The organism is Micromonospora sp. H61, assembly GCF_018070325.1.
GTDB classification, from domain to species: Bacteria; Actinomycetota; Actinomycetes; order Mycobacteriales; family Micromonosporaceae; genus Micromonospora; species Micromonospora salmantinae.
Genome location: NZ_JAGPXY010000062.1, coordinates 1 through 40,935 on the forward strand (window position 1 = coordinate 1; position 40,935 = coordinate 40,935).

The window sequence follows — 40,935 nt, forward strand, 5'->3', positions numbered from 1 at the left end:
TTGGCCGGGCCCCCCTTGGCCGTCCAGCCCCCACCCCGCCGGCTAGCGGGTGAAGGGGGTGAAGGGGGTGCTGAGGTGGGGGGTGGCTAGGGCGGTGGGGGAGTGGGTTCGGAGGGCGGTCAGCCGGGAGGTGCGGGCCTGGTCCGGGTCTTCCTCGTGGGCGTACGCCAGGTGGGGGTCGACGAGTTGCACCATGTGCACCAGCAGGTCCCCGGTGAGCAGCATCCGTTCGTCGGCCGAGGTAAGGAGCACCGACTGGTGGCCGGGCGTGTGGCCCGGGGTGGGCAGCAGGCGTACCGCTGGGGTGAGAGCGGTCTCGCCGTCGACCACCCGGAGCTGGCCGGCGGCGCGCAGGGGCGCGACGAGGCCGGCCGGCAGCCCGGGGTTGAGCGTCTCCGCCGCGTCGAGTTCGGCGCGCTGCAGCAGGTAGCTCGCGTTCGGGAAGTACGGCCGCCCCGGTGTGCCGGTGACCGCCCAGCCGATGTGATCGCTGTGCAGGTGGGTAAGGACGACCGTGTCGACGTCGGCGGGGTCGATGCCGGCGGCGGCCAACTCGGCGGGCAGCCGCCCCGGGACGGGCGCCCAGCTCGCGGCGGGTGCGTCGGCCGGGCCGATCCCGGCGTCGACCAGCGTGACCGGCCCGTCGCCGGCGCGGATCGCGAAGCTGCGGAACGGCAGCCACCACTGCCCGTCGGCGGTCACGGAGCCGGGGTCGCGCCGGTCGGCCTCCGCCCACTGCGCCGCTGTGGCCTGCGGAAACGCCTCCGCGCGGGGCTGGAAGAAGGCACCCTCACCGTCGGTGAGTGCGGTGACCGTGATAGACCCGAGGGTGCGGTTCAGTGGCATCGGACGATGATTCCAGGGCATTCCTGTTCCGCGCAGCCCGGTTCCGCCGGCCGGTCGAGGCCGGCTGGGGGCTGCCGGCCCAATTGCAGTACGCTCGTACTGCTTGAGCACGTGTCCCCCGAGAGGAGCGCCGGCCGATGGCGAAGATCAAGGTAAACAACCCGGTCGTAGAACTCGACGGCGACGAGATGACCCGGATCATCTGGAAGCAGATCCGGGAGCAGCTGATCCTGCCCTACCTCGACGTCGACCTGCACTACTACGACCTGTCGATCCAGCACCGCGACGAGACCGACGACCAGGTCACGATCGACGCCGCCAACGCCATCAAGGAGCACGGCGTCGGCGTCAAGTGCGCGACCATCACCCCGGACGAGGCCCGGGTCGAGGAGTTCGGCCTGAAGAAGATGTGGCGGTCGCCCAACGGCACCATCCGCAACATCCTCGGCGGCGTCGTCTTCCGCGAGCCGATCATCATGTCCAACGTGCCGCGGCTGGTCCCAGGCTGGACCAAGCCGATCATCATCGGCCGGCACGCCCACGGTGACCAGTACAAGGCCACCGACTTCGTCGTCCCCGGCCCGGGCACGGTGACCATCACCTACACCCCGGCTGACGGCGGCGCGCCGATGGAGATGGAGGTCGCCAACTTCCCCGGCGGCGGCATCGCCATGGGCATGTACAACTACGACGAGTCGATCCGGGACTTCGCCCGGGCGTCGTTCCGGTACGGGCTGGACCGCAACTACCCGGTCTACCTGTCCACCAAGAACACCATCCTCAAGGCGTACGACGGCCGGTTCAAGGACATCTTCGCCGAGGTGTTCGAGACCGAGTTCAAGGCCGAGTTCGCCGCCGCCGGCATCACCTACGAGCACCGGCTCATCGACGACATGGTCGCCGCCGCGCTCAAGTGGGAGGGCGGCTATGTCTGGGCCTGCAAGAACTACGACGGTGACGTGCAGTCCGACACCGTCGCGCAGGGGTTCGGCTCGCTGGGTCTGATGACCTCCGTCCTGCTCTCCCCGGACGGCCGGACCGTCGAGGCCGAGGCCGCGCACGGCACTGTCACCCGGCACTACCGGCAGTACCAGAAGGGCGAGAAGACCTCGACCAACCCGATCGCGTCGATCTACGCCTGGACCCGGGGCCTGGCCCACCGGGGCAAGCTGGACGGCACCCCGGCGGTCACCGAGTTCGCCAACACCCTGGAGCAGGTCATCGTCGACACCGTCGAGGGTGGCCAGATGACCAAGGACCTCGCGCTGCTCATCTCGCGCGACGCCCCGTGGCTGACCACCGACGAGTTCATGAACGCGCTCGACGAGAACCTGGCCCGCAAGATCGCCGCCTGATCCAGGCGTACCGCGTCATCGGAGCCCGCCGGCATCCCTGCCGGCGGGCTTCGGCGTGTCCGGCGCCGCCGCGCCGATCGGCGTCACTGCGACCGGCGCGCCTCGTTGACCAGGATGGACGAGATGCCAGTCGCGTCCAGGAAGGTTGACCACGGTCGACCCGCGGCACCCGTGCGCCGATCAGCCAGCCTTCCCGGCTGTGCCGTGCACAGCCAGCCGTCCCTTCCCTGCGGGGGGCCCTGTCCCGGGCCCCCCGCGCCCTGTTTCCCACCAAGCGCAGGCCGCGCCAAGCTCTGGCCACACGCAAGCCGTGCCCCGCCAAGCTAAGGCCCCGCGCACAGCAGGGCTCTTCAGGCGGCGCGCAGCAGGTCGGCGGCGCGTTCCGGAGCGATGTCGTTGATGAAGACGCCCATCCCGGACTCGGAGCCCGCCAGGTACTTCAGCTTGTCAGTGGCCCGCCTGATGCTGAACAGCTGTAGGTGCAGGTGGCCCAGCTCGCGGTCGACCCGCACGGGAGCCTGGTGCCAGGCCGAGATGTATGGCATCGGCATGTCGAACAGGCCGTCGAAGCGGCGCAGGAGATCCAGGTAGAGCGGCCCGAAGGCGTCCCGCTCGCTGTCGCTGAGCGCCGGGATGTCCGGCACCACGCGGTGCGGCGCGACGTGCACCTCGAAGGGCCAGCGGGCGGCCGCCGGGACGAACGCCGTCCAGTGTTCGTTCTCGGTGACCACCCGGTCACCGGTGGCGCGCTCGGCGGCCAGCACGTCCGCGTACAGGTTGCCCCCGCCGGTCCGCTCGGCGTGCCGGCGGGCAGCGGCCAGCAGCGCGCGGGTGCGCGGCGTCACGAAGGGGTACGCGTAGATCTGGCCGTGCGGGTGGTGCAGCGTGACACCGATTTCCACGCCCCGGTTCTCGAAGCAGAAGATCTGCTCGACGCCGGGCAGCGCGCCGAGCACCTCGGTGCGGTCGGCGAGGGCGTCCAGCACGGTGCGGACCCGGCGCGGGGGCAGGCTGGCGAAGGAGGCGTTGTGGTCCGACGTGAAGCAGACTACCTCGCACCGGCCGAGGCCGGGCCGAACCGGCGTGAACGGAGTGATCTCCCCGGGCTCCTCGGCCACCCGACCGCTCAGCGACGGGAACCGGTTCTCGAAGACCACCACGTCGTAGTCGGGTGCGGGGATCTCGGTCAGCCGGTCGCCCACCGACGGGTCGAGAGGGCACTCGTTCGCCGGCGGGAGGAAGGTGCGGGTCTGCCGGTGCACGGCGACCGCCACCCACTCGTCGGTCAACGGGTCGTAGCGCAGCTGCGACGCGGGGGGAGGCGGCGGCAGGTCCCGGCGGTCCGGCTGGTCGCGGACCGCGTCGTCGCGCTCGTCGAAGTAGATCAGCTCCCGGCCGTCGGCCAGGTCGATCGCGGTGCGCTTCACGGCGCCGTCCCCTCGGTTGTCGGCGTGCGCGTCGCGCGGCCCGCCCCTGTCGCCTTGACCATGATCAGTTCGCCCACCTGTTCGCCGAGTACCCGTCGTGCGGGTGGAGGCAACCGGTCGTCGCTGACCAGTACGTGGGCCGCCGCCAACCCGACGATCGAGGAGATGCCGACCGTGCCCCACTTGGTGTGGTCGGCGAGAACCACCAGCTGGTCCGCCGCCGCCACGAGCGCCCGATCGGTCTCCGCCTCCATCAGGTTCGGGGTGGTGAAGCCGGCCCGCTCGGTGATGCCGTGGACGCCCAGGAAGAGCAGATCCAGGTGCAGTGACCGGACGGCCCCGACCGCGAGCGGACCTACCAGCGCGTCCGACGGTGTGCGGACGCCGCCGGTGAGCACCACCGTCTGGTCCGGGCGGCCACCGGCGTGCATGATCTCGGCCACCGGCAGCGAGTTGGTGACGACGGTCAGCTCGGGCACGTCCACCAGCCGGCGGGCCAGCTCGGCCGTGGTGGTGCCGGCGGAGAGCGCGACCGCCGCTCCCGGCCGGACCAGCTGAGCCGCCCGGTCGGCGATGGCGGCCTTCTCCGGCAGTTGGCGGACCGACTTGGCGCGGAAGCCCGGCTCGTCGGTCGAGCTTGGCCCGGTCGTGGTCGCGCCGCCGTGCACCTTGGCCAGCAGACCGCGCTCGTGCAGCGCATCGAGGTCCCGCCGGATGGTCATGTCGGACACGCCGAACTCGCCTGCCAACTCGCTGACCCGGACACCGCCGGTCGAGCGGACCCGCTCCAGGATGGCCGCCTGCCGCTGCTGAGCGAGCATCCGCCGTGCCTCCCCGGACGTCCACGTACCCTCACGCGGTCAAACGTGTTCCAACAAAGATGAACACTAGCGCGTGCCGCTCAGCGGTGGAAGGAACGGGTACGGCGGCGCCTCAGGCGGTGGCGATCTTCAGCTCCACCCAGCCGGTCTCGGTCAGATGGTGCAGCACGGCCTGCACCGCGTCCGCCACGCTCAGGTCGGTGGTGTCGAGCACCAGATCGGCGTCGGTCGGCTCCTCGTACGGGTCGTCGATGCCGGTCATCCCGGTGAGCAGGCCGGCTCGCGCTCGCGCGTACAGGCCCTTGCGGTCCCGTCGCTCGCACACCTCCAGCGGGGTGGCCACGTGCACCAGCACAAAACCCGATCCGGCGGCGAGGGCCATCTCCCGGGCAGTGGCCCGAGCCGCCGCGTACGGGGCGATCGGGCAGCAGATGCCCACCCCACGGTGCCGGGCGATCTCGGCGGCCACCCAGCCGATCCGCCGGACGTTGAGATCCCGGTCGGTCTTGCTGAAGCCCAGTCCGGCGGAGAGTTCCCGGCGCACCACGTCCCCGTCGAGCAGGGTCACCGTGCGGTCGCCGCTCTCCCGTAACGCGTCCGCCAGCCCTCGGGCGATCGTCGACTTGCCGGAGCCGGAGAGACCGGTCAGGAAGACCACCAGTCCTCGCTGCCGACGCGGCGGCCGGGCCCGGGCCAACTCCCGTGCCACAGCGGGCGGGGTGTGCCACTCCGGCAGCGGGAAGCCCCGGTCGAGCAGATCGTCGATCTCCGGCTGGGTCAGCGCCAGCCGGCGGTTGCGCGGTGGGATGTCCTCCCGCCAACGCCACTGCCCGTCGCGGTTGTCGTAGGCGAGTTCACGCGGCACCAGCACCCGCAGCCCGGCGCCGGAGAGCATCTCCCCGGTGGAGAGCAGGTGGGTGACCCCGTACGCGGCCGAGACCCGGGCGCGCAGCAGCGCGTCGCTGATCTCCTCGCGTCGGTGGGACAGCGGCACCGCGACCAGGGTGGCGGGTGGCATCCGGTCCCGCGCGGCGAAGATCGTCCGGACCAGCGCCTCCGGCGGGAGCCCGTCGGCGCCGCCCTCGCCGACCGGGATCATCACGAGCAGATGAGCGGCCAGGGTGCGGGCGGCGTGGGCGATCTGGGCGAGCTGTGGACGATGCAGCGGCCGGTCGGCGATCACCCCGAGCACCCGGCCCGGGGGCAGCAGCGCACGGACCTCCTCCGGGTTACGCCGCAGTCGTTGGAACGGACCGTGTCCACCGTCGCCCAGCCGCCGAACCTGGCCGCCCACTCCCGCCACGCCCTCGCGGACCGGCCAGACGTCGGCCACGTCCAGGGCGGCCGCCGGGGCGCCCTCCCCGTCGGTCAGCACGAGCGCCCGGCGGGCCGGGTCGCGCGGATCGAAGCTCTGCGCCAGGGCGGCCGGCACCTGGAGAACGACAGCGACCTGCCACGGTGTGCCGTCGGCCAGCCGGCCGCGTCGGCTGACCGAGACCAGGTCGGCGCGGGTCATGAAACCGGTCAGAGGGGCGTACGCGCCGGTCAGCAGCAGCTCCAGATCCGCGAGCTCACCGGGACGTGGCGTGTACGCCGGTGCGTCCCGTAGCACCTCGTCGGGCAGCACCCAGCCGTTGCTCATCCACACCCCCCACTCGCTGACCGGCACACAGTTTCGCAGCCGACCGCCCATCGGTCGAGGGCGCCACTCCAAGACCCCCGCGGGCGGGTCAGCGCTTGATCCGTCGGCCTACCGCCGACCGCACCCGGTTCCACACCTTCCGCTCGTCGCGGATCCGGGGTCGCGAGCCGTCGGTCCGGCAGATGAACAACAGCGGCAGTCGCGCGTCCTCGGTCCAGCCCACGTTGGTGATCCGGGCCTTGAGCTGCCAGCTGCCCCTGGTCCGGCCGCCGTTGAGGGCGGCGAAGTCGATCGTGGCGGTGGCCCGGTGCACCAGGTGGACGGTGTCCGCTCCGGTCGTGCCGGTGATCCGCTCGGTCTGGAAGGTGTTCGGAATAAAGATCTCGGCGCCGGTCTCCCGGTGGCGGGCCACCAGGTCCAGGCGGGCCTTGCGCACCTGCGCGGTGGCGTCGAGCACCTCGGGGGCGACCTCTTCCATCGGAAGCATCAGCACGTCGCGGCCATCATCGGCGCGGAACCCGACCGGCTGGTCCGCGGCGCGCAGCTCGGCGGCGACGGTCACCGTGACGGCGTGGTCGACACGTTGGAATTCATCGACAGTGCCGTGTGCGGCGATGCCCGCCTCCCAGCGGGCAAGCCTGCGCAGGTCCGCGACGCGCCCCTGCTCCGCCAGGTACGCCACGGCTCGGAGCAGGGGTGGCAGACCACCCGCGACGCCCGGGGCGAAGCGATCCTGAATGATCTTCTGGATCTCCAGCGCGACCTGCTCCAGCCACGCCTCGCGGGCGTTCAGCAGCCGCTTGCCGCGCAGCCGGCTGAGCATCTCGTTGCGCAGCCAGCGCCGGTGCAGCCGATCCCGCAGCTGACCCGGCTCGGTGTTGGCGTCCACGACGTCCAACGCCTCCCGCACACTGGCGAAGTAGCTCGCCGGGTCCAGCTCGCTCGCGGTGACGTTGCGCGCGTCGCCCCGATGGACGTGGTGGTAGCAGACGTAGTCGGACAGCACTGAGGTGCGCCGGGACAGGAAGTAGGCCCGGATGACCAGTGAGTGGTCCTCCAGCCGACGCTTGCCGCCCTCCGGGAACCGCAGGCCATGCTCGTTGAGGAACGACCGCCGGAACAACTTGTGACAGGTCAGGCTGTCGACCAGCGGGGAGTTGCCGAGGGTGGCGTCGAAGCGGTTCTTGCGGAACAGCTCCCGCGGCACGGGACGTCCGTACCCGGCCATCTTCCCCACCACGATGTCGGCGTCGTTCGCCTTCGCGCAGGCGTAGAGCCGCTCCAGTGCCTCGTCGGCGAACCAGTCGTCGTCGTCGGCGAAGAAGACGTACTCGCCGCGGGCGTGCTCGACGCCGAGGTTGCGCGGACGCGACGGCCAGCCGGAGTTCTCGATGTGCACCACAGTGATGTGCGGGTGCTCGGCGGCCAGCCGGTCCAGCCGCTCCGCCGTGTCGTCGGTCGAGCCGTCGTCGACGAAGATGGCTTCGAACTCGTCGGCGGGCAGTGACTGACGCAGCAGCGAGGCGGCGAGCTTCTCGATGTGTGGGCCGCAGTTGTACGCCGGCACCACGACGCTCACCTTGGGGACGCCCACCTCGGCCATCAGGATCCCTCCCGCGTCGTCGGTCGATCACCGGGCGGGTCGATGCCTGGTGAACGGGAGGTGAATGGTGTCACCTTGGACGGGTCTTTCCCAAGGCGGGGTCGGGTCGGACGCGGGACCGGCGGAAACGTCGCGGGAGCCCTCAGCGGGGACCTTAGGGGTGCGGCGGGGAAAGGATCAGGGGAGTGCCGGGGGCGTGCCGGTGTCTCTGCTGGGCATCGACTCCCTACGCTGGGCCCGTGACACTGATCGCGACCCAGTCGCTCACCAAGACGTACGGAGGTCGGGTCACCGCGCTGGCCGACCTCACCGTCGCCGTCGAGCCCGGGATCATCGGCCTGGTGGGCGCGAACGGCGCCGGCAAATCCACCTTGATCAAGATTCTGCTCGGCCTGATCGCACCAACCAGCGGTCAGGTCTCGGTGCTCGGCATCGACCCGACCGCAGACCCGGCGGCTGTCCGCAACCGGGTCGGCTACATGCCGGAACACGACTGCCTCCCACCGGACCTGTCCGCCGCCGAACTGGTCACCCACCTCGGTCGAATGAGCGGCCTTCCCCGCACCGCGGCCCGCGAGCGGGCCTCGGAGGCGCTGCGGCACGTGGGGCTCTACGAGGAGCGCTATCGCCCGGTCGGTGGCTACTCGACCGGCATGAAGCAGCGCGTCAAGCTGGCCCAGGCGCTGGTGCACGACCCCGACCTGCTGTTGCTGGACGAACCGACAAACGGCCTGGACCCGGCCGGCCGCGACGCCATGCTGGCCCTGGTACACCGGATCGGCACCGAGTTCGGCATCTCCGTGCTGGTCTGTTCGCACCTGCTCGGCGAGGTGGAGCGGATCTGCGACACGCTGATCGCCATCGACGGCGGCAAACTGCTGCGCGCCGACAACATCTCCGCGATGACCTCGGCCACCGACGTGCTCGCCGTCGAGGTCAGCGAGGGCACCGAGGAACTCGCCGCCCGACTCGCCGAGCTGAAACTGCCTGTCGCCCGGGACGGGCGACTGCTCCTCGTGCCGCTCGCCGACGACGGCACCTACGACCTGATCCTCGGTGCGGTCGCCGAACTGGACCTGCCACTGCACCGACTGGACCAGCGCCGGCACCGGGTGGCCGAACTCTTCGCCACGAGGGAGCTCACTAATGCCTGAGCCGTCCACCGCCGCCCTGCGCCCCACGCCGACCGGCGTCATCCACGACATCGGCTACCAACGCTACGAGGGTGCGAGGCTCGGCCGCCGACAGGTCTTCGGCGCGCTCTACCTGCACGGTCTGCGCACCGCGTTCGGGTTCGGGCGCAGCGCCAAGGCCAAGATCTTCCCGTGGCTGGTGGTCGGCATCGTCTCCCTGGTCGCGGTGGCCCTGGCCGCGGTACGCAGCCAGATCGGCGAGCCGGTCGCCACGTACGCCCAGTTCGCCGACGCGATGAGCTGGCTGGTCATCTTCTTCGTCGCGGTCGTCGCCCCGGAGCTGGTCTCTCGGGACCTGCGCAGCGGTGTGCTGCCGCTGTACTTCTCCCGGCCGCTGCCGCGCGCCGACTACGCGCTGGCCAAGCTGCTGGCGCTGGTCACCGCCCTCTGGTTGCTGCTCGGCGGACCCCAGTTGCTGATGTTCCTGGGTGCCGCGTTCACCACCAAGCAGGGCATGCGCGGGGTGTGGAACGAGCTGCTCGACCTGCTGCCCGGCCTGCTCTACGCCGGGCTGTGGGCTGTGGTCTTCGCCTCGGTCGGGCTGCTGGTCGCCTCGCTGACCGGCAAGCGCGCCTTCGCCGCGGGTGGGGTGGTGGCGGTCTTCCTGATGACCACCCCGATCGTCGGGGTGCTGAGCATCCTGCCGTCGCGCGCCGCCAACGAGCTGGCCGGGCTCGCCTCACCCTCCACGCTGGTGCAGGGGGTGGGCATCTGGTCGCTGGGTGACCTGCTGGTCGAGGGCGATCCGGGCGAGATGATGATCGGCGGGTTCGGCCCGGTCTACGCCCTGGCCGCGGTGCTGCTGGTCGCCGGCGCGACCGCCCTCCTGCTGGCCCGCTACCGGAAGGTCGCCTCCTGATGAGCACGCTGAGCCTGACCGGGGTGTCCCGGTGGTACGGCAACGTGGTCGCTGTCAACGACATCAGCATGGTCCTCGGCCCGGGCGTGACCGGCCTGCTCGGCCCGAACGGCGCCGGCAAGACCACCCTGCTGCACATGATGGCCGGGTTCCTCGCCCCGTCACGCGGCACTGTCACTCTCGACGACGAGCCGACCTGGCGAAACCCCGACGTCTACCGGCGGCTGGGGCTGGTCAGCGAGCGGGAGGCGGTGCAGGGTTTCCTCACCGCGTACGAGTTCGTGCTGGCCAGCGCGAAGCTGCACCGGCTGCCCGATCCGGCGGCCGCGGCCCGACGGGCGATCGACCTGGTGGAGCTGGAGTCGGCGCAGGACCGCCGGATCGGCACGTACTCCAAGGGCATGCGCCAGCGTGCCCGGGTGGCCGCCGCGCTGGTGCACGACCCGCAGGTGCTGCTGCTCGACGAGCCGTTCAACGGCATGGACCCGCGTCAGCGGCTGCACATGATGCAGCTGCTGCACACCCTCGGTGACGCCGGCCGGACGATCCTGTTCAGCTCGCACATCCTGGAGGAGGTCGAACAGGTCTCCGGAACGGTGCAGGTGATGGTGGCCGGCCGGTTGGCCGCCTCCGGCGACTTCCGGACCATCCGCCGGTTGATGACCAACCGCCCGCACGTCTTCGCGGTGCGCTCCACCGACGACCGGGCCCTGGCCGTCGCGCTGATCGCCGAGCCGTCGGTCAGTGGGGTCGAGTTGGACCCAACGGGCCTGACCGTGCGGGCCGGTGACTACGGCGCGTTCACCCGGGCGCTGCCCCGGATCGCGCTGAACAAAGGCATCCGGGTACGCCAGCTGGTGCCGTCCGACGAGTCCCTGGAGAGTGTCTTCTCCTACCTGGTGGAGGCCTGACATGTCGACAGTTACCTGGATCACCGCGCGCGGGTTGTTCGGCCGACGTCGGTTCCTGCTGCTGCTACCGCTGCCGTTGGTGCTGCTCGGGTTGGCCGTGCTCTGCCGGTCGCTGGGGGTGGACCCGGGCGAGTGGGGGCCGCCGGTGCTGGTCGGCCTCGGGCTGGCCGTGGTGCTGCCGGTGGTCGCGCTGATCATCGGCACGGGCGTGCTGGGCGCCGAGATCGACGACGGCACCGTGGTGCACATCCTGACCAAGCCGCTGCCGCGCTGGCAGATCGTGCTGCCGAAGCTCGCTGTCGCCGCGGGGGTAACCGCGGTCACCGTGGCGGTGCCGCTCTACGTCGCGGGCGTGCTCGCCGATTCGGTACGCCTCGGACTGGCGCTGGCGGTCGCGGCGGCGCTCGGCGCGCTGGCGTACTCGGCGCTGTTCCTCGCGCTCAGCCTGGTCACCAGGCGGCCGGTGCTGCTCGGGCTGGTTTACGTGCTGATCTGGGAGGGGCTGCTGGGCAACTTCGTCAGCGGCACCAAGGTGCTCTCCATCCAGCAGTACGTGATCGCCCTCGCCGACCGGATCGCCCCCACCGGGCTGCTGGAGACCAGCGTGTCGGTGCCGGTGGCGTCGGTGATGACCGCGCTGGTCAGCGTCGGCTTCACGGTGCTCGCCATCGACCGCCTGCGTTCGTTCAGCGTGGCTGGCGAGACGAGCTGACAGCCGTGCGGGACGCTGTTCCGGCCAGCCCCCGCGCGGCGGTAGGGCTGGCCGGATGGACCGGTCGGGCCACGTCGGGCCAGGCTGGTGGGCGTGAGCGTCGAAGCGGAGCGGACGTCGTTGGCTGAGCCATACTCCCGGAGCAGCCGGCCGTGGCTGACCAGCCTGGCCGTCGCCGGGCTGGCCTGTGCCACTGTCGCCACGGCGGCTCAGGGCAGCGGCCAGTTCCACTGGTGGGCGGTGTTCATCCTGATCCCGGCCGCGTTGATCGCGGCCAGCGGTGGGCCGTTGCTGGCTCGCGGCGGCGGACGGGCCTTCGCCGGGTACATGCTCGCCTGCGTCGGCACCATGGTCTTCGCGGTCGGCGCGCTGCTGATGTTCGGCGTGATGGGGCGAGGTTGGCCGCTCATGGTGGTGCTGCCCTGCCTGGCGGTGGCCGGCACCTACGGCTGGCGCGCGGCCCACCCGTTGGCCCGGGGCCTGCACCGGGCGGTGGCCCTGCTCGCGCTGACCGGAGCGCTGCTCGGCGTGACCCTGCAACTGATCCGGGTGGATCTGATCCACCTGGAGACCGGTTGGTGGGGCGCGTTCCTGATGCTGGCCGGGGCCATCGTGCTGGGCAACGCGGGCGAGCTGACCCGGCACCGGATGCCGTACCGCCTCCAGGCGATCACCCTGCTGGTGGGGCCCGCCGTGATCGCGTTCCTGCTCGGGCTGCGCTTCCTGCGCGGCTGGTGACCCGCCGGTCCGCCGCCGCCCGAGCGGGCGGCGGCGGCCCCGGGTCAGAACGCGCAGGCGATGACCAGCTCCGGGGTACGGTCCGGGAGCAGGTCGAGTTTGCCGATCCGGCCCGCCGCCCGTAGGTCGTCGGCGACCAGCGTGAGCTGCTCCAGCAGCGCCGCCGGGCCGAGCGCCTCCGCCAACGGCACCTCCGCCTTCATCGACAGCTTCCGCTCCGACTTGGCCCGTCGCACCTGGCTCAACGCGTCACCGGCGAGCCGCAGAAGCGCCGGGTCACCCGAGCCCTCGATCGTCCGGGCCACCTCGTAGGTGGTGGGCCACGGCGCCTGGTGCACAGAGCCGTACCGCCACCACGACCAGACCTCCTCGGTCACGTACGGCAGCACCGGGGCGAACAACCGCAGCTGCACCGACAGCGCCGAGGCCAGCGCCGCCCGTGCCGAGTCCGCCGCCGCGCCGGTGCCGTAGGCCCGCTCCTTGACCAGCTCGATGTAGTCGTCGCAGAACCGCCAGAAGAACGCCTCGGTGACCTGCAGGGCCGCCGTGTGGTCGTACGAGTCGAAGGCGGTGCCCGTGGCGGTGACCACGGTGGCCAGCTCGGCGAGCATGGCCCGGTCCAGTGGAGTGGTCGACGGGGCGCGCAACGCGTCCGCAGCGCCCAGCCCGAGCGCGAACTTGGACGCGTTGAGCAGTTTGGTGGCCAGTCGCCGGCCGACCTTGATCTGCGCTGGGTCGAAGGCCAGGTCCATGCCGGGCTTGCCGCTTGCCGCCCAGTAGCGCACCGCGTCCGAGCCGTGCTGCTCCAACAGGGCCAGCGGGGTGACCACGTTCCCCTTGGACTTGGCCATCTTCTTGTGGTCGGGGTCGAGGATCCAGCCCGAGAGGACTGTGTCCCGCCAGGGCAGCACGCCGTGCTCGAAGTGCGAACGGACCACGCTGTCGAAGAGCCAGGTCCGGATGATCTCCTGCCCCTGCGGGCGTAGGTCCATCGGGAAGACCCGGGCGAACAGGTCCGGATCGGTTTCCCAGCCACCGACGATCTGCGGGGTCACCGAGGACGTGGCCCAGGTGTCCAGCACGTCCGGGTCGCCGATGAAGCCGCCCGGCCGGCCGCGTTGCGACTCGTCGTAACCGGGTGCCGGATCGCTGGATGGATCGACCGGCAGCGCGGACTCGTCCGGCGTGAGAGGGTGGGACCAGTCCGGCTCGCCAGTGTCGTCGAGCCGGTACCACACCGGCACCGGCACGCCGAAGTAGCGTTGACGGCTGACCAGCCAGTCCCCGTTGAGGCCGCCCACCCAGTTGTCGTAGCGGTGTTTCATGTGCGCCGGCACCCAGTGCAGCTGCTCGCCCCTGCCCAGCAGCATGGCCCGCAGCGCCTCGTCCCGGCCGCCGTTGCGCAGATACCACTGTCGAGTGGAGACGATCTCCAGTGGCCGGTCACCGCGTTCGTAGAACTTGACCGGGTGGGTGATCGGGCGCGGCTCGCCGATCAGGTCACCGGCGTCGGCCAGCATCCCGACGATCTCCCGGCGGGCGCCGTTGACGGTCTGCCCGGCCAACGCCGCGTACGGTTGGGCCGGCACCCCGTGCGGCGGCTCGGGAAGCAACCGACCGTCCCGGCCGATCACCACCCGGGTGTCCAACCCCAGCTCACGCCACCAGGTCACGTCGGTCAGGTCACCGAAGGTGCAGACCATCGCGACGCCGGTGCCCTTGCCGGGCTCGGCGAGGGGATGGGCGTACACCGGCACCTCGACGTCGAACAGCGGGCTGCGCACGGTGCCGCCCACCAGGTCGGCGTACCGCTCGTCGTCGGGGTGGCAGACCAGCGCCACACACGCCGGCAACAGCTCGGGTCGGGTGGTGTCGATGAGCACCTCCCGCCCGTCGGCCGCGGTGAACCGCAGCCGGTGGTAGGCGCCGGGGCGCTCCCGGTCCTCCAACTCCGCTTGGGCGACGGCGGTGGCGAAGCCGACGTCCCAGAGGGTCGGCGCCTCCGACTGGTACGCCTCGCCGCGGCGCAGGTTGCGGACGAACGCCCGTTGGCTGGTGGTCCGGGCGATCCGGCCGATGGTCGTGTACGTCAGGGACCAGTCAACCGAGAGCCCGAGCCGCCGCCACAGCGCCTCGAAGGCCTGCTCGTCGGTGACCGTCAGCCGTTCGCACAGCTCGATGAAGTTACGCCGGGAGATCGGGGTGGGGTCGCGGCGGGCCGCGTCGTCGACCGGAGCCGCCGGTGGCCGCCACACCGGGTCGTACGGCAGCGCCGGATCGCAGCGCACCCCGTACACGTTCTGCGCCCGGCGCTCGGTGGGCAGGCCGTTGTCGTCCCAGCCCATCGGGTAGAAGACGGCCTTGCCGCGCATCCGCTGGTACCGCGCCGTCGTGTCGGTGTGCGTGTACGAGAAGACGTGCCCCATGTGCAACTCGCCCGATACGGTCGGCGGCGGGGTGTCGATCGAGAACACGTCGCTCCGCTGCTTCGAGCGGTCGAACGCGTACGTGCCTTCCTCCTGCCAGCGGCGTGCCCAGCTCTCCTCGAGCCCGTCCAGGGTCGGACGCTCGGGAACGCCGGCGCGGGCCGTCCTCGCCGTATCGGTCATTCTGCGATCGTAGGCACCTACCGGGTGCGGGGCGACGTAGTTGCGGCCGAACACACCGGCCGGCGGTTGTGGCCGCGACGGGGCGGCCCGACTAGATCAGCGAGTCACGCCACTGGCGGTGCAGGGCGGCGTACCGGCCGTCGGCCTCGGCCAGCACGGCGGGTGGGCCGTCCTCGACGACCCTTCCGCCGTCGAGGACGAGCACCCGGTCGGCGGTCTCCACCGTGGAGAGACGATGGGCGATCACCAGTGCGGTGCGGTCGCGCAGGATGGTGCCGAGTGCCCGCTGCACCAGACGTTCCGTCGGCACGTCCAGCGACGACGTCGCCTCGTCCAGGATGAGCACTGTCGGGTCGGCCAGGAACGCGCGGGCGAACGCGACCAGCTGCCGCTGCCCGGCAGAGAGCCGGCCGCCGCGCCGGTGCACCTGAGTGGCGTACCCCTCGGGTAGTGCGGCGATGAAGTCGTGCGCGCCGATCGCCCGCGCGGCGGCCTGGACGGCGGCGTCGTCGGCCCCTGGGCAACCGAACCGGATGTTCTCCGCGACGGTCCCGCTGAACAGGTGGTTCTCCTGCGTCACCAGCACCACCGCGCGGCGCAGGTCGGCGTCGCGTACGTCGCGTAGGTCGACCCCGTCCAGCCGGACCGTGCCGGTGTCGGGGTCGTGGAAACGGGCGACCAGCTTCGCGATCGTCGACTTGCCCGCCCCGGTGGGGCCGATCAGCGCCACGGTCTGCCCGGCCGGCACCGTCAACTCCAGCCGGCAGAGAATCGGGGTGTCGGCCCGGTAGCCGAAGCCGACCGCCCGGAAGATCAACTCACCACGGCGGGGGCCGGTCGGCAGCGGTGTGGGCCGGGCCGGTTCGGCGACGGCCGGTCGTTCGTCGAGCACCCCGGCCAGCTTCTCCAGTGCGGCGGTGGCCGACTGCAACGAGTTGTAGAACTGGCTCAGCTCCTGCATCGGCTCGAAGAAGCGGCGCAGGTAGAGCAGGAACGCGGCGAGCACACCGATCTCGGTCTGCCCGCCGAGCACCCGCCAACCGCCGTAGCAGAGCACCACCGCCACTGTGACGTTGCCGATCAGCTTGATCGCGGGCGAGTACGTGGCGATCAGCCGGAACGCGTGCAGGCTGCTCCGCCGGTAGTCGTCGCCGAGCGCCACGAAGATCCGTTGGTTGCGAGGCTCGCGGCGGAACGCCTGCACCGCCCGGATGCCCCGCATCGACTCGACGAAGTGCACGATGACCAGCGCGACAGCGTCCCGGGTCCGTCGGTACGCGCTGGCCGACGACCGGGCGAACCAGCGGGAGAGCCAGAACAGGAACGGGAACGCGAACAGCGTCACGGCCGCCAGCGGCAGGTCCAGCCAGAGCAGGATGGCGGCCACCGACAGGATGGAGAGCCCGGCCAGCACCAGGCTGTCGATCCCACCGTCGACCAGCTCGGCGATCGAGTCCAGGTCACTGGTGAGCCGGGAGACCATCCGGCCGGACGTGTACCGCTCGTGGAAGCCCACCGACAGCCGCAGGAAGTGCCCGAACACCCGCTGCCGCAGGTCGAGCAGGACGGCCTGGCCGATCCGGGCGGAGAGGGTGAGGAAGCCGCGGCGGGCCGCGTACTCGGTCACCGCGGCCACCGCGAACGCCCCGGCGACGGTGACCAGCGGGCCGGCGTCGCCGGCGCGCAACGGCGGGATTGCCCGGTCGATACCGATCATGACCAGGTACGGGCCGGCCATCGCGGCGGCGTTCTGGGCCAGCAGCAGGGCGACGGCCGCGGCGAGACGCCTCCGATGCGGGCGGAGCAGGTCGCCCAGCAGGGTGCGGCTGAGCCGGCGCAGCCGGGCCACCGCCTCGGGGCTGGTGTCCTCGGCTCGACTGCGGTCAGCCTCCGGGTCGGTGGCGGTTCCGCGCCAGCGGGTCAGCTCGGGCTCCTCCTCCGGAGGTGGGGCGGCCTGCTCCGGCACGCTCACGAGCGCACCAGCCCCCAGCCGTCCGAAGGGGACGAACTCGGGCCGCTGGCCCCGGCCGGCGGATGCCCGGCGGGTGGCTCGGCGGCGAGCAGCGCCCGGTACGCCGGAACGGTGGCCAGCAGGTCGGAGTGCCGGCCGGTCGCGGTGATCCGTCCGTCCTCCAGCAGGGCGACCCGGTCGGCCAGCGCGATCGTCGACGGCCGGTGCACCACCAGCAGCGAGGTGCTGTCGCGCAGGACCCGCCGTAGCGCCGCTTCGACAAGGGCCTCGGTGTGCACGTCGAGAGCGGAGAGCGGGTCGTCCATCACCAGCACCGCCGGTCGGCCGAGCACGGCCCGCGCCAACGCGAGTCGTTGCCGTTGCCCGCCGGAGAGGGACAACCCCTGCTCGCCCACCCGGGTCGCCAACCCCCAGGGCAGGTCGTACGCGAAGTCGGCCTGGGCCAGTGCGAGGGCGGCGCGGATCTCGTCGTCACCGGCGTCCGGGCGACCCAGGGTGAGGTTCTCCCGCACCGACATGGAGAAGAGGGTTGGCTCCTCGAACGCCACGCCGACCAGCCGACGCAGCGAGGCCAGCCGCAGCTCTCGCAGGTCGTGCCCGTCGAGGGTGATCCGGCCGGTGCTCACGTCGTGCAGCCGGGGCACCAGGGAGAGCAGCGTGCTCTTGCCGGAGCCGGTGGCGCCGACCAGGGCCAGCGTCTCGCCCGGCTCGATGGTCAGGTCGATCTCGCGCAGCACCCCCGTGGTGGCACCCGGGTAGCTGAACGAGACCCGCTCGAAGCGCAGCCGACCGTGCACCGCGTCGCGTGGCAACGCGACAGCGCCGGCAGAATCCACGATCTCCGGTGGAGTGTCCAGCACCTCCTGGATCCGGTCGGCGGCGGTGGCCGCCTCCTGACCGTTGGCGATGATCCAACCCAGGGACTGCACCGGCCAGATGAGCATCAGTTGGAGGCTGACGAACGCGACCAGCTCGCCGATGGTGAGCGCGCCCTGCGCGGCGGCGGCCGCCCCGGCCGCCAGCACCACGCCCAGTGTCACGTTGGGCACCAGGTCGAGCAGCGCCGAGGTGTTCGCCAGCAGCCGCCCCTTGCCGACGCCCGTGTCGTGCAGCCGCCGGGCTGCACCGGCGAAGCGAGCGGCCAGTTCGGGCCCCCGCCCGTACGCCTTCATGGTGCGCAGGCCCTGCGCGGTCTCCTCGACCAGCGTCGCCACGTCGCCCTGCTGATCCTGCATCCGGCGGGACGCGGCGTGGTAGTGCCGGCCGAACCGGCGACTGATCAGCAGCAGCGGCACCGCGCTGGCCGCGACCAGCACCCCGAGCGCCGGGTGCAGGTTGATCAGCAGCACCACCACTACCACGTACGTGGTCAGGTTGAGCACCAGGAAGAAGACGCCGAAGGAGAGGAACCGGCGGATCACCGACAGGTCGCTGGTGATCCGGGAGAGCAACTGGCCGGACTGCCAGCGGTCGTGGAAGCTGGTCGGCAGCCGTTGCAGGTGGGCGTAGACGTCGGCGCGCAGCGCCGCCTCCATGCCCACCGCCGAGGACGACTGCACCCACCGGCGGATGAAGATGAGCACCGCCTCGACGACGCCGAGCAGCAGCGCCAGGCCGCCGAGCTGGAGCAGCCCGGCCGGTTCGTGTCGGGCCACCGGCCCGTCCACTACCCGCTGCACGACCAGTGGTACGGCGATCCCGGCCGCGGTGCCGGCGAGGCCAGCGACGAGCAGCCAGGCGAACTCTGCGGCGTACGGGCGCAGGTAGGGGCGCAGCCGCCAGAGGTTGTGCACGGGGTGGGTGCCCGCGGCGGCCCGGGCGGCCGGGTCGCCGTCGCTCTCCACAGGCACTACCAGACGGTAGCGTCAATGAGTGTCGATGCCTCTGTCAGCTTGTTGTCAAGCGTCGCTCATGACCGAGAAGCCACTTCTTCACGTCCAGCCCCCAGCGGTAGCCGCCGAGCGTGCCGTCGGTGCGAAGAACCCGGTGGCAGGGCACGAAGAGGGCTGCCGCGTTCCGGGCGCAGGCGGCCGCTGCGGCTCGGACCGCCGGTGGTCGACCGGCCAGCGCGGCGTACCCGGTGTAGGTGACCGGGGTGCCCGGCGGCACTTCACGCAGCACCTGCCAGGCGTGCGCCATGAACTCGCCACCGGTGCGTTGGCGCACCGGCACGGTGTCGATGGCGGCGAGGTCACCGTCCAGGTAGGAGTGGACCGCCGCGCTGACCGGGCCGAGGTCGGCCCGATCCCGTAGCGGTGCCCGCAGGGCCGGGTGGACCAGGGACAGCAGCACCGCCGGGTCCGGGGTGAAGCCGGCCGCCCGTACGTCACCGTCGGGACCGGCGAGGATGCTCAGTGGGCCGGCCGGTGTGTTCAGTACGGTGCTGTCGATGTTCATGCCGCTCTCCAGAGTCTGATCGTGGCGTAGGACCGCCAGGGGCGCCAGCGCTCGGCGTACCTGTCGAGGGTTGGTGGGGTGTCGGGCAGGCCGAGCGCGGCGGCGCCGCGCCGGACCGCGAGGTCGGAGCTGAGGAGGACGTCCGGGTCGCCGAAGGCGCGCATGGCCAGGTAGTTGGCGGTCCACGGGCCGATGCCGGGCAGCGCGAGCAGCCGCCGAACGGCCTCCTCCCGATTTACCCCGGCGGCGAGGTCGACAGACCCGTCCACAACGGCCCGAGCCAACCCCCGCAGAGCCTCCCGCCGCCCCACCGGCATCCCGAACCCCGAGTCCGGCAGCGACAAAAGCTCCTCCGCGCTCAAAAACCCGCGCAGCTCACCCCCCTGCGGCCCCCCACCCCGTTGATCATGAAGTTGTTGTCCGGACACGCCGTCGTCGGTGGCAACAACTTCATGATCAACACGAGGGTGGGCGGTCAGGAGGCGGGTGAGGGTTGTTCTTGCGGACGTTACCGAGACCTGCTGGCCGATGATGGCGCGGACGGCCTGCTCGAAGCCGTCGACGACGCGGGGGACACGGATGCCGGGTTCGGCGGTGACCGCCGGGGCCAGCGCCGGGTCGGCGGCCAACGTGGCGTCGATTGCCGCCGGGTCCGCGTCCAGGTCGAGCAACCGGCGGCAGCGGGCCACCGCCGGCGCCAGGTCGCGCAGGTCGGCGAGCCGCAACGTCGCCGCCACGTGCCCGTCCGCCGGGGTCAGCGCCACCTGGCCGGTGCCGTGCGGCAACCGCAGACCCCGGTGGTACGTCCCGTCGCGGACCGCCTCCACGCCGGGCAGCGCCCGCACCGCGAGGAAGTCCAGCAGCGCCCGGGCGTGCAGCGGCGGGCGGTACGCCAGCCGGAGCGAGATGGTCCCCGCCCCGGCCGGCCCCTGCTGGCGGCCACGGGCCGTGCGCAGGTCCGACGGGGCGCTCGCGTACACCTCGCGAAGCGTGTCGTTGAACTGCCGCACGCTGCCGAAGCCGGCGGCGAACGCGATCTCGGCCATCGCCAGGTCGGTCGTCTCGATCAGGATCCGGGCGGTCTGGGCGCGTTGGGCCCGGGCCAGCGCGAGCGGCCCGGCGCCCATCTCGGCGCTCAACATCCGGTGCAGGTGCCGCTCGGTGTAGCCCAGCCGGGAGGCCAACCCCGGTACCCCGTCCCGGTCGACAACCCCGTCGGCGATCAGCCGCATCGCCCGACCGACCACGTCCGCGCGGACGTCCCAGAGCGGTGAGCCGGGCGCGGCGTCCGGCCGGCAGCGGCGGCAGGCGCGCAGCCCGGCGCCCTGCGCGGCGGCGGCGGACGGGAAGAATCGGACGTTCTGTCGCTTCGGCGTGATCGCCGGGCAGGACGGCCGGCAGTAGATCCCGGTGGACGTCACACCGGTGTAGAACCAGCCGTCGAACCGCTGGTCACGGCTGTCCACGGCCCGGTAACACCGCTCGAAGTCCATCTCCATGTCACCGATGATGCCCCGCTCGACCGGTCATCGGCTGGCGGGAATCGGACCTGGGTGTGCGCGGGGCCGCAGGACCCGCCTCCCGGTCAGCGGCGGCGTCGGTGCGGCTGACCGGACCGGCCGGCGCGGGAGCCCTGACTGGTTCGCTCGGCCTGGCCGGCGGGGCTGGATCGGTTGCCCTGACCGGCGCGGTTGGCCTGGCCGGTCAGCAGGGCCGATCGGAACACACCGTCCGGGTCGTACCGCTTCCACAGCCGCCGGACCCGGGCCCCGGTCTCGCCCGGGTAGATCCGGGCGAACGCCGCCGGGTCGGGCCGGCTCTCGAAGTTGACGTACGCGCCGTCGGCGCGTGCCCCGGCGGCCCGCCACGCGGCGTTCAACGCGGCATCGGCCTGCGGCGGAAACACCGAGGCCACGATCAGCGTGTCCTGGTGGCGATGCGGGTACGCGGTCGCGTCGGAGGCGACGTCGTTCACCGCTCCGCCCAACGAGCGGAGCTGGACCACCGCCCGCCCCGGCCCGGTCACCGCTCGCGTCACGGCCCGCGCCCCGGCGTCGTCCAGTGCGGTGAACAGACCGTTCGTGGTCGTGCCACGCTGCTGCCCGACGTTGGGGTTGAGGTGCGCGGTCGGTACCAGCGTCGGGTAGGGCAGCAGGTCGGTCCGGTGTTCGAGCACCTTGCCGATGGCGAGCAGCGGTTCCACCGCCGGTCGGGCCCGGCGCAGGCTCTCGGCGGCGACCACGGCGGTGATGGACATGAGGACCGATCGACCCTCCGCGAACACCACTGCGGCCGCTGACAACTCCCGTGGCGCCTGGGCGAGGTAGGTCGTCCACTCCCGGACGGTGCGACCGTCCGGATGCGCCTCGACGACCAGCTGCGCGACACCGACGTTGCGCTGCTCGGCCGCCTCGATCTCGAAGGCCACCACGATGCCCGCGCCGGCCCCGGCGCCACGGACCAGCCAGAACAGCTCCGGCTCGTGGTGGGCGTCCGCGCGTACCAGCGTCCCGTCCGCCAGCACCACCTCGACGGCGCGGACCCGGTCGATGGTGAGGCCGTGGGCGCGGACCAGCCAGCCGACACCACCGCCGGTGGCAAGACCGCCGACGCCGACGCCGCCGTAGTCACCCGAGCTGATCACCAGGCCGTACGGGGCCAGCGCCTTCGCCACGTTCGCCCAGCGCGCGCCGGCCTCGACCCGGACCAGGCCGGCCCGCTCGTCGATCACCTGAACCCGGTTGAGCATGGACAGGTCGATGACCACCCCGCCGTTGTTGGACGAGGCTCCGGACAGGCCGTGCCCGCCGCTGCGGACCGCGATGGGCAGCCGCTGCTCCCGCGCGTAGCGGAGCGCGTCGACCACCTGCGCGGTGGTCTTCGGCAGCAGGACCGCGGCCGGTGACGCCGACCTGGTGTACGTCGAGCGCAGTTGCGCGTACCGGCGGTCGCCGGGGGTGACGATCTGCCCCCGCAGGGAGTCGGGCACCCGGGCCATGGCGGTGCTCATCGTTGCCCCCGCAGCTCGCACCTCGGGTGTCCGGGATCGGTCATGGTCCAAGAATGAGCGGGCATGCCGGCCTCGACAAATTCGGTGGAGGGTCCCCTCCCGTCGGCGGGTTCGCACGGCGCTCGTCGGTACGGGGAGCGCCGGGCGAAGGTGACCGGAATCTCCTGGGTTGACCGGTCAGGCCGGGCCGGAAGAACCACCGACCTGACCGGGTCTGCTCAACGCGACGGGCTCGGCGAGGCAGTCGGGCGGCCCGGCACGCCGGGCGGGCCCGGCGGAGTCGACGGGGTTGGTGAGACCGTCGGGCGGCCCGGCACACCGGGCGGGCCCGGTGTGATTGACGGGTCCCCGGGCGCGCCCCCGGGGCTCGGTACGACCGTCGGCACCGTGGTGGGCGCGGACGGGGTGGGCACGGGTGGGCTGGGCACGGCCGCCGGACCGGCCGGGCTGGGCACAGCCGGGGGAGGCTCGTCCGAGCCGGTCGCGGCCAGGGCGAGCGGGGTGGCGATCAGGATCGCCGCCAGGGTGCTCACCGCCCCCACCGTCACCGTGACGCGGCGCCTGTTGCGCACCCGCCGTTCCGCTCGGCTCAACTGGTCATGCACGATCGGTGCCTCCTCGGCCAGGTCGGTGAGGGTGGAGCGGATGAGGTGCTCGAAGGGTTCGGTCATCGCCGTACCTCCAGCCTGTCGACGTCCGGCAGCAGGTCGCGCAGTCGCTTCACCGCTCGATGGGTACGGCTGCGTACGGTCCCCACCGAGCAGCCCAGCAGCTCGGCCACCCGGGCTTCGGGCAGGTCCTCGTAGTAGCGGAGAACCACCACCGCGCGCTGTGCCGGTGGCAGGTGACGCAGCGCGGCCCGCATCGCCAGCCGCACGTCGGTGCCGCCGCTCGGGTCGCCGCCGACCGGTTCGTCGGCCGGGTTGAGCGGTGTCTCCCGCCACCGGCGCAGTCGCCGCCACCAGCTGATCTGCTCGCGGTACATCACCACCCGCAGGTAGCCCTCGGGATCGGCGTGCCGAATGGTTCCCCACTTCGGGATGGTCCGCGCCAACGCCGACTGGAACAGGTCCTCGGCGGCGTTGCGGTCCCCGGTCAGCAGGTACGCGACCCGCATCAGCGCCGGAGTCCGGCTGCCGACGAACTCGGCCAGCCGCGCGCGCTCGTCCTCGTCCACCCACCACCCCCGTTTCGTTGTCACAGATACAGACGTCCCAGGTCATCGTCGCTATCCACGATCGGTGGGGTTTTCGGCCCGAAAGTGTCGGTCGTGCCGGGTAGCGTCCGGCCACCAACTGAAGAAGGGGTGCGGCGAAATGACGAGCGTGGCGGGTTGGGCGGCGGCGTCGACACCGGGTGCGTTCCCGCCGCTGCCCCGCGCGGTGGCGCAGTCCTTCTATCGCCGGATGCGGGCCGTCGCGCCGGCAGCCGTGGGCGCCATCGAACGGGACCGGGCGGGCAACCCGGAGCGGAGCTTCCCCGACACGGCCTGCGGCCGGTTGGCCGGCTCCCTCGACGACGCGGGCCTGCGGGCGCTCGGGATGTGGACGCACCACTGGTGCATGCGCTTCTACGACGACGACACGAGTGTCGGTCGGCGATTGATCCGCGAGATCGCCGCGCGGCCGGGGCTGGGCTGGACGGCCGACGAGGTGCGTTGGATGCTGCGCGAGTCGGTCTCGGTCGGGCCGGCCGCCGCCGACCGGTTCACCCTGCCCCGCGCCGCTGCCGGGCAACTGCCCCCGGCCGACCGTCGGGCCCTGGGTCATTGGCCCGAGGTCGAGGTTCCCCGCCAACGGCGGCCCGACCAGTCTGGTTGATCACCAGCCTGGCGGGGCCCGACCCGTTGCCCGCCGGCGGCGGGTCGGGCCCGCACCGAGCGGGCGGAAGACCGGCTGCGGCAGGATGGACGCCGCACCGCCCCGACGGAAGGACGCTCCGATGCCCGCCAGCGAACCGACCATCATCGCCACCAGCATGGGCTTCTTCCGGGGCGACCGCGGGCCCTACGACCTGCGCCCCAGCCCGGTCTTCGAGCTGGCGGCCGAGTTGGCCGAGGCCGGCCCGCAGCCACGGGTCTGCTACCTCGGGCAGGCCGTGGGCGACCAGCCCACCTCGCTGACCGCCGTCTACGGCGCGTTCGCCGACACCCGGTTCCGGCTGTCACACCTCGCCCTGTTCCCGATGCCCAACGTCGAGGACGTCCGCGCCCACCTGCTCGCCCAGGACGTGATCTGGGTCGGCGGTGGCAGCGTGGCCAATCTGGTCGCGGTGTGGCGGGTGCACGGGCTCGACGAGATCCTGCACGAGTGCTGGCAGGCCGGCGTGGTGCTGGCCGGCGTCTCCGCCGGCTCGATCTGCTGGCATGTCGGCGGTGCCACCGACAGCTTCGGCCCCCGGCTGCGCGGCTTCACCGAGGGCCTGGCCTGGCTGCCGTACGGCAACGGGGTGCACTACGACAGCGAGGGCCAGCGCCGCCCGCTCATGCACGAGCTGGTTGGCGACGGCACGCTCCCCACCAGCCACTGCACCGACGACGGCGTCGGCCTGGTCTACCGGGGCACCCGGCTGGTCGAGGCAATCGCGGACCGCGAGGGCGTCTCGGCGTACGAGGTCAGCCGCGGCGCGGACGGCAGCGTACGGGAGGCGGTCATCGCCCCCCGCCTGCTCGGCTGAGCGTCACGCCTCGTCGACGGCCTGCCGGCGCAGCACCGCGTCGAAGACCTGGGCCAGCTCGGCGGCGTCCTCCCCGGCGTGGTGCGTGTGCGGCATGTCGTGCAGGCCCAGCTCGTGCTTGATCGTGCCCTGGCGGGTCTGGGCCCACTCGCTGCCGGTCAACCCCATCCAGTAGCTGCGGAGATCAACACCAGAGCCGGTCGCGCCGAACGGGCTGTGCCCGACGAAGCGGACGAAGTACCAGTGCACGAACATGCCGTCCCAGACGGCCGGGGCGGCGAGGAAGACCGGACGGCCGACCCGGCGCAGCCCGTTGACCCAGGCCGCCGCGGCGGACATCGCCTCCTGCGCGGTGGGCGCCTCCCGCAGCAGCCGGTCCCGGTCCAGGCCGGAGACGGCCAACGCCGCCGGAACGAACTCGTCGGAGATGGGACGCAACTCGGTGTAGAAGGTCAGGTCGGGGCGGCCGGTCACGGCCATGCCCAGCGAGATCATGCTGTACGGCCCGGGGATCGGCCCGTCCGCCTCCACATCGACGGCGATATACAGCTCGGGCAACGTCGAGGTCATCCCACCTCCAGCAGCGGAACATCGAACCGGGAGACTAGCAACGCCCGACCGGGCCCGGTGGGAGCGACGATCGACCACCGGCGCGGCGCCGAATCGGAGCCGCCTGGACCGGCCCGGCCGGGACCGGCGTAAGCTGGCCCGTCGTGAGTCTCACCATCGGCATCGTCGGCCTGCCCAACGTCGGCAAGAGCACGCTTTTCAACGCGTTGACCAAGAACGACGTGCTGGCGGCGAACTACCCGTTCGCCACCATCGAGCCCAACGTCGGCGTGGTCGGGCTGCCCGACGAGCGGCTGGGCAAGCTGGCCGAGATCTTCTCCTCGCAGAAGGTGCTGCCGGCGCCGGTGTCGTTCGTCGACATCGCCGGCCTGGTCCGCGGCGCGTCGAAGGGGCAGGGCCGGGGCAACGCCTTCCTGGCCAACATCCGCGACGCCTCGGCGATCTGCCAGGTCGTCCGGGCCTTCTCCGACCCGAACGTGGTGCACGTCGACGGCAAGATCTCCCCGGCCGACGACATCGAGACGATCAACACCGAGCTGATCCTCGCCGACCTGCAGACCCTCGACAAGGCGCTGCCCCGGTTGGAGAAGGAGGCCAAGCTCCGCAAGGACCGGGCCGCCGCCGTCGCCGCCGCGAAGGCCGCGATCGAGGTGCTCGACGGCGGCACCACCCTCTACTCCGGGGCCGCCGCCGCCAAGATCGAGCTGGAGCACCTGCGCGAGCTGCACCTGCTCACCACCAAGCCCTTCCTGTACGTCTTCAACGTCGACGAGGCCGAACTGGCCAACGAGACGTTCCTCGACGAGCTGCGCGCCCTGGTCGCCCCCGCCGAGGCCATCTTCATGGATGCCAAGATCGAATCTGAGCTGGTGGACCTGCCCGAGGAGGAGGCCCGCGAGCTGCTGGAGTCGATCGGGCAGAACGAGCCCGGCCTCAACCAGCTCGTCCGGGTCGGCTTCCGCACCCTCGGTCTCCAGACGTACCTCACGGCCGGCCCCAAGGAAGCGCGCGCCTGGACCGTCCCGGTCGGCGCCACCGCTCCGGAGGCCGCGGGTGTCATCCACAGCGACTTCCAGCGCGGCTTCATCAAGGCCGAGGTGGTCTCGTACCACGACCTGGTCGAGCACGGTTCGATGGCGGCGGCCAAGGCGGCGGGCAAGGTCCGCATTGAGGGCAAGGAGTACGTCATGCAGGACGGCGACGTGGTGGAGTTCCGCTTCAACGTCTGAATCCGGCCTGTTCCCGGAGGTCAGGCGATTGAATCGTTGCCCGGGGGCACGTCGGGGGCACACCCCACGCGTCATCGACGGCGCGGCGGGTGCGTTCCTCCGAGTCCAACATCAGGTGGCCGTACGTCGACAGGACCAAGGTTGCGTTCTCCTGCCCCAAACGCTCGGCGACCACGATGACCGACTCGCCCTGCATCAGCGGGACCGCCGCGTAGTGGTGCCGCAGGTCGTGACTCGTGGTGCCCTTGGGTAGCGAGGCCCGCTCGACGGCCGCCGAGAAAATCCGCGAGCCGTAGTAGTCGTGTCGGTAGGGGCCGGCGAAGCGGGTGGTGAACATGGTGCCGTCGGCAGCCGGCGGGAACTGCGCCGAGTGCTCGCGGATGGCGGTCGCCACCACTGGGGGAGCGGGATGGTTCGGCGCGATCGGCGTGTCTTCGGCTCGGTGCGCAGCTTGGACTGTGGCGCGAACTGCCATTCGATCCGAACTGTCCGGCCAACGTGGTCCACATCCTGGACGCGCAGTGCGAGCAGCTCGCCGAGGCGCAGCCCGAGGCCGGCTTGCACGATCACCATGGCCCGGTTGCCAGCGGGCATTGCGGCGGCCAGGGCGCGGACCTGATCGACGGTGAGAGGCACGATGCGTTCCCGGTGGGCTGACGGCAGGCTAATTCTCACCACGGGAGAGCGACCGACAAGGCGGCCCGAGACGGGCCGCACGCGCCGCCGCCTGGGCGCGCGTCCGTCGCTCCGCTGGCGCTCCGACTCCGGCCACGCAGGACGCCGGGCGGCTGGCGCGGAGAGCGGTAAGCCCGGGGCCGCCGCAGACGGTGGGGCCGAGGGTGGTTGAGGTTGGTGGGCCGGCAGCCGGCCGGGCCGCGCCCCGAGCGGCGCGGCGCAGGAAAGGGCGCGCCGGGTCCGTGCGGCGGGTCGCGGCGGCGGGTGGGTCGCGGTGACCGCGCTCCGGCGGGGGCGCAACGACTCCGAGATGGTCGGGGGTCCGTCGGCGGGTTGCGGTCCGTGGGTGGTTGCGCAGGGCCATCCCGCCAGCCGTCGACCCGGGCGAGCCGAGCAGACCGCCACCCGGCCCGCCAGCGTCCGTACGTGCGCCAAGGCCGTCTTGACGTGGCGGACCGGGCGGCGGCCCGCTCCCCAATAGGGCGGGTCGGCGGCAGACGGGATGGCAGCACTGAATGGTGCTGTTGCGATTACTGAGACTGGTCTTGAACCTTCATCCACAAACGGACTCGTCCGTCGATGCGTGGATTTGATGACGCTTCGCCCAGTATCTTGGCACGTTCGCTTCTCCACCAGTCATGCCGCTGAGCCAGATCGTCCGTGAATAGGAACACCTGACCGCCGCCGAATAAGCAACCTCCGCGTATCTCCTTCAATAGGTCGGTCTGAACTTCCCGTGAATTGTGATACGCCTTGGCTATCTCAATGTCGATGACAAACAAATCATACTGGTGGCGATGGAAAATGGCGCGTCCAGTTTCGGGCGAGAAGCCGCGAAGTCCAGCAACCCCCTCGCCCTTGCCGAGGTCATCCGAGGAGTGAATCAAGCTACGTCCGGCCAGGTACCAATCGCTCAGGGCGGCCACGTCTGAGGGCGCGTATAGAGCCCTATCTAGCCACTCGTCGATGTGCTCAAGGCTGTTTCTGATTCTGCCTAAATCGTAGAGTGGGTAGTCCTCATTGTCGGGGAGCGCGAGTAACCGACGCAGTTCCTTGATACGAGTCTTCTTGGCCTCCTTAGCCAACTTCTTGGCCTGACCGTTGGTGCCTGGCCATCCTTCCGCTTTTGGATCCTGGCCGTAGGTCACCATCCTGCTCACGATTATCCCGGCAAACATCGCTGCTTGAATATTCTTCCATGCGTCAGCGTTGCTTCCGGCGGTGGCGGCGTCGACTGCCGACTCGAAGGAGTCGTTAAAGATTTTCGCTTGACGCTCGATCTCGATCAGATAAAAGAGCAGTTTGAGGTTTTGTGTGGAGGTGTCATCGGCACCCTTAATTGATTGGACTGGAATTGGCCGCTGCTCCATCACCATGCCATCACCTCAGCCGTGGTCCTTCGACCGTCCAGGTGCCTGTGCCCGTAGCGTGCCCGATGCAGCGGTCAATCCCGCGTAGCGATGGGCATGCTACGGACTACGTCGACACGCTCCGTGTTCATTGAATTCCAGGATGCCGCTACAGGGCGTGCAGATCAACCCGATTCCCAAGCTGAGCGTGGGCCGCTGCCCTAGTCACCTTGCTCCGGCTGGAAGTAGCGTTGATTGATCCGCGCAGCGCCGCCGGGCTTCCCAGCCAGGATCTGACGCCCCTGCCACTCGACGGTCCGCTCATCACTCCAACCCACCCAGAAGTGCAGTCGCCCTCCGGCGTAGAGGTTGCCGGGTTGCCACAGCGTCATCGGTAGCAGATCAACCAAGGGGGATCGCATGGCGTGAGGGTAGCCGTAGAGCCGCTGAGGGGCTGCCGGCCAGAGCGGGTGACAAACTGGGTGACTACCGAGGCCGTCAACCTCGGACACCCGTGGACGACGACGGATCGTTTCGGAACGTCCGACTGCCTGCCGTCGCTGGTCGGGCCCGCCTGATCGTTCCTTCGGACGAAGGGAGTTAACCTCGTCAGCGGATTGGCCGGCGGAGGTTCCCATAGGAGTGATCATCGGGGCGGCAACTTGCCGGAATCAGGCCATTCCGCCCCAAGGATTCCAAGGATCGCCTTGCGCGATACCCTCGCTGTTCAGTCTTTGGCGGACGTATTCGGTAAAGACATCGTAAGACCACAACCGGGAGCCGGAACCCATCCCCATGCCCGCACCGGCGACCTTCGCTAGCTGCCAGTAGGTTGCGAGCGGCCGAAGGTCTGTCACATCCCAAGCAAGGTTGTTAATGATATGACCAATCAGGGCATGCAAAGGGTTCGGAGCGGCATCGTCGGTCGGTGAAACAGCTCTGTGATACTGGCCCTGTACCGTCCCGGCTTGCGGAACTAGGAGCCGCACCTCTGGGTTGATGAAATGCGGCGGGGGGAGGGTGAATCTAGCGCCGTACCAAAACCCGAGGTCGGCAACGCACACGGAGTCCAGCATCTCACTTGGGTGGCTATCCCGGACTAGTTCTTCGTTAAGTAGCCTCTCTACTCGATCGGCAGGCTCTGTCTTCCACACATGGCTATGAGCAAGAATACCGTAAGAGACTGGTGAGCGTAGGTCGCGCCTCAGATTGCTCACCGGCGCAGTGTAAGTGGCGCGGGCCATGCGAGAAATCAGGCGAGCGTTCTCGGCCGCCTTCTCAATGTGCTCCCCTTTGAGAGTCAGCTTGCATTCAAAGGCGGCCATGACTCCGCCCGCCAGGTACACCTTCTTCTCACTGAGCTTCTCTGGATACGACGGAGTGAGGATGACTAGATCAACCTGACGCGAAAGGCTCCCGTTGATTCCAAGTACTCGCCCCTTCGTCTGGATATTTAGAGTAGGTGGAAGCCATTCAGCCAGCAGGCGTCGCCAGTTTTCCTCACCCTCATCTCCGGCGGTTCCCGGATCGCTCACGGCGCGGGCCCGAATGCGCGAGTATTCGGCCGCAAGTTCAACTGAGACTTGCGCCATGAAGGTTTCTAGCTCGTGAGTAACTCCGCTATCGTCGGCCACCTCTACAGGCTAGGTTAGAAGTCGAATGACTTCCACCATTGATGCCTCGCGTGCCGGTTTCAGGGCCATACAGGAGAAGCAGTCGGGCGGAGGCGGCCACCGACGAAGCGTGCCGAGTTAGATCGAGCTGAGCGACCACCCCCCAGGTAAGCGCCGGCAAGATCCGGAACCTGTCCGGAATGATCAGCCACATGGCGCGAGACGGATAAATGTCTGCCCTGGTGAGAGGCTTGACCGCCCGGCACCCGCAACTGACTCCCTAAACCGTGTGCTTGAAGGCCGGCGGCAGCTCGCAGCGCAGGTTGTGATGGCCTGCTTTACTGACGGGGTGCGCGCCCGCCTACTTCTCTGCGTTGCGCTGCTGGCTGCGGGCGTGATGACGGCAGGGACCGGACTCTTGGTCGCCTTGGGATACGTCGAGCAGCCTGGGCCCTTCAACGAGGCGATACTCGGCGCGATCGGCGGGGCCATGGTCTCGACTGGGTTTCACCGTTGGAGGAAGTACCGCTCCTCGGGCTTGGGGCACACGGGGTACAAGACAGCGTGAAACGTCGGCAACCAGTCGGCAATGACGTGAGCCCAAGACGCGGCGGGGCCAGCACGTCGACCAAGCCGCCGCAGGTCAGGAGCGAGGCCGTTCAAGTTCCGCTTCAACGTCTGAGTCAGGAGTTCCTGGCTTGCACGAAGTCCGCGTAGTCCTCCCCGGCAACCCCGTGGTTGTCCCAGCGATCCGTCGACGCCCCGGTCGCACGCTCTGTTAATTCCAACGCTTCGGCCGGGCCTTCAACGTGACCGATCACTCGGCCGGGCCCCGGGTCGTCCTCGCCGTCTGGGTACAGCGACGGGAACACCGACAGGTCCCGGCGGTTCTCGTCGTCCAGGTCCTGCACGTCATCCATGGACGCGTTGTAGCTCTCTTGCCAGGGCCGGATGGACACCCAGCGGATGCCTTCGACGCCAGCAATCACGACGGGTCCGAGGAACTGCTCGGCCTCGTTGACCGGCCCCTCCTCTGTGCAGAAACGCATGCCCGTTGTTGTCGACAGCAACCGGGCCAGACGGGGAAGGGCTCAGTGGGACAGCGCGGACCATTGCCCGAGGTTACGGACAGGTGCGGACTGACCCGAACAATACGCCCAGAACGTGCAGGCGTGAGGTCGCGGCTGCGGCGGCTGGCTCTGCGGAGGGACTTACTCGGTGACGAAGACGCCAACGCCGGGAAGCGTTTCGGTCATCCCTTTGATCCGTAGTACCTGCATGGCACGGTCGATCACCGGCTCGGTGACCCCGTAGTGCTCGATCAACTCGCGCCGACTGGGCAGCTTGGAGCCGGGCTCAAACTCGCCGGACTTGATGCGTTCGGCGAGGTCGTCGGCGATCTGCTCGTAGCGGTAACGCGGCGGCACGTGGTTCTCCTCGGTTGGCAACACGAGTAGACCACCTACGTCAGCCCTTGACTACCCAACGGTACCTGTGGGAGGTTGCCGAGGAGGTCGATTCCCTCGGTTGGCGCTGTGGGCCGTCCTCGCCGGCGTGGATGTTCGGCGCGTCCCCCGCGCTCGGGCATCCACGCCTCCAGATTGCTCCGGTGCAAGGAGACGGCAGTGCTCCCTTCGACATGGGCAGGGCAGACCCTGGCGCGACCGGACGAGGCGAGCCGGTGAGGCGAGTTTCGTACGACGAGTACGTGCTGGCGGTGGCGCTGACTCTCGCTCGCCGTCACCGGCCCGTCTGGTCTTGGCAGCACTGGCGGCGTATCTGCCGCTGCGGAGGCGATCTGCCATGCCGAAGCCATCACCGCATCCCGATCAACCGCGGCCACTGGCCCAACCAGGACGGCCCGCAGTGACCACTCACCACCCGATCAAGCCGGCCTGGACGTGCGGCGGCTGTGCGGGGGATTGGCCATGCCCGACCCGGCGCCGAGAGCTGCGAGCGGAGTACGACCGCGCCCCGGTGTCACTGGCCCTCTACCTGGCCGCTCAACTCGTCAACGCCGCCCAGGATCTGGCCCACGTCCCCGCCGGACACCTGCACTACCGATTCCTCGGCTGGACCCGATGAGCATTCTGCGGCCGGGTGACGAGAAGTTCCACTACAGCGATGGCTCCCACAAATGGATCCCACCGGACCCGGACTACGACCAGGAGGTCTGGGACGAACAGGTCCGCCAACACAAGCACGGCCACCTCAGGGACGAGCGCCCGAAGGTCCGCATCCAGCGCCTCGTCTGAAGCCGGCAGTGCAACAGCGAAGTACAGCAACCGTGCCAGCCGAACCAGCCCGAGAGGCACGCCAGCAGGCCGTCTGACGTCACATCAAGTCCGACCCGACCGGCTTGCTGAGAGTGCACACCGAAGCGGTCGCCATGCCCGAGGCGTGCCCGACACAGGGGTCAACACCGGCCCGCAGGGTGGACGAGGCAGGGGCACTCCTGGACGACAGCGGACCGGAGCGCCAGCGCTTAACCCCGATTTGGCCAGGTCGCCGCAGGTCGTGGGAGCGGCCATACAAGTTCCGCTTCAACGTTTGAGCCCGACTCTATCGCGGGGCGGGCGTTAGTCCTGGTTCCGCTGACGGCTGCTCGGCTTGCGCTTTGTCCCGGCCCTGGCGTTCGTGAACTGTCGTTGGCGCTGGCCGTGTTGCTGCCGCTGCCAGTCACGTCGCCGGCGGTCGCGTTGTCGCTGGTAGCCGCGGGCGATCACAGCTAACGCCATCCACCCGGACAGAACCAGACCTGCCGCTCCGACCTCCCCTTGCAGCCGGCCCCGGTGCCCGCTGAGGATGCCGAAATCGGTGACGAAATCCTCCGGATCTTTGGGGTTGACCCAGATTCGCACCGGACTGCCGGCCGCCAGGTAGACCTCCCAACAGCCAACCTCGGCTTGACGCTGAGCACCGGCGAATTCGTAGCGCAGGTGCATCGTGTTCCGCCGCTTGTGCACGAGTTCATCGACGACTGCCTGGGCTGGCACGCCATGGACCCGTCCAGGCGTCGTTGTCCTTAAAGGTCTTGAAGGGCAGCCACATCATGACCATCCCGACGAGGAGGCCGAGTACGTAGACGGGGTAGCGGGCGCGCCACCAGCTCCGCAAGATCTGCACGGTGGTCATGGTCGCAGTCAATGTCCACATGCGGCGGTACGTTGACCGGATGACGGAACAGCTGCTCCGATCGTCGTTCGGCGCGGCGGCGACCGCGTACGCCGAGCACCGCCCGGATTACGCGCAGGCCGCGGTGCGATGGGCGTTGGAGCCCGCCCCCGGCCTACGCGTGCTCGACCTGGGCGCCGACACCGGCAAGCTTTCCGCGACGTTGGCGGCGCTGGGCGCGGATGTCGTGGCGGTCGAGCCGTCCTGGCCGGTCTGTGGAACATCATGGACGACCGGGTCGGCTGGGTTGCCGGGCTCGAACGGGTCAGCGGGAGTGCGGCCATCGGCCCGCGTGACACGGTGAGCAGTTGGCGCACGGCTACGGCGGACATGCTCGTTCCGAGCACCGGCCGGATCGCCCGGTTCGGGTCGGCGGAGCAGGTCGAGTTCCCGCACGGGCAGCGCCGCACCGCCGACTCGCTCGTCGCGACGCTCGCGACGCGGGCCGGGATGCTGGTCATGCCGGAAGAGGAACGAGCCGCCACGCTCGACCGGATCCGCGCCTTCCTCGGGGGCCGACCCGAAACCGCGCACGGCGAGTTCGCGCTGCCGATGCTGACCGGCGTGCTGCGCGCCCGCCGCCGCTGATGGCCGGCGACCCGGCGAACCGACATCGGGGCGGTGCAGTGAAAGCTGTGCTGGCAGGTGCCGAGGTGGCGCTGGTGGGCCTGTTCTCGGCGAAGGACAAGGAGTTCGAAAGCAAGCTCGATCTGCTGGCCAGCCTGGTGGAAGCCCGCGGTGGCCAGGTCGTGGGCCGGCACGTGCAACGGCGGGGAGTCTCTTCGGGCGGCGCGGACAAGATGGGCGACCCGTTGTCGCGGCGGACGTTGCTCAGCCCCGGTAGGGCACGCGAAGTCGCCGAGGCCTGCCGGCAGCGCGGGGTGGGCGCCGTGGTCTTCGCGCACCCACTGACCGACCACCAGCGGGCCGTCCTCAGGGACATGTTCGGCTGTCCCGTCCTGAGCGGCGAGGACCTCCGATAGGTCAGGGACGGACGGCCCTCTCGCCATGGACGGTCGCGTACTCCCCGGCGAGCCAGGGCCCGAGGTCGTCGATGAGTTCGTGGAGCGACTCGGCGCCCTACTGCTCGGCCCAGGCACCCAGCTCGTTGCCGCTGGGGTCGGTGAAGTGGAACCGCCGGCCACCGGGGAACTCGTACGGCCCGTTCACCACCTGGCCGCCGGCCTCCCTGACCGCCTGCACGGACCGGTCCAGGTCGCTGGAGTAGAGCAGCACGAGCGGGCCGCCCGCCCGAACCTCCCGGTCCACACGGAGACCGCCGACCTCGGGCGCGGCGTCGCCGTGTGGGCTGCGGATGCCGGCGTACTCCGGCCCGTAGTCGTTGAACTGCCAACCGAACGCGTCGGCGTAGAACCGCTTGGCTGCGGCGAGGTCGGTCACCGTGAGTTCGACGTAGTCGATGGCGTGGTGTCGGTGCGGCGATGGCTCAGACATGGGCAGATCGTGCACCTCGGGTACGACGAAACCGCGACGTGCAACGAAAGGTTGCGCGATGGGCGTGGTCTGTCGTAGGTTCAGTGCAACCAAAGGTTGCGAAAGGTTGTGGGCATGGAACAGGGAACGATCGAACGAGACATCCACGTCAACGCGTCCCCCGAAGTCGTCTTCGAGGTGGTCAGCCAGCCCGAGCACATGCGCGAGTGGTGGCCCGACGACGCGCGGTTCGAGTCCGTCGCCGGTGCGCCCGGCGAGCTGGTCTGGCGCGACGCCGACACCGGCGAGACGAAGACCGTCGCGCTGGCCGTCGTCGAGGTCGACCCGCCGAAGCGGTTCTCCTTCCGGTGGTGTTTCACCGAGCAGGACCGGAGCGGGCAGGCGCTCTTCGTCACCTTCGACCTGGTGCCCAGTGGCGCCGGGACGCTGATCCGGATGACCGAGACCGGCTTCCGCGAGCTGGGTTGGGAGGTCGCCGTGCTGGAAGAGCAGTACCGCGACCACGAAAACGGTTGGGACCACTACATGCCCCGGCTGGGCGAGTACGTCGCGCGGCTGGTCGCGACCCCGTGAGCACGGCGGTCGACGATGAGCTGTGGTCGGCGATCGGCGACCCGATCCGGCGTACGATGATCGATCTTCTTCTCGCTGACGGGCCGGGCACGGCCACCTCGTTGAGCCGACGGCTACCCGTCACCCGCCAGGCCGTCTCGAAGCACCTGGCGGTCCTCGACCGGGTTGGGCTGATCCACGCCGAGCCGGCCGGTCGCGAGCGTCACTACCAGGTGGACGAGGCGCAACTCGCCCGCGCGGTCGCCCAGTTGTCGGCAGTCGGCTCCACCTGGGACGCCCGCCTGCGCCGGATCAAGCGCATCGCCGAGACGATCGAACGCCACCGCACCAACAACCAGGGAGGCTGAGAATGGTCGATATTCTGCACCAGGTCGGCGTCGTCGCTCCACTCGCCGACGTCTACCGTGCGGTGGCAACCCCCGAGGGCGTCGCCGGCTGGTGGTCGGTCGACACGACCGGCAAGAGCGAGGTCGGCGGTTCGCTGGCCGTCCACTTCGGTGACGAGGGCGGGTTCGACCTGGAGATCCTTGAGCTGGACCCGGCCGGTCGGGTGCGGTGGCGGGTCGTCGGTGGCCCCGAGGAGTGGATCGGCACCGAGATCGGCTGGCGGCTCGGCCAGCGAGGTCGGTACACGATCGTCGACTTCACGCACTCGGGCTGGCGCGAGCCGACCGAACTCATGCACGAGTGCAGCACCAAGTGGGCGATCTTCCTGATGAGCCTCAAGGAGCTGGTCGAGACGGGGCGCGGCCGGCCGGCGCCGGACGACGTCCAGATCAGCGACGGGCACTGACCTCGGTATTCACCGAGAGGCGGAGGCCGACTCGGGTTCCTTGACGTCGCGGTGTCGTCGTGGCGATGACACCCCCGACTTTCCGGAACCCGAGTCGATCAAACCGCTACTCCGCCCGGTAGACGGAGATGTGCGACGGGCTGTCGGCCTGGAACGGTCGCCGGTGCCAGTCGGCGTACCGCTCGGTGAGCCGGAGCCCTGCCTGCTGCGCCATCTCGTCGATCTGGTGCGGCCAGGCGTACCGCATGGCGAACGGCTTCAGGTGCACACCGTCCGCGTCGAACGTGATCGTCTGCCGGATGAACCGCTGCGCCGGCCGGTCGTACCGGTGCAGTCGGATCGTCGCGGAGTCCTCGGTCACCTCACGTACCTGCACCTGCTCGTCCGAGTCGAAGCTGCGCGGGTCGGGCACGAACGTCTCGATGACGAACGCGCCGCCGGGCGACAGCACCCGGGCGACGTTGCGGAAGCAGTCCGCCTGCCGCTCGGCGTCCACCAGGTTGAACAGGGTGTTGAAGACCAGGTACGCGAGCCGGAACTCACCGGCCACCGGCACGTCCGCCATGTCGGCGACGACTACCGGGATCCGGTCGCCGCCGGGTTTCGCCCGCAGCTGCGCGAGCATCTCCTCGGACGCCTCGACGCCCTGCACGGCGAGGCCGCGTTCGGCCAGCGGCAGCGCGACCCGGCCGGTGCCGATCGCCAGTTCGAGAACCGGACCCCCGTCGGCCAGGGCGGCCAGGAAGTCCACCGCTGGTGCTGGGTCGGGGTTGCCTGGGCCGTCGTAGTCGGCGGCCCAGAGCCGGCCGAAGAGGCCGGGATCGTCGAAGACCGACATCAGCGGCCTCCCGGGTTGGGGTCAGTGGCGCCCAGCAGCGCCAAGGGAACAGTTCTGCTCACGAAGTCTCGATTCCTCGGGTCGGATGACTGTTGGTTCGGGGGACTTCGTCGTGTCGGGCATGGTGGCTGCTCCCTTCGCGTGGCTGTCGACCGAGGACACCAGAGACGCCGTGGGCCCCGCAAAGCAAATAACCCAGCCCGGCCCACGACGGGACGTGCGATCAGGAGATGTGGTGCAGGATCACGTTGTGCACGTGGTGGCTCTTCTGCGCGCCACGGAACTCCACCTCGTAGGTGTGCGTGCCGACGTGGATGGCGATGGCGCCGGTGGAGAAGAACGAACCACCCCACGACTTGTTGCTGACCACGCTCACGCTGGTGATCTTCGAGTACGGGATGCTGGTGATCGCGAACCGCTTCCCGACGAAGGACCGGTCCTGGATGATCACGCGGCGGTCGGTCAGCCCGATGAACCCGGTGCCGGTGCCGACGGCGTCGTAGACGGCGATGATCTGCTCGCCTTCGAGGAGGCCACTCTCGATCTGCTGGACCTGCTCTTTGCGGTCGTACGCGATGTTCGCCATGTGCTCCAGGCTAGAAAACTGGTGCCAACGTGCCCACCCGGGCGAGGACCACGAACTCGCCGTCGCCGTGGCCGACGGGCTCGCCGTGCCAGCCCCCGTGAACATGGTCCACGATGAAGCCCGCCCTGGTCAGAGAGGTGCGCAGCTCGACCTCGGTGCGGAAGCGCAGGGTCGCCGAACTGAGGATCTCTTCCCCGTCGTCGAAGTGGTAGTGGTGGGTGAAGTCGACCACTCCGTCGCGTACCCCGGTGACCTCGGTCCACGCGCGGACCTCGCCGCCGTCGGGCAGCGTGACCAGCCGGTGCGAATCCACAGGGTTCCACCGCTCCCAACGACGGTCCGCCGGATCGCGGGCGTCGAACACCAGCCGGCCGCCGGGCACGAGCGCCCTGGCCAGGTCGGCGAGGGTACGCGCCCACTCCGCGTCGTCAACGAAGAACTGCGCGACGTGGCTGGTCAGCACCGCCACGTCGAACGCCCGCTCGGGCAGCAGCTCCGCGTCGTACACCTGGACCAGCCGGTGGTGGCGGAACTCGGCGTGCCTCATCGGGGGTTCGCGTCGGTCGCGGCGCTGACGAACTCGCGTACCCGGGTGGTGGTGTTGCTGGGCAGCCAGACCGGCCCTCGTTCGATCGGTGGCGCGTCGTGGATGGGCACGTACGCCACGTCGGGGCGCGGGTAGTAGCGCCGCGTGTGCTCGCCCACCGGCAGGACTCCCCGGCCCAGCGCGACCAGGGACAGCATCTCGGAGAAGGTGTTCCCGGCGGGCCCCTTTGGCACCGGTCGGCCGGACGGGGTGCGCTCCGGGGTGCGGTCCCGCTTGAACTCCACCGAGGTCACTGTCGGGTACTGCACCACCGGGTGGTCGGCGAGCACCTCCAACGACACCGACCGCTCCCGGGTGAGCGGGTGCCCCGCGGCCACCGCCAGCACCCGGTCCTCGGAGAGCAGCGCCGGGCCGGTGGCCATCCCGTCGAACGGGTACGAGGCGATCAACACGTCGGTCGAGCCGTCGAGCAGCCCGGATCGGGTGGTGGACAACTGCGCCTCGTGCACCTCGACCCGACAATCGGGGTGCCGTTCACCGAACAGGGCCACCGCCCGGAGCAGCACCGGCGCGGTCCACTCGCCGAGGAACGCCACCCGCAGCGTCCCGGTCACGCCCCGGGCGGCGTCGGTCGCGCGGCGGACTGCCTCGTCCATCCCGGCGACCAGCGGAGCCAGCTCGTCGGCGAGCTGCCGGCCGATCGGGGTGAGCCGGACGACCCGACTGGTGCGGGCGAACAGCGGTGCGCCGATCCGGCGCTCCAGCTTCTTCACGATGTGGCTGACCCGGCCGGTGCTGACGGTCAACCGCTCGGCGGTCCGGCCGAAGTGCAGCTCGTCCGCGAGGGTCAGGAACGTCTCGACCTCGTACCGCTCCAGCACACCGCTCCCATCGTTGACCTGTGGGCAACGATCGTAGCGGCATCGGGTCTTGGTCGGCGTCCCTCGTTCGGGGATCGTGAACGCGGCAGGGAAAACCGAGCGAAAGGCTCTGACGTGAGCGTTGACGACTACCTGGCCGGCCTGGCCGGCCCACTGCGCGAGATCGGCGAGAAGCTGACGCCGATCATCGCGGCGGCCCTTCCCGGGGCGACCGGGGCGATGTGGCACGGGCACCCGGTCTGGAGCCTGGGCGACCGGCCCGGCCAGCGCCCGGTCTGCCTGGTCAAGGCGTACGGGTCGTACGTCACCTTCGGGCTGTGGCGGGGGCAGGAGATCGTCGACCCGTCGGGGCGGCTGATCCCCGGTGCGCGGGCGATGGCGGCGGTGAAGCTGCGCGACGTCGCCGACGTCGACCCAGCCCTGTTCAGCGACTGGCTGCGCGCGGCGGCCCACCTGGAGGAGGCATGAGCGCGGTGCGGGTAACCGGTTTCGACCACCTGGTGCTGACCGTCGCCGACGTGGAGCGCTCCCTGGACTTCTACTGCGGCCGGCTTGGGCTGGCACCGGTACGGGTAGACGAGTGGCGTGCGGGCACCGTCCCGTTCCCGTCGGTGCGGATCAGCCCCGACAGCATCATCGACCTCGTCCGCGGTGAGCCGCAGGGCACGAACGTGGACCACTTCTGCCTGGTGGTGGCACCACTGGACTGGGCGCAGGTGATCGAGTCGGGGGTCTTCACGGTGCTGACCGGCCCGGTCAGCCGGTTCGGTGCCCGCGGTTCGGCGACCTCGATCTATGTGCGGGACCCGGACGGCAACACGGTGGAGCTGCGCTGGTACCCGCAGGACGCCGGCTCGGGTTCGGAGACTGTCGTCAGGCCTCGGTGACCGCCCGGTAGGCGTCCTCGATGCGGGCCGCCAACAGCACCTCGCCCTCGGTCAGCGGCTCGCCGCTGCCGTGCCCCACCCGGATCTGGGTGCTGTCGGCCCCGCGGCTGATCTCGGGCCGTAGATGCAGCGCATCCGCGACGACCTTGACCCGTTCAGTTAGTGCGGCGTGTTGGGTATCGTCGATCACGAGCGTCCGTCGGATCTGCTCGCCTTCGCGCGTCCAACCAGATAGCAAGGTCAACGCGTCGGAAAGGTAGTCGTGCTTGGCCCTGCTGTTGAACAGCACGCGCATCACCGCACCCCCCAAGCGCCGTTGCCGGCTTGTGGCCAAATCGTCGCCATCCCGTGTCTTGTCGGTGCCTCCTAGTCTCCCGCTGCTCGGAGGGGGTGTCCACGCCCACACTTCCGTGTCTTATTGGCCTAGCGGACGGCTACGGTACCCAAACCGCCGATTGATCTGGCACCCTGGACGCCCGTGCGGACCGAACGGGCGAATGATGGCGGGCAGGCCGAACGACGGGACCTGAAGGTGATCGTCGGTGCGGCGATCATCCGGGATGGGCGGGTGCTCGCCTGTGCGCGTTCCGCCCCACCCGAGGTGGCGGGCATGTGGGAGTTTCCGGGCGGAAAGGTCGAGCCGGGGGAGGCCGAGACCGACGCGTTGATCCGGGAGTGCGCCGAGGAGTTGGCCGTACGCGTCGAGATCGGCGACCGGGTCGGCCGCAACGTGCGGATGGCGCACGGCCGGTCGGTGCTCAAGGTGTACGCGGCCCGCCTGCTCGGCGGCGACCAGCCGCAGGCGCTGGAGCACGAGGCGCTCCGCTGGCTCACCGCCGACGAACTGGACTCGGTCACCTGGCTCCCCGCCGACGCCCCCATCGTGGCAGCCCTCCGCCCCCTCCTGCTCAACTCGCGTTGATCATGAAGTTATTGCCACGACACGCCGTGCGCGGTGGCAATAACTTCATGATCAACGCGAGTTGAGCAGGAG

47 protein-coding genes and 1 pseudogene are annotated in these 40,935 nt (G+C 70.3%); 21 read left to right on the forward strand and 27 right to left on the reverse strand.

Translation table 11 applies throughout. The features are described 5' to 3' along the window. Positions 1-42: 42 nt before the first annotated feature. A complete protein-coding gene (locus tag KBX08_RS25075) occupies positions 43-846 on the reverse strand; it encodes an MBL fold metallo-hydrolase (RefSeq protein WP_210785827.1) in 804 nt (267 codons plus the stop codon). 137 nt (positions 847-983) lie between these two features. On the opposite strand from KBX08_RS25075, the gene KBX08_RS25080 reads away from it, so the two are divergent. Continuing rightward, on the forward strand, positions 984-2,201 hold the full coding sequence (locus KBX08_RS25080; protein WP_124773753.1) for an NADP-dependent isocitrate dehydrogenase: 1,218 nt from the start codon (positions 984-986) through the stop codon (positions 2,199-2,201). 350 nt (positions 2,202-2,551) lie between these two features. On the opposite strand, the gene galT is transcribed toward KBX08_RS25080, so the two are convergent. From galT to KBX08_RS25100, 4 genes are all read right to left on the reverse strand, one after another. Beyond that, the gene (gene galT, locus KBX08_RS25085) at positions 2,552-3,628 is read right to left on the reverse strand and encodes a galactose-1-phosphate uridylyltransferase (RefSeq protein WP_210785828.1); all 1,077 of its coding nucleotides are present in this window, start codon (positions 3,626-3,628) and stop codon (positions 2,552-2,554) included. Next, positions 3,625-4,449: a DeoR/GlpR family DNA-binding transcription regulator gene (locus KBX08_RS25090; RefSeq protein ID WP_210785829.1), complete on the reverse strand. Its 825-nt coding sequence runs from the start codon at positions 4,447-4,449 to the stop codon at positions 3,625-3,627. The genes galT and KBX08_RS25090 overlap by 4 nt, the downstream gene beginning before the upstream one ends. Positions 4,450-4,561: 112 nt before the next feature. Then, positions 4,562-6,091: an adenylyl-sulfate kinase gene (gene cysC / locus KBX08_RS25095; RefSeq protein WP_203122191.1), complete on the reverse strand. Its 1,530-nt coding sequence runs from the start codon at positions 6,089-6,091 to the stop codon at positions 4,562-4,564. 88 nt (positions 6,092-6,179) lie between these two features. Then, positions 6,180-7,694, reverse strand: coding sequence for a glycosyltransferase family 2 protein (locus KBX08_RS25100; RefSeq protein WP_210785830.1), 1,515 nt, complete (start codon positions 7,692-7,694; stop codon positions 6,180-6,182). A 239-nt stretch (positions 7,695-7,933) separates the two neighbouring features. On the opposite strand from KBX08_RS25100, the gene KBX08_RS25105 reads away from it, so the two are divergent. From KBX08_RS25105 to KBX08_RS25125, 5 genes are all read left to right on the forward strand, one after another. Further along, complete coding sequence (locus KBX08_RS25105) at positions 7,934-8,848, forward strand: ABC transporter ATP-binding protein (RefSeq protein WP_210785831.1); 915 nt, start codon at positions 7,934-7,936, stop codon at positions 8,846-8,848. Then, on the forward strand, positions 8,841-9,746 hold the full coding sequence (locus KBX08_RS25110) for an ABC transporter permease (RefSeq protein ID WP_210785832.1): 906 nt from the start codon (positions 8,841-8,843) through the stop codon (positions 9,744-9,746). The genes KBX08_RS25105 and KBX08_RS25110 overlap by 8 nt, the downstream gene beginning before the upstream one ends. Beyond that, entirely contained in the window at positions 9,746-10,657 is a 912-nt protein-coding gene (locus KBX08_RS25115) for an ABC transporter ATP-binding protein (RefSeq protein ID WP_210785833.1), read from the forward strand. The genes KBX08_RS25110 and KBX08_RS25115 overlap by 1 nt, the downstream gene beginning before the upstream one ends. A gap of 1 nt (position 10,658) precedes the next feature. Next, the gene (locus KBX08_RS25120; protein WP_210785834.1) at positions 10,659-11,369 is read left to right on the forward strand and encodes an ABC transporter permease subunit; all 711 of its coding nucleotides are present in this window, start codon (positions 10,659-10,661) and stop codon (positions 11,367-11,369) included. Positions 11,370-11,462: 93 nt separating this feature from the next. Then, entirely contained in the window at positions 11,463-12,107 is a 645-nt protein-coding gene (locus KBX08_RS25125) for a hypothetical protein (RefSeq protein WP_210785835.1), read from the forward strand. A 44-nt stretch (positions 12,108-12,151) separates the two neighbouring features. Here KBX08_RS25125 and valS read toward each other — a convergent pair whose 3' ends face one another. The 8 genes from valS to KBX08_RS25165 form a co-directional block, all read right to left on the reverse strand. Continuing rightward, positions 12,152-14,716, reverse strand: a complete 2,565-nt coding sequence (valS, locus tag KBX08_RS25130; RefSeq protein ID WP_210785836.1) for a valine--tRNA ligase — start codon at positions 14,714-14,716, stop codon at positions 12,152-12,154. Positions 14,717-14,807: 91 nt separating this feature from the next. After that, positions 14,808-16,688: an ABC transporter ATP-binding protein gene (locus KBX08_RS25135; RefSeq protein WP_210785837.1), complete on the reverse strand. Its 1,881-nt coding sequence runs from the start codon at positions 16,686-16,688 to the stop codon at positions 14,808-14,810. After that, positions 16,685-18,538 (reverse strand): ABC transporter ATP-binding protein, encoded by a 1,854-nt coding sequence (locus KBX08_RS25140; RefSeq protein WP_210785838.1) that lies wholly within the window; start codon positions 18,536-18,538, stop codon positions 16,685-16,687. Before KBX08_RS25140 ends, KBX08_RS25135 begins: the two co-directional genes overlap by 4 nt. A 37-nt stretch (positions 18,539-18,575) precedes the next feature. Further along, entirely contained in the window at positions 18,576-19,085 is a 510-nt protein-coding gene (locus KBX08_RS25145) for a methylated-DNA--[protein]-cysteine S-methyltransferase (RefSeq protein ID WP_210785839.1), read from the reverse strand. Then, positions 19,082-20,584, reverse strand: a complete 1,503-nt coding sequence (locus KBX08_RS25150) for a DNA-3-methyladenine glycosylase 2 family protein (RefSeq protein WP_210785840.1) — start codon at positions 20,582-20,584, stop codon at positions 19,082-19,084. The genes KBX08_RS25145 and KBX08_RS25150 overlap by 4 nt, the downstream gene beginning before the upstream one ends. 86 nt (positions 20,585-20,670) lie before the next feature. Continuing rightward, positions 20,671-22,095, reverse strand: a complete 1,425-nt coding sequence (locus KBX08_RS25155; protein WP_210785841.1) for an FAD-binding oxidoreductase — start codon at positions 22,093-22,095, stop codon at positions 20,671-20,673. 218 nt (positions 22,096-22,313) lie between these two features. Then, complete coding sequence (locus KBX08_RS25160; protein WP_210785842.1) at positions 22,314-22,766, reverse strand: hypothetical protein; 453 nt, start codon at positions 22,764-22,766, stop codon at positions 22,314-22,316. Then, the gene (locus KBX08_RS25165) at positions 22,763-23,272 is read right to left on the reverse strand and encodes a SigE family RNA polymerase sigma factor (protein WP_210785843.1); all 510 of its coding nucleotides are present in this window, start codon (positions 23,270-23,272) and stop codon (positions 22,763-22,765) included. Before KBX08_RS25165 ends, KBX08_RS25160 begins: the two co-directional genes overlap by 4 nt. A gap of 139 nt (positions 23,273-23,411) precedes the next feature. On the opposite strand from KBX08_RS25165, the gene KBX08_RS25170 reads away from it, so the two are divergent. Continuing rightward, positions 23,412-23,915: a hypothetical protein gene (locus KBX08_RS25170; RefSeq protein WP_247670024.1), complete on the forward strand. Its 504-nt coding sequence runs from the start codon at positions 23,412-23,414 to the stop codon at positions 23,913-23,915. 121 nt (positions 23,916-24,036) lie between these two features. After that, positions 24,037-24,771 carry a peptidase E gene (locus tag KBX08_RS25175; RefSeq protein WP_112583751.1) on the forward strand — a complete coding sequence of 245 codons (735 nt, stop codon included), beginning with the start codon at positions 24,037-24,039 and terminating at the stop codon, positions 24,769-24,771. A gap of 3 nt (positions 24,772-24,774) precedes the next feature. Here KBX08_RS25175 and KBX08_RS25180 read toward each other — a convergent pair whose 3' ends face one another. Continuing rightward, positions 24,775-25,341, reverse strand: coding sequence for an exonuclease (locus KBX08_RS25180; RefSeq protein ID WP_210785844.1), 567 nt, complete (start codon positions 25,339-25,341; stop codon positions 24,775-24,777). A 143-nt stretch (positions 25,342-25,484) separates the two neighbouring features. Between KBX08_RS25180 and ychF the strand changes: the two genes are divergently transcribed. Beyond that, positions 25,485-26,570 carry a redox-regulated ATPase YchF gene (ychF, locus tag KBX08_RS25185; protein WP_091406282.1) on the forward strand — a complete coding sequence of 362 codons (1,086 nt, stop codon included), beginning with the start codon at positions 25,485-25,487 and terminating at the stop codon, positions 26,568-26,570. Here the strand turns inward: ychF and KBX08_RS34005 are convergent. Beyond that, positions 26,560-26,967: a hypothetical protein gene (locus KBX08_RS34005; RefSeq protein WP_238689833.1), complete on the reverse strand. Its 408-nt coding sequence runs from the start codon at positions 26,965-26,967 to the stop codon at positions 26,560-26,562. The genes ychF and KBX08_RS34005 overlap by 11 nt on opposite strands. 101 nt (positions 26,968-27,068) lie before the next feature. On the opposite strand from KBX08_RS34005, the gene KBX08_RS34010 reads away from it, so the two are divergent. Continuing rightward, entirely contained in the window at positions 27,069-27,227 is a 159-nt protein-coding gene (locus KBX08_RS34010) for a hypothetical protein (RefSeq protein ID WP_238689832.1), read from the forward strand. 548 nt (positions 27,228-27,775) lie between these two features. Here the strand turns inward: KBX08_RS34010 and KBX08_RS25195 are convergent. The 5 genes from KBX08_RS25195 to KBX08_RS25215 form a co-directional block, all read right to left on the reverse strand. Next, a complete protein-coding gene (locus KBX08_RS25195; protein ID WP_210785846.1) occupies positions 27,776-28,621 on the reverse strand; it encodes a hypothetical protein in 846 nt (281 codons plus the stop codon). A gap of 194 nt (positions 28,622-28,815) precedes the next feature. Continuing rightward, positions 28,816-29,016, reverse strand: a complete 201-nt coding sequence (locus KBX08_RS25200) for a hypothetical protein (RefSeq protein ID WP_210785847.1) — start codon at positions 29,014-29,016, stop codon at positions 28,816-28,818. A gap of 249 nt (positions 29,017-29,265) precedes the next feature. Continuing rightward, positions 29,266-30,228: a DUF6602 domain-containing protein gene (locus KBX08_RS25205; protein WP_210785848.1), complete on the reverse strand. Its 963-nt coding sequence runs from the start codon at positions 30,226-30,228 to the stop codon at positions 29,266-29,268. A 662-nt stretch (positions 30,229-30,890) separates the two neighbouring features. Next, positions 30,891-31,256: a hypothetical protein gene (locus KBX08_RS25210; RefSeq protein ID WP_210785849.1), complete on the reverse strand. Its 366-nt coding sequence runs from the start codon at positions 31,254-31,256 to the stop codon at positions 30,891-30,893. A gap of 162 nt (positions 31,257-31,418) precedes the next feature. After that, positions 31,419-31,658 carry a GntR family transcriptional regulator gene (locus KBX08_RS25215; RefSeq protein WP_210785850.1) on the reverse strand — a complete coding sequence of 80 codons (240 nt, stop codon included), beginning with the start codon at positions 31,656-31,658 and terminating at the stop codon, positions 31,419-31,421. A 415-nt stretch (positions 31,659-32,073) separates the two neighbouring features. Between KBX08_RS25215 and KBX08_RS25220 the strand changes: the two genes are divergently transcribed. Both KBX08_RS25220 and KBX08_RS25225 read left to right on the forward strand, forming a co-directional pair. Further along, positions 32,074-32,292 carry a flavin reductase gene (locus KBX08_RS25220; protein WP_210785851.1) on the forward strand — a complete coding sequence of 73 codons (219 nt, stop codon included), beginning with the start codon at positions 32,074-32,076 and terminating at the stop codon, positions 32,290-32,292. After that, positions 32,289-32,462: a hypothetical protein gene (locus tag KBX08_RS25225; protein ID WP_210785852.1), complete on the forward strand. Its 174-nt coding sequence runs from the start codon at positions 32,289-32,291 to the stop codon at positions 32,460-32,462. Before KBX08_RS25220 ends, KBX08_RS25225 begins: the two co-directional genes overlap by 4 nt. A 324-nt stretch (positions 32,463-32,786) precedes the next feature. Here the strand turns inward: KBX08_RS25225 and KBX08_RS25230 are convergent. Next, positions 32,787-33,209: pseudogene (locus KBX08_RS25230) on the reverse strand (DUF3592 domain-containing protein); the annotation flags it as partial. Positions 33,210-33,382: 173 nt separating this feature from the next. Between KBX08_RS25230 and KBX08_RS34015 the strand changes: the two are divergent. From KBX08_RS34015 to KBX08_RS25240, 3 genes are all read left to right on the forward strand, one after another. Continuing rightward, positions 33,383-33,685 carry a class I SAM-dependent methyltransferase gene (locus tag KBX08_RS34015; protein ID WP_247670025.1) on the forward strand — a complete coding sequence of 101 codons (303 nt, stop codon included), beginning with the start codon at positions 33,383-33,385 and terminating at the stop codon, positions 33,683-33,685. Further along, a complete protein-coding gene (locus KBX08_RS34020; RefSeq protein WP_247670026.1) occupies positions 33,682-33,969 on the forward strand; it encodes a hypothetical protein in 288 nt (95 codons plus the stop codon). Before KBX08_RS34015 ends, KBX08_RS34020 begins: the two co-directional genes overlap by 4 nt. Positions 33,970-34,034: 65 nt before the next feature. Then, a complete protein-coding gene (locus KBX08_RS25240) occupies positions 34,035-34,364 on the forward strand; it encodes a hypothetical protein (RefSeq protein WP_210785854.1) in 330 nt (109 codons plus the stop codon). 97 nt (positions 34,365-34,461) lie between these two features. Here KBX08_RS25240 and KBX08_RS25245 read toward each other — a convergent pair whose 3' ends face one another. Then, positions 34,462-34,836: a VOC family protein gene (locus KBX08_RS25245; RefSeq protein WP_210785855.1), complete on the reverse strand. Its 375-nt coding sequence runs from the start codon at positions 34,834-34,836 to the stop codon at positions 34,462-34,464. A 114-nt stretch (positions 34,837-34,950) separates the two neighbouring features. Between KBX08_RS25245 and KBX08_RS25250 the strand changes: the two genes are divergently transcribed. Genes KBX08_RS25250 through KBX08_RS25260 form a run of 3 tightly spaced genes read left to right on the forward strand, consistent with a single transcriptional unit; the run spans position 34,951 to position 36,202 of the window. Beyond that, positions 34,951-35,409, forward strand: coding sequence for an SRPBCC domain-containing protein (locus KBX08_RS25250; protein ID WP_210785856.1), 459 nt, complete (start codon positions 34,951-34,953; stop codon positions 35,407-35,409). Then, positions 35,406-35,756, forward strand: a complete 351-nt coding sequence (locus KBX08_RS25255; protein WP_210785857.1) for a metalloregulator ArsR/SmtB family transcription factor — start codon at positions 35,406-35,408, stop codon at positions 35,754-35,756. The genes KBX08_RS25250 and KBX08_RS25255 overlap by 4 nt, the downstream gene beginning before the upstream one ends. Positions 35,757-35,758: 2 nt before the next feature. Next, positions 35,759-36,202, forward strand: a complete 444-nt coding sequence (locus KBX08_RS25260; RefSeq protein ID WP_210785858.1) for an SRPBCC domain-containing protein — start codon at positions 35,759-35,761, stop codon at positions 36,200-36,202. Between the two features lie 106 nt (positions 36,203-36,308). On the opposite strand, the gene KBX08_RS25265 is transcribed toward KBX08_RS25260, so the two are convergent. From KBX08_RS25265 to KBX08_RS25280, 4 genes are all read right to left on the reverse strand, one after another. Continuing rightward, positions 36,309-37,040 (reverse strand): class I SAM-dependent methyltransferase, encoded by a 732-nt coding sequence (locus KBX08_RS25265; protein WP_210785859.1) that lies wholly within the window; start codon positions 37,038-37,040, stop codon positions 36,309-36,311. Between the two features lie 223 nt (positions 37,041-37,263). Beyond that, the gene (locus KBX08_RS25270; protein ID WP_030337500.1) at positions 37,264-37,626 is read right to left on the reverse strand and encodes a PH domain-containing protein; all 363 of its coding nucleotides are present in this window, start codon (positions 37,624-37,626) and stop codon (positions 37,264-37,266) included. A gap of 10 nt (positions 37,627-37,636) precedes the next feature. Next, positions 37,637-38,173: a hypothetical protein gene (locus KBX08_RS25275; protein ID WP_210785860.1), complete on the reverse strand. Its 537-nt coding sequence runs from the start codon at positions 38,171-38,173 to the stop codon at positions 37,637-37,639. Beyond that, entirely contained in the window at positions 38,170-39,054 is an 885-nt protein-coding gene (locus KBX08_RS25280) for a LysR family transcriptional regulator (protein ID WP_210785861.1), read from the reverse strand. The genes KBX08_RS25275 and KBX08_RS25280 overlap by 4 nt, the downstream gene beginning before the upstream one ends. Positions 39,055-39,168: 114 nt before the next feature. Between KBX08_RS25280 and KBX08_RS25285 the strand changes: the two genes are divergently transcribed. Continuing rightward, entirely contained in the window at positions 39,169-39,522 is a 354-nt protein-coding gene (locus KBX08_RS25285; protein ID WP_210785862.1) for a DUF1801 domain-containing protein, read from the forward strand. After that, entirely contained in the window at positions 39,519-39,941 is a 423-nt protein-coding gene (locus KBX08_RS25290) for a VOC family protein (protein WP_210785863.1), read from the forward strand. The genes KBX08_RS25285 and KBX08_RS25290 overlap by 4 nt, the downstream gene beginning before the upstream one ends. Here the strand turns inward: KBX08_RS25290 and KBX08_RS25295 are convergent. Then, positions 39,928-40,236, reverse strand: a complete 309-nt coding sequence (locus KBX08_RS25295; RefSeq protein WP_210785864.1) for a 4a-hydroxytetrahydrobiopterin dehydratase — start codon at positions 40,234-40,236, stop codon at positions 39,928-39,930. The two genes, KBX08_RS25290 and KBX08_RS25295, sit on opposite strands and share 14 nt — an antisense overlap. Positions 40,237-40,419: 183 nt before the next feature. Between KBX08_RS25295 and KBX08_RS25300 the strand changes: the two genes are divergently transcribed. Continuing rightward, a complete protein-coding gene (locus KBX08_RS25300) occupies positions 40,420-40,863 on the forward strand; it encodes a (deoxy)nucleoside triphosphate pyrophosphohydrolase (protein WP_210785865.1) in 444 nt (147 codons plus the stop codon). Positions 40,864-40,935 lie beyond the last annotated feature (72 nt).

What these genes read in the sequence shown, in the direction of transcription:
- KBX08_RS25075 (WP_210785827.1), bottom strand. Translation starts at nt 846, where the DNA reads ATGCCACTGAACCGCACCCTCGGGTCTATCACGGTCACCGCACTCACC.
- KBX08_RS25080 (WP_124773753.1), top strand. Translation starts at nt 984, where the DNA reads ATGGCGAAGATCAAGGTAAACAACCCGGTCGTAGAACTCGACGGCGAC.
- KBX08_RS25090 (WP_210785829.1), bottom strand. Translation starts at nt 4,449, where the DNA reads ATGCTCGCTCAGCAGCGGCAGGCGGCCATCCTGGAGCGGGTCCGCTCG.
- cysC (WP_203122191.1), bottom strand. Translation starts at nt 6,091, where the DNA reads ATGAGCAACGGCTGGGTGCTGCCCGACGAGGTGCTACGGGACGCACCG.
- KBX08_RS25100 (WP_210785830.1), bottom strand. Translation starts at nt 7,694, where the DNA reads ATGGCCGAGGTGGGCGTCCCCAAGGTGAGCGTCGTGGTGCCGGCGTAC.
- KBX08_RS25110 (WP_210785832.1), top strand. Translation starts at nt 8,841, where the DNA reads ATGCCTGAGCCGTCCACCGCCGCCCTGCGCCCCACGCCGACCGGCGTC.
- KBX08_RS25115 (WP_210785833.1), top strand. Translation starts at nt 9,746, where the DNA reads ATGAGCACGCTGAGCCTGACCGGGGTGTCCCGGTGGTACGGCAACGTG.
- KBX08_RS25120 (WP_210785834.1), top strand. Translation starts at nt 10,659, where the DNA reads ATGTCGACAGTTACCTGGATCACCGCGCGCGGGTTGTTCGGCCGACGT.
- valS (WP_210785836.1), bottom strand. Translation starts at nt 14,716, where the DNA reads ATGACCGATACGGCGAGGACGGCCCGCGCCGGCGTTCCCGAGCGTCCG.
- KBX08_RS25145 (WP_210785839.1), bottom strand. Translation starts at nt 19,085, where the DNA reads ATGAACATCGACAGCACCGTACTGAACACACCGGCCGGCCCACTGAGC.
- KBX08_RS25150 (WP_210785840.1), bottom strand. Translation starts at nt 20,584, where the DNA reads ATGGAGATGGACTTCGAGCGGTGTTACCGGGCCGTGGACAGCCGTGAC.
- KBX08_RS25155 (WP_210785841.1), bottom strand. Translation starts at nt 22,095, where the DNA reads ATGAGCACCGCCATGGCCCGGGTGCCCGACTCCCTGCGGGGGCAGATC.
- KBX08_RS25160 (WP_210785842.1), bottom strand. Translation starts at nt 22,766, where the DNA reads ATGACCGAACCCTTCGAGCACCTCATCCGCTCCACCCTCACCGACCTG.
- KBX08_RS25170 (WP_247670024.1), top strand. Translation starts at nt 23,412, where the DNA reads ATGACGAGCGTGGCGGGTTGGGCGGCGGCGTCGACACCGGGTGCGTTC.
- KBX08_RS25175 (WP_112583751.1), top strand. Translation starts at nt 24,037, where the DNA reads ATGCCCGCCAGCGAACCGACCATCATCGCCACCAGCATGGGCTTCTTC.
- KBX08_RS25180 (WP_210785844.1), bottom strand. Translation starts at nt 25,341, where the DNA reads ATGACCTCGACGTTGCCCGAGCTGTATATCGCCGTCGATGTGGAGGCG.
- KBX08_RS25195 (WP_210785846.1), bottom strand. Translation starts at nt 28,621, where the DNA reads ATGGTGATGGAGCAGCGGCCAATTCCAGTCCAATCAATTAAGGGTGCC.
- KBX08_RS25200 (WP_210785847.1), bottom strand. Translation starts at nt 29,016, where the DNA reads ATGCGATCCCCCTTGGTTGATCTGCTACCGATGACGCTGTGGCAACCC.
- KBX08_RS25210 (WP_210785849.1), bottom strand. Translation starts at nt 31,256, where the DNA reads ATGCGTTTCTGCACAGAGGAGGGGCCGGTCAACGAGGCCGAGCAGTTC.
- KBX08_RS25225 (WP_210785852.1), top strand. Translation starts at nt 32,289, where the DNA reads ATGAGCATTCTGCGGCCGGGTGACGAGAAGTTCCACTACAGCGATGGC.
- KBX08_RS34015 (WP_247670025.1), top strand. Translation starts at nt 33,383, where the DNA reads ATGACGGAACAGCTGCTCCGATCGTCGTTCGGCGCGGCGGCGACCGCG.
- KBX08_RS25245 (WP_210785855.1), bottom strand. Translation starts at nt 34,836, where the DNA reads ATGTCTGAGCCATCGCCGCACCGACACCACGCCATCGACTACGTCGAA.
- KBX08_RS25250 (WP_210785856.1), top strand. Translation starts at nt 34,951, where the DNA reads ATGGAACAGGGAACGATCGAACGAGACATCCACGTCAACGCGTCCCCC.
- KBX08_RS25260 (WP_210785858.1), top strand. Translation starts at nt 35,759, where the DNA reads ATGGTCGATATTCTGCACCAGGTCGGCGTCGTCGCTCCACTCGCCGAC.
- KBX08_RS25265 (WP_210785859.1), bottom strand. Translation starts at nt 37,040, where the DNA reads ATGTCGGTCTTCGACGATCCCGGCCTCTTCGGCCGGCTCTGGGCCGCC.
- KBX08_RS25270 (WP_030337500.1), bottom strand. Translation starts at nt 37,626, where the DNA reads ATGGCGAACATCGCGTACGACCGCAAAGAGCAGGTCCAGCAGATCGAG.
- KBX08_RS25275 (WP_210785860.1), bottom strand. Translation starts at nt 38,173, where the DNA reads ATGAGGCACGCCGAGTTCCGCCACCACCGGCTGGTCCAGGTGTACGAC.
- KBX08_RS25290 (WP_210785863.1), top strand. Translation starts at nt 39,519, where the DNA reads ATGAGCGCGGTGCGGGTAACCGGTTTCGACCACCTGGTGCTGACCGTC.
- KBX08_RS25295 (WP_210785864.1), bottom strand. Translation starts at nt 40,236, where the DNA reads ATGCGCGTGCTGTTCAACAGCAGGGCCAAGCACGACTACCTTTCCGAC.